Below are 57,671 nucleotides of genomic sequence, written 5' to 3'. Positions count from 1 at the left end.
AACTGCCAGACGAGCTGCTGGAGCGCGATCGAGAGGCCGATTGCGGTGATGAGCGGGGCGAGCCGGGGTGCGCTGCGCAGGGGACGGTACGCGAAGCGTTCGGCTGCGGTGGCCACGGCGACGGAGGCGAGTGCGCCTCCGACGATCATGACGGGGATCGCGATCAGCAGGGATGTGCCGGTCGGGAGGGCGGTGTACGCGGTGAGCGCACCGAACCCGCCGATCATGAATATCTCGCCGTGGGCGAAGTTGATGAGCTGGACGATCCCGTACACCATGGTGTACCCGATGGCGATGAGGCCATAGAGGGCACCGAGGGACAGGCCGTTGGCCAGCTGTTGCGGCAGTTCGTGCACCGCAGGGCCTCCGATGAGCGTGTCGGATAAGACTCCGCGCGAGGGCGCTGTTGCGCCCTCGCGCGGCTGGTTCTTTGGGGAGGGTGGGCCCGGTCGGACGGACCGGGCCCGGTACTACTGGCTTACTGGTTGAACGTGTCGCTCTTGACGTCGACCCACTTGCCGCCCTCGACCTTGTAGACCGTGAGCTGCTTGTTGGTGGTGTCGCCGTACTGGTCGAAGGCGACCTTGCCGGTCACGCCCTCGAAGGAGACCTTGCCGAGAGCGTCGACGACGGCGGCGCGGGCACCGTCGGTCGGGAGCTTGCCACCGTTGGCGGCGGCGACGGCCTTGACGGCCTGGATGATGGACCAGCCGGCGTCGTAGGAGTAACCGCCGTAGGCCGCGTACGGGTCCTTGTAGCCGCCGGCCGCGTAGTCGGCGATGAACTTCTTGGCGGTGTCCAGCTTCTCGACCGGGTAGCCGATGGAGGTGGACAGGTCGCCCTCGTTGGCCTCACCGGAGGCGCTGATGAAGGCGGGGTCCTGGATTCCGTCGCCGCCCATGAGCGGGATGCTGGCGCCGGCCTTCTTGATCTGGTCGGCGAGCAGGCCGCCCTCGGGGTACTGGCCACCGAAGTAGACGGAGTCGGCGCCGGAGGACTTGACCTTGTCGGCGGTGGAGGAGAAGTCGGTCTCCTTCACGGTGACGTGGTCGGTGCCGGCGATCTCGCCGCCGAGCTTCTTGAACTCGTCGGAGAAGATCGCGGCCAGGCCGGCGCCGTAGGTCTGCTTGTCGTCGACGACGAAGACCTTCTTCTTGCCGGCGTCCTTGAAGAGGTACTGGGCGGCGAACTTGCCCTGGACCACGTCGGTGGCGGCGGTGCGGAAGTAGGTCTTGAAGGGGCGCTTGAACTCGCCCTTGCCCCAGTTGTCGCCCTGGCTGAGCGAGGGGTTGGTGTTGGCGGGCGAGACCTGCGCCAGGTTGGCGGAGGCGAAGACGCCCTGCATCTGCTGGGCGACGCCGGAGTTCAGCGGGCCGACGACACCGATGACCTCCTTGTTGCCGACGAGCTTGGTGGCGTTGGCCTGACCGGAGGCGGGGACCGCCTGGTCGTCGAGGGCCTCGACCTTGAACTCGATGCCCGGGACCTCGTTGTTCTTGTTGGCCGTCTTGGCCGCGAGGTCGACAGAGTTCTTGATGCCCTGGCCGAGCGCGGAGAGCGAGCCGGTGAGCGGGGCGTCGACGCCGATGACGACGACGGTCTTGGCTCCGCCGGTCTTGTCCGCGGGCTTGCCCTCCTCGCGGGATCCGCAGGCGGTGAGGGTCAGTGCACCCGTGGTGAGGACGGTGGTGAGGACGAGCAAAGAACGGTGTCGCACGATTCTTCCTTTCCCTGGCGCGGCCGCCTCAGGTGAGGTGCCGATTGTTCGCCGGGCCGCACTGGGAGGTCCACGGCCGTGCTGAGTCGCACCTTTCGGCGCGGTGACTGGCCGTGACTCTAGGCCCGAGGTGGTGAATGCGGGGAGCCGGGAAAGGAGGATGTGACGCTCTTGTTATGCCAAGGCCAAGAATGTGCGGCGGGAGTGCGGACAGATCGGGCTTTTAGCGACCTCGGGGATTGCCCACATGCTGAGAAATCCCCGTTCGTCTAAGGGGCTTGAGGGCCTCATGGTCCTGTCATAGATCAAAACGGGCCGAATGTTGCAGCGTGTGGCCGAAAGAATCCAACGGGTGGCATTCAGGAACGTAAAGGCCTGATTCTGCAAGGTATGGACATGACGCAGCGTAGCGAAGTGGCGTGATCCACTTCGGTCTGCGGATCTTCCGGAGGTGGCGTAAAGGCCTCTCGACCTGCGAAGGGACCATGCGCCGACAAGTGACCGGAAGACGGACATGGCATGCCCGATTCCGGTCATCCGGCTCACTGGGGAGGGCGCCAGTTCTCGGAGCTGCGGGTGGCTCCGTCCTGCTCGGTGCAACGCTGTGCCACGAGCCGGTCGATCAGCTCAAGTCCCTTTTCCCGCCCGCTGGTTCGCTCCTCGGCGCGGCCGGCGGCGACGGCTTCCTCGTGGATCGCGTACTGATCGTTGGACAGGCCCTTCTGCTCCCAGTCCAGTCCCGACCACTTGCTGCCCTTGAGGGTCTCTTTCGCCCAGTACGAGACCAGGGCGGTGCAGATCTGGGCAGGTGAGGAGGGGCTGGGCGCGGCGGCGGAGGAGCTCGGGGCGGCGTGCGGGGCGGAGTTGGAACATCCGGGCAGGATCAGCGCGGCGAGGACGGCGGCGGCGTACGGGAGCGCGGTGCGTGGCGTGGTCCCCATGGGGGGACGGTAAGCCGTCACGATCGGTGACACAACAGCCTGTGGCGGAACGTGTGCGGACTGGCGGATTCCGTGCGGTACCGGCCCGCGGACGCGGCGAGGGCCCGGCTCCTGCCCCTCGCGGGGGCGGGAGCCGGGCCCTCGCCGGGCCTCGACGGGGTCAGGCCCCGGGGGCCGCTTCGACGTCGCGCAGCAGGCAGGTCAGGCGGGCGGTGCAGACCCGGCGGGCCTGCTCGTCGGTGACGACCACCTCGTAGGTGGCGGTGGAGCGGCCCCGGTGGACGGGGGTCGCGACACCGGTGACCAGGCCGGAGCGGGCGCCGCGGTGGTGGGTGCAGTTCAGGTCGACGCCGACGGCGACCTTGGTGATGCCGCCGTGCATCATCGCGCCGACCGAGCCGATGGTCTCGGCGAGCACGGCGGAGGCCCCGCCGTGGAGGAGTCCGTACGGCTGGGTGTTGCCCTCGACGGGCATGGTGGCGACGACGCGCTCGGCGGAGGCTTCGAGGATGCGGATGTCCATCCGCTTGCCGAGGTCGCCCGCCGAGAACAGCGCGGGCAGGTCGATGCCCAAGGCCGTGTACTCGTCGAGGACCTCCTGCGGGAACTTCACCGCGTGCTGCTGCTCGCCCATGGGCCGACTCCGTTCGTCAACGTTCGTTAACCATCTTGTCCTCGGGTCGTTCTATCAGGCCGGCTCGAAGCGCACGACGACGGACTTGCTCGCCGGGGTATTGCTGGTGTCCGCCGTGGCGTCGAGGGGCACCAGCACGTTGGTCTCGGGGTAGTAGGCGGCGGCGCAGCCGCGGGCGGTCGGGTAGTGCACGACGCGGAAGCCGGGGGCGCGCCGCTCCACGCCGTCGCGCCACTCGCCGACGAGGTCGGTGTACGAGCCGTCGGCGAGCCCGAGCTCGGCGGCGTCCTCGGGGTTGACCATGACCACGCGGCGGCCGCCGGTGATCCCGCGGTAGCGGTCGTCGAGGCCGTAGATGGTGGTGTTGTACTGGTCGTGGCTGCGCAGGGTCTGCAGGAGCAGGCGCCCCGCCGGGAGGTGCGGGTACTCCACGGGGGCGGCGGTGAAGTTCGCCTTGCCGGTCTTCGTGGGGAAGCGGCGCTCGTCGCGCGGGGCGTGCGGGAGCTGGAAGCCGCCGGGGCGGGCGACGCGGGCGTTGAAGTCCTCGAAGCCGGGGATGACGCGGGAGATCCGGTCGCGGATGGCCGCGTAGTCCCGCTCGAACTCCTCCCAGGGGGTCGCGGACGTCTCGCCGAGGACGGCGCGGGCCATGCGGGCCACGATCGCGGGCTCGGAGAGCAGGTGCGGGGAGGCGGGGGCGAGGTTGCCGCGGGAGGAGTGGACCATGCCCATGGAGTCCTCGACGGTCACGAACTGCGCTGTGCCCTTTTTGCCGAGAGCGGCGGCCTGGACGTCCTTGTCGGTGCGGCCGAGGGTGGGCAGGATCAGGGCGCGCCTGCCGGTGACCGCGTGCGAGCGGTTGAGCTTGGTGGAGACGTGCACGGTCAGGGAGGCGCGGCGGATCGCGGCCTCGGTGACCTCGGTGTCGGGGGTGGCGCCGACGAAGTTCCCGCCCATGGCGAAGAGGACCTTGGCCTCGCCGTCGCGCAGGGCCTGGATGGAGCGGACCACGTCGAAGCCGTGCTCGCGGGGCGAGGTGATGCCGAATTCCTTGTCGAGGGCGTCGAGGAAGGCGGGCGCGGGGCGCTCGAAGATCCCCATGGTGCGGTCGCCCTGGACGTTGGAGTGGCCGCGGACGGGGCAGACGCCGGCGCCGGGGCGGCCGATGTTGCCGCGCAGCAGCAGCAGGTTGACGACCTCGCGGATGGTGGCGACGGAGTGCTTGTGCTGGGTCAGGCCCATGGCCCAGCAGACGATGGTGCGCTTGGAGGCCAGGATCATGGCCAGGGCGCGCTCGATGTCGGGGCGGGTCAGGCCGGTGGCGGTGAGGGTCGCGTCCCAGTCGGTTTCCTGGGCGGCGGCCGCGAACTCCTCGTAGCCGTGGGTGTGTTCGCGGATGAACTCCTCGTCGGTGGCGCCGCCCGCCTCGATGACGAGCTTGTTCAGGAGGCGGAAGAGGGCCTGGTCGCCGCCGATGCGGATCTGGAGGAACAGGTCGTTGAGGGCGGTGCCCTTGAGCATGCCGAGGGGGGTCTGCGGGTTCTTGAACCGCTCCATGCCGGCCTCGGGCAGCGGATTCACCGAGATGATCTTCGCGCCGGCGGACTTGGCCTTCTCCAGGGCGGAGAGCATGCGCGGGTGGTTGGTGCCCGGGTTCTGCCCGGCGACGATGATCAGGTCGGCCTGGTGGAGGTCTTCGAGGGAGACGCTGCCCTTGCCGATGCCGATCGTCTCGTTCAGTGCGGAGCCCGAGGACTCGTGGCACATGTTCGAGCAGTCGGGGAGGTTGTTGGTGCCGAACTCGCGGACGAACAGCTGGAAGAGGAAGGCCGCTTCGTTGCTGGTGCGGCCGGAGGTGTAGAAGAGCGCCTCGTCGGGGGAGTCCAGGGCGCGCAGCTCCTCCGCGATGATCTCGAAGGCCCGCTCCCAGCCGACCGGCTCGTAGCGGTCGCCGCCCGCCTCCAGGAGCATCGGCTGGGTGATCCGGCCCTGCTGGCCCAGCCAGTAGCCGGAGCGGCCCGCGAGGTCGGCCAGGGGGTGCGCGGCGAAGAACGCGGGGGTGACCCGGCGCAGGGTGGCCTCCTCCGCGACGGCCTTGGCGCCGTTCTCGCAGAACTCGGCGGTGTGCCGCTTGTCTCCTTCGGGCCAGGCGCAGCCCGGGCAGTCGAAGCCGTTCTTCTGGTTGACCTTGAGGAGGGTGCGGGCGGTACGGGCCAGGCCCATCTGCTCCTGCGCGATCCGCAGGGTGTGCCCGATAGCGGGCAGGCCGGCGGCCGCGTGCTGAGGGGGCGCTACCTGCGGTGCGTCCTGTACGGGATCACCTGTGGGCGGCTTGGTGGCCATGTCGCTCCCCTTCGAGCGTGCGTGCGAATGCAGCACATAGTGCCGCGTGTCTGAATCCTTTCACGCCCGCCGGGAAGCCGGGAGGGCGGTTCGGGGCGCCCGGGGGCGGGGCGGGTGCGCCGGGGGCGTTCGGTGCGACGGATGCGCTGGGTGAGTCGGGTGACGGATGCGCCGGTGGAGTCGGGAGGGGGAGGCCCGGCGGAGTCCGGTGGGGAAGCCCCGGGGGTCAGGTGGCGAGCCCGGGGAGCCGGGTGGGCAGGCCCCGGAGGAGGTGGCGGCCGGGCTCCGCAGGAGGTGGCGGCCGGGCTCCGGGGAGGCGGTGGCCGGTCCCGGGCGGGGCGGAGCCCGGACGGTCGTCCACTGACCGGGTGATGACCGGCGCCGGAATTGTCAGTCAGGCGGCCTAGGATCGGGGGCGTGGCAGATTCAGCATCGAAGAAGACCGACCAGCCGACCGCAGCGGACCGCCCCCGCCTGATGCTCATGGACGGGCACTCCATGGCGTACCGGGCGTTCTTCGCGCTGCCTGCGGAGAATTTCACGCTCGCGACGGGACAGTCGACGAACGCCGTCTACGGATTCGCGTCGATGCTGGCGAACACGCTGCGCGACGAGGCGCCCACGCACTTCGCGGTGGCGTTCGACGTGTCCCGCAAGACGTGGCGCGCGGCGGAGTTCCCCGAGTACAAGGCGAACCGTTCCAAGACCCCCGACGAGTTCAAGGGACAGGTGGAGCTGATCGGCGAGCTCCTCGACGCGATGAGCGTGCCGCGGTTCGCGGTCGACGGCTTCGAGGCCGACGACGTGATCGCGACGCTCGCCACGCAGGCCGAGGCCCTCGGCTTCGACGTGCTGATCGTCACCGGCGACCGCGACTCCTTCCAGCTGGTCTCCGAGCACACCACCGTGCTCTACCCGACCAAGGGGGTCTCCGAGCTGACCCGGTTCACCCCGGGAGAGGTCGAGGAGAAGTACGGCCTCACCCCCCAGCAGTACCCGGACTTCGCGGCGCTGCGCGGCGACCCGTCCGACAACCTCCCCGGCATCCCTGGCGTCGGCCCGAAGACGGCCACCAAGTGGATCACCCAGTTCGGGTCGTTCGCGGAGCTCGTGGAGCGTGCCGACGAGGTCAAGGGCAAGGCCGGTGAGAGCCTCCGGGAGAACCTGGACGCCGTGAAGCTCAACCGGGTGCTGACCGAGATGGTCAAGGACGTCGCCCTGCCCAAGACCCCCGCGGAGCTGGCCCGCGCCCCCTACGACCGGAGCGCCGTCACCGGAGTCCTGGACGTACTGGAGATCCGCAACGCCTCCCTGCGCGAGCGGCTGCTCGCCGTCGACCCGGGCGCCGCCGAGGACGAGGCCCCGGCCCAGGCGGCCGCCGCCGCGGTGGAGCTCGACGGCTCCGTGCTCGGCGCCGGCGAGCTCGCGCCGTGGCTGGAGAGCCACGCGGGCGCCCCGCTCGGCATCTGCACCGTCGACAGCTGGGCGCTCGGCACCGGCAACGTCTCCGAGATCGCGGTCGCCTCGGCCGGGGGCGCCGCCGCCTGGTTCGAGCCGTCCGCGCTGGACGAGGCCGACGAGCGGGCCTTCGCCGCCTGGGCCGCCGACGCCGCGAAGCCCAAGGTCGTGCACAACGCCAAGGCCCTGATGCGGGTCTTCCCCGAGCACGGCTGGACCCTGGCCGGGGTCGTCATGGACACCGCGCTCGCCGCCTACCTGGTCAAGCCGGGCCGGCGCTCCTTCGCGCTGGACGTGCTCTCCCAGGAGTACCTGCACCGGGAGCTGGCGCCCGCCGCCGCCGACGGGCAGCTCGCCTTCGGCGCCGACGACACCGCCGAGGCGGAGGCCCTGATGGCGCAGGCCCGCGCCGTCCTGGACCTCGGCGACGCCTTCGCGGTGAAGCTGCCCGAGGTGGGCGCGGCCGAGCTGCTCCACGACATGGAGCTGCCCACCTCCGAGCTGCTGGCCCGCCTGGAGCGGGCCGGCATCGCCGTGGACCGGAGCCACCTGGAGGGCATGGAGCTGCAGTTCGCGGGCGCCGTGCAGCAGGCGGTGAAGGAGGCGCACGCGGCGGTGGGCCACGAGTTCAACCTCGGCTCGCCCAAGCAGCTCCAGGAGGTCTTCTTCGGCGAGCTGGACCTGCCGAAGACGAAGAAGACCAAGACCGGCTACACCACGGACGCCGACGCGCTCGCCTGGCTGGCCACCCAGACCGACCACGAACTGCCCGTGATCATGCTCCGCCACCGGGAGCAGGCCAAGCTGCGCGTCACGGTCGAGGGCCTGGTCAAGATGATCGCCGCCGACGGCCGGGTGCACACCAGCTTCAGCCAGACCGTCGCCGCCACCGGCCGGCTGTCCTCCACCGACCCCAACCTGCAGAACGTGCCGGTGCGCACCGACGAGGGCCGGGCCATCCGCCGCGGCTTCGTCGTCGGCGAGGGCTACGAATCCCTCATGACCGCGGACTACAGCCAGATCGAGCTGCGCGTCATGGCCCACCTCTCCGAGGACGAGGGCCTGCTCGAAGCCTTCCAGTCGGGCGAGGACCTGCACACGACCGTCGCCTCCCAGGTGTTCGGCGTCGAGCGCTCCGAGGTCGACGCCGAGATGCGGCGCAAGATCAAGGCCATGTCCTACGGTCTGGCCTACGGGCTCTCCGCGTTCGGCCTCGCCCAGCAGCTGAACATCGAGCCCGGCGAGGCCCGCGGGCTGATGGAGACCTTCTTCGAGCGCTTCGGCGGGGTCCGGGACTACCTGGGCCGCGTCGTCGAGGAGGCCCGCGCCACCGGCTACACGGCGACGATCCTCGGCCGCCGCCGCTACCTCCCGGACCTCAACAGCGACAACCGCCAGCGCCGCGAGGCCGCCGAGCGGATGGCGCTGAACGCGCCGATCCAGGGCACCGCCGCCGACATCGTCAAGGTCGCGATGCTGCGCGTGGACAAGGCGATCACCAGGGCAGGGCTGAAGTCGCGGATGCTGCTCCAGGTCCACGATGAAATCGTGCTGGAGATCGCGCCCGGAGAGCGCGAGCGGGTGGAGGAGCTGGTGCGCCGCGAGATGGCCGACGCCGTCGACCTGCGGGCCCCGCTGGACGTGTCCGTGGGCGTCGGCCCCGACTGGGAGTCCGCCGCGCACTGACCGCCCCGCACCTGTGGTCCCGACAGCGCCCGTCCCCGCCTACGCGGTGGGGACGGGCGTTCTCGTCTCCTCGTCCGACGCGTTCGGGCCCGCGTCCGCGCGGCCGCGGACCCGCCGGTGGAGCAGGCGCACGAGGGCCCCGTACAGCAGGAGGCCCACGGCGAGACCGCCGCCCGCTCCGAAGCAGACGGTCGGGATGATGTCGAGCGGGGTGCGGATCCGGTCGTAGTAGGTGAAGAAGCGCAGCACGTGCAGGGTGACCCCGACCGTCACGCAGACGAGGACCAGCGCGAGCGCGCCCCACACCCCGGCCCGGCCGAGCACCGGGACGGACGCGGGGGCCGGCGACTGCGGCAGCCGGCGCAGCGCGGTCGCCGTGAACCAGACCAGGACGCAGGCCGCGAGCGCCGAAGTCCCGTACTGCAGGTACGAGTAGAGGGGCAGCCCGAGGGCGAGGGGCTCGCCCAGTGCCGGCAGGATGCGCGTCCCGAAGCGGTCGACGTGCGTGAAGGCGTCCCACACCACGTGCGTGAGCGAGCCGATGACCGCCGAGAGGTAGAACCACACGGCCAGCGAGGGAAGTCGGCGCCCGCGCCACTCCTCGCCCCGGACGAAGGCGTGCACCCTGCCCTGCCGGCCGCGGGGCAGCAGCGCGATCAGCGGCTCGCGCAGCAGCAGCCAGCACGCCGCGAGGACGGCGGTCAGGACCGCGTCGGCGGTCAGGATGCCGGGCAGGGAATGCGCGAAGGTGGCGTACGGCCCCAGGCCCGAGACCACCGTGCCGGCGAAGTAGAAGGTGTCCGGCGCGAACGACCCGAGGACCAGGGCCGATCCGACGAGGGGGCCGCGCGCACGACCGGACCGGCGGAGGGCCGGAAGTACGGCGGCCGCGTGGCTGAGAGTGAACGGCATGGGACCTTGTCTCGGGGGCTCGGCTCATCGACCGGCGCGGTGCCACCGGTGCGTCCAGTATGGGTGGCCTGACCTGCGCATGAGGAAATCGTGAATTCCCGCCCACGATGCGTGCCCTGTTCAGCGAGTTGACGTAGGGTCACGCGGACGTCGAGGGGGAGGGGGGTCCGGCTCATGACGGCTCGGATTCGGATACCGGGACACGTGTCCGCGGGGATGGGGATGTCGACCCGGTTCGGCCGGGTGGTGCGCAAGGGCGGGGCCGCCGTGCTCGTCTCCGCCGTCGTGGCCGCCGTACTGACGGCCTCGCAGGGGCCGTTGGCGGCCGGGGCCCAGGTGCTTCCGGTCGCGGAGCCCGCGCCCGTGCCCGATGGCTCCGCGGGGGACGGCTCCTACTTCACCGCCCTGCCACCATTGGTGAGTCCCGAGCCGCCGGCCGTGCTGCTGCCCGAGGACGGGGCGGCGCCGGCGCCCGCGGCATCGTCCGCCGCGGATCCGGGGCCGCGCGACGAACCCGTGGCCACGGGCGGCGCCGAGGGCGCGCAGGGCATACCGGCGACCGTGCTCGCCGCGTACCGGGGCGCGGAGCAGGTGGTCGGCGGCAGCGACCCCGGATGCGGACTGCGCTGGCAGCTCCTCGCGGCGATCGGCAAGGTCGAGTCCGGGCAGGCGCGCGGCGGCCAGGTCGACGCCTCCGGTACGACGCTGCGCCCGATCCGGGGGCCCGTGCTCGACGGCAACGGCTTCGCGAACATCTCGGACACCGACGGCGGGGTCTACGACGGGGACACCCGCTACGACCGTGCGGTCGGGCCGATGCAGTTCATCCCGTCCACGTGGGCCTCGTGGGGCCAGGACGCCAACGGCGACGGCCGGCGCGACCCCAACAACGTGCACGACGCCGCGCTCGCGGCGGGCCGCTACCTGTGCGCCGGTACGCGTGACCTGCGGGTGGGCGCGGATCTGGACCGGGCCGTGCTGTCGTACAACCACTCCTCCGCGTACCTGCGGACGGTGCGGTCGTGGTTCACGTACTACCTGAAGGGCGCGCACGAGGTCCCGGACGGCAGCGGCACTGGCACTGGCACTGGCAGTGGCAGTGGCGGCGGTGGCACCCCGGTGGTGACACCCCCGAAGCCGAGCCCGAGTCCGAGCCCGACACCGAAGCCCACGCCCTCGCCGAAGCCGACGCCTTCGCCGAGTCCGACGCCCTCGCCGAAGCCGACGCCCTCGCCGAAGCCGACGCCCTCGCCCACGCCTTCGCCGACTCCCACGCCGACGCCCACCCCGAGTCCTACGCCGACCCCTTCGCCGACGCCCACCCCGAGTCCCACACCGACGCCTTCGCCTTCGCCGACGCCGAGCCCTACGCCGACGCCGACGCCGAGCCCTACGCCTTCGCCGACGCCGAGCCCTACGCCGACGCCTTCGCCGACGCCCACCCCCAGCCCCACCCCGAGCCCGAAGCCCACCTCGAGCCCGACGCCGACCTCGTCGCCGACGCCCGAGCCGGCTCCGAAGCCCACGGCTTCGGTCTCCCCGTCGCCGAAGCCCAAGCCCTCGCCCAAGCCGTCCCCGTCCGCGTCCGCCGCCGCTCCGGGGCCCACGCCGACCCCCTGACGCGCCCCGCCCCGCGCCCCGCCCACGCCGCCTGAGCGGGGGCGGGGCCCCGGCGTGTCCGCCCGCGGTGCGGGTCCCCGCGCGAGCAGTGGCTCAAACGGTTCTCATCTGTCACCCGCATTGCTACGGTGCCACCGCCCTGACACCCCATCAGATTCCGGAGGCCCCGGCATGCGCGCATTCGTCGCCGCCGCCAGCGGTCTCGTCCTCGCGGCGCTCCTCGTCTTCGCCATCACGGCGACGGGGGCGCCGGAAGGCAAGACCTCACCGAAGCCCCTGCTCACCACCGCGCCCGCCGCGCCCGGAAAGTAGAGGAGGGCCCGGCCATGCGACGCAGAGCAAGCCTCGTCCTGCTAGCCGTAGCCGTGTTCTGTGCAGCCCTCGCACCGCTGCTGCGCTGGTACGCGTACCCCAGGCTCGCCAAGATCCCGCCGAGCCAGTACCAGGAGATGGTGCTGGAGGCGAAGGACGCGACCCTCATCGACTACGTCACCATGAAGCCGAAGAAGGTCGACAAGGTCACCATCGTCCAGACCCTCAAGGGCAACGTCGAGGCGTCGAAGGAGATCGAGGCCAGCGCCGGCAAGGACGTCGTGGTCTGGGACACGCTGACCCACATCATGGGCCCGGACGGGAAGATGGTCTCCCAGATCCCCGAGCGCTACATCTTCGACGCGCACAGCCAGGACCCGGTGCACGCCACCGGCGAGGCGGTGGACGGGGACCCGGTCAGGCGCGAGGGCATCGAGTTCAAGTGGCCGTTCTTCACCGAGCCGCGCGACTACCTCTACTTCGACCAGCAGACCCGCACCTCCTCGCCCATCCACTACGTGGGGCCGCGCACCTTCAAGGGAGTGGACGTCTACTACTTCGAGCAGACCGTTCCGTGGACGAAGGTCGGGCTGCCGAAGAAGATGCCGGTCGAGGGCCTCAACCCGGCGACGTTCGAGCAGGACACCGGAACCAGCCTCTGGTACACGACCAAGGCGAAGTTCTGGGTCGACCCGGTGACCGGCGCGCCCGTCAACGCCGAGCAGGAGATCCAGCAGGAGATGCGCGGCGGGAGCATCGCGGGCAGCGCGCCCGACGGGAAGCTCACCGTCTTCGCCGGACACGTGAAGATCCGCGAGGACTACAGCGACTACACCGTCGACCTGGTCAAGTCGAACCGGGTCATGGTCCTCGCGCTGCACACGTACGCCCCGATCGGGCTGGCTGCCGGAGGCCTCGCGCTCTTCGGGCTCGCCCTGCTGCTGGAGGCGCGCACCCGGCGCCCCCAGCGGGAGGGGCCGCTCAGCGCTTGAGCCGGGCGTTGGTGTGCCGGGTGGGCTCGGCGGTCGCCGGGTCCTCGGGCCACGGGTGCTTGGGGTAGCGGCCGCGGAGCTCGGCGCGGACGGCGCGGTAGCCGCCCTGCCAGAAGGAAGCCAGGTCGGCGGTGACCGCGGCGGGCCGGCCGGCGGGCGACAGCAGGTGGACGAGTACGGGGACCCCCGCGACCCGCGGGGTCTCGGCCAGCCCGAACAGCTCCTGGAGTTTGACCGCGAGTACGGGCTGCCCGTGCTCGGCGGCGTAGTCGACGCGGATCCGGGAGCCGCTCGGCACCTCGATCCGCTCCGGGGCCAGCTCGTCGAGCCGGGCGGCCTCCCCGGTGGCCCAGGGGAGCAGCCGGTTCAGCGCCTGCCCCGCGTCGATCCGCGCGAGGTCGCCGCGGCGGCGGGCCCTCGACAGCTCGGGCTCCAGCCAGTCGTCGGCCCGCTCCAGCAGCTCCCCGTCGTCCGCCACGTCGGGCCAGGGCGGGCCGAGCGTGCGGTGCAGGAAGCCGAGCCGGGCCCGGAGTGCCTGCGAGTCCGGGGTCCAGCGCAGCAGGCCCAGCCCGTCGGTCCGCAGCCCGTCGAGCAGGGCGGCCCTGACGAGGTCCCGGTCGGGGTTGCGCAGGGGCCGGGCGGAGAGCTCGATGGCTCCGAGCCGTTCCACGGAGCGGGCGACGAGGTCGCCGTCCTCCCAGTGGACCTCCTCGCCGGACCGGAACAGGTGCCCGGCGGCGGCGCGGGCGGTCTCTTCGTCGAGAAGGGCTCCGAGCCGGACGCGGGCGGAAGCCGAGTGCGGGGGCCTGTCGGCGACGGCCACGGCCAGCCAGGGCGCGTTGCGCAGCCCGGACCCCTCGCCGAGCTCGGCCCCCGTCCCGGAGGCCATGAGGAAGGCTCCTTGGCCCTTGGCCTTGGCGACCCGCTCGGGGAACGCCAGTGCGGCCACGAGCCCGGCGGCGGCGTCGTCGGGGACAGAGCTTTCCCCCACCCCGCCCCTTCCCGAAACCGGGCTCTGCCCGGACCCGGCCCTCAAACGCCGGGCGGGCTGGACATGCCGCTGCGCGGCATCATCCAGCCCCGCCGGCGTTTGAGGCGCGGGGTCCGGGGTGGAGCCCCGGCCGCCTTCCGCCGCCGCGCGCTCCAAGCGCCTGGCCTCCGTGCGCCAGCGCGATGCGTACGGGTCGCCGCCCGCGAGGGCCCGCCGCCAGGCCGCGGCCAGGTCGTCCCCGTACTCCCGCGGCGGCTCCTCGCTCAGCAGGGCCACCAGTTCCGCCGCCCGCCGGGCCCCCAGCGCGGCGGAGCCGTCGAGCAGGGCCCGGGCGAGGCGCGGGTGCAGGCCGAGCCGGGCCATCCGCAGCCCGCGCGGCGTCGGCCGCCCGGCCGGGGTCACCGCGCCCACCGCGAGCAGCACCTCCCGCGCCGCGGCCATCGCTCCGGCCGGCGGCGGATCGAGCAGGGCCAGGCCGGTCGCGTCCGGGTCGCCCCAGCAGGCGGCCTGGAGGGCGAACTGCGCGAGGTCCGCGATCCGGATCTCGGGGGAGGGGTACGCGGGCAGCCGCCCGTCCTCCGCTTCGGCCCAGCAGCGGTACACCGTGCCGGGGGCCTCGCGCCCGGCGCGGCCCGCGCGCTGGCGGCCGGCCGCGCGGGAGGCCCGTACGGTGGCCAGCGCGCCCAGGCCCCGGGCGTGGTCGACCCGGGGTTCGCGGGCCAGCCCCGAGTCCACGACGATCCGTACGCCGGGCACGGTCAGGCTGGACTCCGCGACGGCGGTGGACAGGATGACCCGGCGGTGCGGCGCGGGAGACAGCGCCGCGTCCTGGACGGAGGCCGGAGCGCGGCCGTGTATCTGGAGGACCTCCGCGCCGGTCCCGCCGAGCTGCCCGGCGACCCGGGCGATCTCGCCGACGCCGGGCAGGAAGCAGAGGACGTCGCCGGAACGTTCCGCCAGCGCCCGCCGCACCACCGAGGCCACGTGCGTGAGCTGCGCCGGATCCACCCGCATCCCGTGCGGCGGACGCACCGGGCGGGCCGGCGGGGCCCACACGGTCTCCACCGGATGGGAGATCCCGGCCGCCTCCACGACCGGGGCACCGCCGAGGAGCTGCGCCCAGCCGTCGGCGTCCGTGGTCGCCGAGGCCGCGAGGAGGCGCAGCTCCGGGCGCAGGGTCGCGCGTACGTCCAGGAGGAAGGCGGCGACCGTGTCGGCGTCCAGATGCCGCTCGTGGCACTCGTCCAGGATCACCAGATCGGTGCCCGAGAGCTCCTGATCCCGCTGGAGCCGCTGGAGCAGCACCCCGGTGGTGACCACCTCGATCACGGTGGAGGGGCCCATCACCCGCTCCCCGCGCACGGTGAAGCCCACGGAGGCGCCCACCTGCTCGCCGAGCAGCCAGGCCATCCGCCGGGCCGCCGCGCGGGCGGCGATCCGGCGGGGTTCGGCGACCACGATCCGGCGGCGGGGTCCGCGCGCCGATTCTCCGCGCGCCGATTCACTGCCGGCCGGCCCCACCAGCCCCGCCAGCACCAGCGGCACCAGTGTGGTCTTGCCGGTGCCGGGCGGGGCGCAGAGCACGGCGGCGCCGTGGGCGTCGAGCGCCGAGACGAGCGCGGGCAGGGCTTCCCGTACGGGAAGGGAGTCGAGGTCGGCCGTACGGATCACGCGCTGTCCCGTCACCGGCTCAGTCCCGCTCGCACACGAAGATCGCCGTACCGGGGATGAGGTTGCCGCGCAGCGGGGACCAGCCGCCCCACTCCTGGCTGTTCCACGCGGGCCACTCCGGCTCGACCAGGTCGACGAGGCGGAAGCCGCCCGCGACCACGTCCCGTACCCGGTCGCCGATGGTGCGGTGGTGCTCCACATATACGGCGCGGCCCTGCTCGTCCTGTTCGACGTACGGGGTGCGGTCGAAGTAGGAGGCGGAGACGGACAGCCCCTCGGGGCCCGGCTCGTCGGGAAAGGCCCAGCGGACGGGATGGGTGACGGAGAAGACCCAGCGGCCGCCGGGGCGCAGGACGCGGCGCACCTCCCGCATGACGTTCACGGGGTCGGCGACGAAGGGGACGGCCCCGTAGGCGGAGCAGGCGAGGTCGAAGGAGCCGTCGCGGAAGGGGAGGCGGCCGGCGTCGGCCTCGACCAGGGGGACGTCCTCGCCGATGCGCAGGGCGTGCTGGAGCTGGCGGTGGGAGAGGTCGAGGGCGACGGGGCGGGCGCCCTGGGCGGCCAGCCAGCGCGAGCACTGGGCGGCGCCGGCGCCGATCTCCAGGACGTCCTTGCCCTTGAGGGAGGCGACGGGCCCGAGCAGGGCCGCTTCCGCCTCGTCCAGGCCCTCGGGTCCCCAGACGAAGCGGTCGTCGCCGAGGAAGGCGCCGTGCTCGCTCTGGTACTCGTCGGCGTTGCGGTCCCACCAGCCCCGGCTCGCCCGGCTGCTCTCCGCTTCCCCCGCGTCACGCCGCGTGGCCTCGGAATCGTCTTCGGCGGCCGATCCGGCTTCGTACGCCTCTTCGGGGGCGTAGTCCTCTTGGTTCATGGGGCCCGTCGTCGTAGTCTGCGAATGTCTGCGGAAGCGGGTTGGAGGGGCCATTGGTGCCTGCCCGCCCGCCAATTGTGCCGGTTGTGCGGTGATCCGCCCGGGGTGTGCGCCTTCGCGCATTGACCCTGTCCGGCTGCCCCCGTATGCTACAAGTTGCGCTGCGAGCCTGTGCTCCTCAGACCTAGCAGGCTGCGCTTGTATCTGTTGATGACCCCTCGGTTTTCGAGGCCCCCACCCCGCATTCGCGGAACTGGGGCTTCCTTGGCTGTCCGGCTTCTTCGGCAGATGCCGATAAGGGCTCCCGGCGTAGCAGTACCTACGACTTTCTGTCCGTAACCGGAGCCCTTACCCACATGACGAGCAGCACCGAGACCACCGCCACCACCCCGCAGGTTGCGGTCAACGACATCGGTGACGAGGCCGCGTTCCTCGCCGCGATCGACGAGACGATCAAGTACTTCAACGACGGCGACATCGTCGACGGCGTCATCGTGAAGGTCGACCGTGACGAGGTCCTCCTCGACATCGGTTACAAGACCGAGGGCGTCATCCCGAGCCGCGAGCTCTCGATCAAGCACGACGTCGACCCGAACGAGGTCGTCAAGGTCGGCGACGAGATCGAGGCTCTTGTTCTCCAGAAGGAGGACAAGGAAGGCCGTCTCATCCTGTCCAAGAAGCGCGCGCAGTACGAGCGCGCCTGGGGCACGATCGAGAAGATCAAGGAAGAAGACGGCATCGTCACCGGTACCGTCATCGAGGTCGTCAAGGGTGGTCTCATCCTCGACATCGGCCTCCGCGGCTTCCTGCCGGCCTCCCTCGTCGAGATGCGTCGCGTCCGCGACCTCCAGCCCTACGTGGGCAAGGAGCTCGAGGCGAAGATCATCGAGCTGGACAAGAACCGCAACAACGTGGTCCTGTCCCGCCGTGCCTGGCTCGAGCAGACCCAGTCCGAGGTTCGCCAGACGTTCCTCACCACCCTGCAGAAGGGTCAGGTCCGCTCCGGCGTCGTTTCCTCGATCGTCAACTTCGGTGCCTTCGTGGACCTGGGTGGCGTCGACGGTCTCGTCCACGTCTCCGAGCTGTCCTGGAAGCACATCGACCACCCGTCCGAGGTTGTCGAGGTCGGCCAGGAAGTCACCGTCGAGGTCCTCGACGTCGACATGGACCGCGAGCGTGTCTCCCTGTCGCTGAAGGCGACGCAGGAAGACCCGTGGCAGCAGTTCGCCCGGACGCACCAGATCGGTCAGGTCGTCCCGGGTAAGGTCACCAAGCTGGTTCCGTTCGGTGCGTTCGTCCGCGTGGACGAGGGCATCGAGGGTCTGGTCCACATCTCCGAGCTGGCCGAGCGCCACGTGGAGATCCCGGAGCAGGTCGTCCAGGTCAACGACGAGATCTTCGTCAAGGTCATCGACATCGACCTCGAGCGTCGCCGGATCTCGCTGTCCCTGAAGCAGGCCAACGAGTCCTTCGGTGCCGACCCGGCCTCGGTCGAGTTCGACCCGACCCTCTACGGTATGGCTGCCTCGTACGACGACGCGGGCAACTACATCTACCCCGAGGGCTTCGACCCCGAGACCAACGACTGGCTCGAGGGCTTCGACAAGCAGCGCGAAGCCTGGGAGGGCCAGTACGCCGAGGCGCAGACGCGCTTCGAGCAGCACCAGGCCCAGGTCATCAAGAGCCGCGAGGCCGACGAGGCCGCCGCTGCCGAGGGTGCGGCCGCTCCGGCCGCGGGCAGCAGCAGCAGCGCCGGTGCGGGCATCTCGGGTGGTTCGTACTCCTCCGAGGGTGCCGACGAGACCTCTGGCGCCCTGGCGTCCGACGAGGCCCTCGCCGCGCTCCGCGAGAAGCTGGCCGGCGGCCAGAGCTGATCGCAGCAGCACGGCGTGAGCCGAGCTGATCTTCACCGGTAAGGCCCGTCCCCTCAGGGGGGCGGGCCTTACCGCGTTGTGCGGCCGTGCCGCACGTTTCCCGTGCACACCGTTTCGCGATGCCGCCCGGTGATGCCGCCTCGTGAAAACCGCCGATCCGGTCAATGCCGTCAACTGGGGAATGGTCACGGGTCCTTGGACGTTCTTGCCAGAGAACGCGGCGGAGGAGGAGTGGTGGCAGTGCTTGATCCACAGGGTTTGTACGAATGGGACGCCAAGGGCCTGGCGGTGGCCGACCTGGCGCTTGCCCAGGACTCGGCCGGGCTGGTCATGCTCTACCACTTCGAGGGGTACATAGACGCGGGTGAGACCGGCGAGCAGATCGTCGAGCGGCTGCTCGACACGCTGCCCCACCAGGTCGTGGCCCGGTTCGACGCGGACCGCCTGGTGGACTACCGGGCGCGCCGTCCGCTGCTGACCTTCCAGCGCGACCACTGGACGGAGTTCGAGGAGCCCCAGCTCGAGGTGCGCCTCGTCCAGGACGCCACGGGCGCGCCCTTCCTGCTGCTGTCCGGCCCCGAGCCGGACGTGGAGTGGGAGCGCTTCTGCGTCGCCGTACGGCAGATCGTCGAGCGCCTGGGCGTGCGGCTCTCCGTCAACTTCCACGGCATCCCCATGGGCGTCCCGCACACCCGGCCCGTCGGGATCACTCCGCACGGCAACCGGACCGACCTCATGCCGGGACACCGCAGCCCCTTCGACGAGGCCCAGGTCCCCGGCAGCGCCGAGTCGCTGGTCGAGTTCCGCCTCGGGCAGGCCGGGCACGACGTGCTGGGCGTCGCCGCCCACGTACCGCACTACGTGGCGCGCTCCCCGTACCCCGACGCCGCGCTGACCGTCCTGGAGGCGATCACCGCCGCCACGGGTCTGGTCCTGCCGTCGGTCGCGCACGCGCTGCGCACCGAGGCGCACCGCACGCAGACGGAGATCGACCGGCAGATCCGGGAGGGCGACGAGGAGCTGGTCAGCCTGGTCCAGGGGCTGGAGCACCAGTACGACGCGGCGGCCGGCGCCGAGACCCGGGGCAACATGATCGCGGAGCCTGCGGAGATTCCGTCGGCGGACGAGATCGGCCTCGAATTCGAGCGTTTCCTGGCGGAGCGCGAGGGCGAGGGCTGAGGAACCGCCTCAGGCCGGGGGCCCGTACGGGTCCCCGGACGCGGGGGCTAGTCTGCCCGGCATGTTGAAAGTTGGCCTGACAGGCGGAATCGGCGCCGGCAAGAGCGAGGTCTCGCGACTGCTGGCGGGGTACGGGGCGGTCGTCGTGGACGCCGACCGGATCGCGCGGGAAGTCGTGGAGCCGGGTACGCCCGGACTCGCGGCGGTGGTGGAGGCCTTCGGGGAGTCCGTACTGGCTCCCACAGGCGGGCTGGACCGCCCGAAGCTGGGGTCGATCGTGTTCGCCGACCCGGCGAAGCTGCGGATCCTCAACGGGATCGTGCACCCGCTGGTCGGGGCCCGGTCCGCGGAGCTGGAAGCCGCCGTGGGGCTCGACGCGATCGTGGTGCACGACGTACCGCTGCTCGCGGAGAACGGGCTCGCTCCGCTGTACGACCTGGTCGTCGTCGTGGACGCGGCCCCCGCCACCCAGCTCGCCCGGCTCACGGGGCTGCGGGGCATGGAGGAGTCGGAGGCCCGGGCCCGGATGGCGGCGCAGGCCACGCGGGAACAGCGGCTGGCCGTGGCCACGCTCGTGATCGACAACGACGGGCCGCTGGAGGCGCTGGAGCCGCAGGTGCGCAAGGTGTGGGAAGAGCTCACGGCGCGGGCGGCGGGAGGCGGCGGGGCGGCATGACGGGGGCAGCGTGACGCCGGCCGTGACGCGGGCTGCTCCCCGGACTCCGCTCCCCGTACGGCCTCCGGTGGCTGCTCGCCGGTCGCCGCCCGGACGGCCTGCGGTGGCGGCATCCGCGGCGTGACCGCACGATGCGAGCACGCACGTCCGCCGGAGAAGGGTTCCGCGCATGCCCGTCGACCCGTCCATCGCCGCCGTACTCGACCAGGTCAACGCCCACCCGGCCCCCCGGGTCATCGACACCGATCCCGAGGTGCTGCGCGAGGCGAGCCGCAGGACGGGCGCCGGCTTCGCACTGCCGGAGCCGATCGAGGTCGGCTCGGTGGAGAACGCCGCCGTCCCCGGACCCGCCGGGCGGATCCCCGTCCGCGTCTACCGGCCCGAAGCCGAAGCCGGCGGAGCCGTTCCCACGGTGGTCTTCTTCCACGGCGGCGGCTGGCTCACCGGTGACCTCGACACCCATGACAAGGTCACCCGGCGGATGTGCCGCGACGTGAACGCCGTGGTCGTGGCCGTCGACTACCGCCTGGCCCCCGAGCACCCCTTCCCCGCCGCCTACGACGACTGCCTCGCCGCCGCCCACCACGTGGCCGACCACATCGACGACTACGGCGGCCGCCGCGACCGCCTCGCCGTGGCCGGGGACAGCGCCGGGGGCAACCTGGCCGCCGCCGTCGCCCTGACCTTCCGCGACGAGGGCCGGCCGCTCGCCGCGCAACTGCTGGTCTACCCCGCCACCGACTTCGTCGGCGACCACCCCTCACGCACCGAGAACGCCACCGGCTACGTCCTGCGCACCCAGGACGTCCTGGACCTCCAGCACCTCTACGCGGGCGACGACCCCGCCGTCCGAGGCTCCTTCCGGGTCTCCCCGCTGCGCGCCGAGAAGTTCACCGGCCTCGCCCCCGCGGTCATCGGCACCGCCCAGTACGACCCGCTGCGCGACGAGGGCAACGCCTACGCCGAAGCCCTCCGCGACGCCGGCGTGGACGTCTTCGCCCGTACCTACGACGGACTGATCCACACCTTCCTCAACCTCTTCCCCGTCTCCCCGGCCGCCGACGCCGCCGTCACCGAGCTGTACGCCCGGCTCGGGGAGCGGCTCGGCTGACGGAGCACCGGCGGAATAGCGGGCGGCGTGCGGGGCGTTGAACGCGCCTGTAGAGGGAAGGAACAGACCGTGTCCGACACCACGCCGCAGCTCCCGCCGCCCCCTCGGTCCTCGTCGCCCGAGACGCACGTCATCGACTACCGGGCCGCGGAGCAGCTCCTCGCCGCGCGCGACCCGCGCGGTGCGGTGAAGCTGCTCGACTCGGTCATAGCCGCCCACCCGGAGAACACGGCGGCCCGGCTGCTGCGTGCCCGGGCCTTCTTCGCCGCCGCCCAATTGCGGCCGGCGGAGCTGGAGTTCGAGATCGTCCTGGAGCGCGAACCGGACAACGCGTTCGCGCACTTCGCGCTGGCCCGCACCCACCAGCGCGCGGGCAGGCCGGACCAGGCCCGCAAGCACTTCCGCCTCGCGGCCGCCCTGGACCCCCAGCCGGACTACCTGGCGGCGGCCCGCTTCGAGAAGTAGCCCGGCCTAGTGGCCCGGGGGCTCGTACGGAGGGACGTCGGGGCCCGGCTGGTAGTGCGGGCCCTGGTGGATGCGGCGGAGCACCACGGCCAGGTCCACGGCCGCGAGCACGGCGACGGCGGCGCAGGCCGCCGCCCACCCGGGCCGGGCGGCGAGCGAGAACGCCGCCGCCCCGCCGCCGGACCAGAGCAGCCCCCACAGGCTCAGCCAGAAGCGCAGCCGCAGCGCGCTGCGGGCGGTCACCGGCTCGTTTCCGGTGCGCATGGCCATCGCCGCCTCTACGCCGTTGCCGGCCCTCCCCGGCTACTCCGTCCCTTCGCTTCCATGGTCCCACCGGGCGCGTGACGCGTCAGGGGTTGAGCTTGTTCACGGCCCTGACGGTCGTCTTCTTGAAGGCCGGGACGGGGGCGTGGCTCAGGTTGCCCATCTGCCCCCACCGCACGAACGTCACCGTGGAGCCGTCGCGCCCGATGCCGAACAGGTGGACGCCGGGCTCGGACTCCGGCATGGAGGTGTGCACCCCGTAGACGTGCGCGCCCTCCTCGACGCTGAGCTTCCCGTAGTCCTGCCAGGAGGCCGTACCGCCCGGGGTGGCCCGCAGCCAGTCGGCGGCGCAGGCCGCCACCTTGCGCTCCAGGGCCGTCTTCAGCTTGATGGCCGCGGTGCTGGAGGACGTGCGTACGGACACCTGTACCGCGTTCGTGTCGAACTCGGTGCCGAAGTCGCGGTACCAGATCCCGGTGGCGGGGAGCACGCCGTCCGCGCAGAACGGCGGGAACTCGGGCAGCCCCTTGGTGACCTTCCCGGCGTACCAGGCGGAGCCGGGGTGCGGGGGCAGGTCGGTGCCCGACAGGAACCGGGGCGCGGTGACGGCGGCCGTGGAGGTAGTGGAGGCGGCGAGGACGAGGGCGGTGGCGGCTGCCGCGGTGGCCGCGAGGACGGCGGTGGTCCGGGCGGTCCCGGTGGATCGGGCGGTCCGGGCGGTGCGGCTGGAACGGGCGGTGCGTCGGAACATGGTCGGCTCTCCCCGTGAGGTCCTGGATGGTGCGGAGGTGTCTCTGGAGAAGGCTGTACCCCGGCCCGGGCCCACGCCGACGGATCGGGACGAATTCGGGACGGTGGAACGGCCGTACGCACCGTCAGCTGCGGGAACATCCTTGGCATGGAACGGAACTCCGGGACGGGGAGATCAGCCGAGGCGCAGGCGTTCGCGCGGTTGATGAGGGAACTGAAGGAGCGGAGCGGGCGGAGCTACGGGGCCCTCGCGCGCGGGCTCCACACGAGCACGTCGACCCTGCACCGGTACTGCAGCGGCGAGGCGCTGCCCGCGGAGTTCGCGGTGGTGGACCGCTTCGCGCGGGCCTGCGGGGCGACGCCGGCGGAGGCGGTGGAACTGCACCGGGCCTGGCTGCTGGCGGATGCGCGGCGGCGGGCGGTCGCGGTGGTCGAGGCGGCGGAGGCGCCGTCCCCGGACGAGGGGGACCGGGCGGACCCGGAGGCCGGGCCGGAGACGGAGGCGGAGGCGGGGGCCGCGGAGTCCGATGTTCCGGGGGCGCCGCTCCCGCGCCGTTCCGGGCGCCGGCTGCTGCTGGCCGGGGTCGCGGTCGCCACGGTCGTGGCCCTCGCGGTGGGCGTCCGGTGGCTTCCGCGGACGGCTCCGGACCACCGGGTGCCCCAGGCCGGACCGACGGCGCCGGCCGGGGCGGGGGCCACGGTGACGGCCGGGCCGACGGCGCAGGCGAGCGAGCCGGGAGGGACCGGGCCCGCGGCGACTCCCGCTCCGACTTCGACTTCGACCCCGACTTCGACTCCGACGGGCGCTTCGACGGGCGCGCCGACCGGGCCCGCGGTGACGGGCGGCCCTTCGCCGGCCTCCCCGCCCCTGCGCGCGGCCGTACGGTCGCACGTGTGGGCGGCGGCCTGCGACCACGCGTACCTCGCCCAGGCGGCGCCCTCGACGGTGCCACCGCCCCCGCTGGAGGCGGACGCGCCCGGGTGGGCGGCGGGACGGAAGGCAGTCCACGCGGGGACGCAGATCGTGGAGGTCACCCTGCTGGGCACGGGGCCGGAAGCGGTGGTCCTGGAGGACCTGGAGGTACGGGTGGCCGGGCGGCGGTCCCCGCTGCCGTGGAACGTCTACGAGATGTCGCAGGGCTGCGGCGGCGGGCTCACCCCGGCCGGGTTCGCGGTCAACCTGGACGCGCCGCGCCCGCTCGCCCGGCCGGTGGCGGGCAACAATGAGGGGGAGGCGATCGCGGCACCCGCCTTCCCGCTCCGGGTCTCGGCCACCGAACCGGCCGTCCTGCGGGTGGTGGCCACCAGCACCGGATGCGACTGCGACTGGTCCCTGGACCTCCGCTGGAGCGGCCCCACCGGCTCCGGCACCCTCCGCCTAGACGAGGGCGGCCGCCCCTGGCGCATCTCCGCCGTCTCCTCGGACCGCCCGGTCTACGGCTACGCCCACGAGCGGGGCCGCTGGGCCCGCTGAACGCGGGGGCGCCGGGCCGCCGGGCCGCTGGCCGCCGGGCTGCCGGGTTGCCGGGCTGGCCGATGCCCCCGGGCAGGCCGGGCTGCCGGGCTACGGGGCCGCCAGGCCGCGGGCTACGCCGGGGTGTAGGGGCTGCGAGGCCGCGGGGCTCCGGGCGGGACCGCTGGGCCGCGGGCTACGCGAGGCCGCGGGGCTGCCGGGCTGCGGGGCCGCCCGGCACGTTGCGCGGAGAGGCGAGGTCCACTACCCGCCCTTCCACCGTTCCCCGGGCGCTGCCCGGACCCGGTCCTCAAGCGCCGGACGGGCTGAAAGGATCGCCTCAAACGCCGGCGGGGCTGGATACATCCAGCCCCGCCGGCGTTTGAGGCGCGGGGTCCGGGCGCAGCCCGGGGAACGGGGGAAGGGCGGGTAGGGGACAGCCCCCGCAGGGCCCGCCTTCCCCCGCCGGGCCTACGGCCGCGGGGGCTCCGTACCGGACGGGTCCGGGGACGGGTGCGCGGCGGAGCCGGCAGGGGCCTGGTAGCAGGCTGACGGCCAACCCGGACCGCGCCGGGGTGCGCCGTGCCGCCGGGTTCCCGGCTCCGGGGCTTCGGGAAACGCGCAGCTCAGCGGCATTGTCAGTGCCCCCGCCTAGACTCGACGGCAGACGGGCTCAGTCTGACCACGAGGGTGACGACGCAGACCGCGGAGACCGGGGAGGAAGGGGGGACACGATGGCCACGCCGCCGACGACGCCGCACGCACCGGCGCAGCCGCCCGCGCCCGGGTCCGCCCTGCCCCGGCACGCCGCCGTGTTCCTTCCCGCCGCCGTGCCCCGCGAGAGCCGCATCGCGTTCTGGTCCCCCGACGGGGACGCCCTGCCCGCCGAAGGCACCCCGGACACGCTCCAGGTGGTCCGCCCCCATGGCGAGGGCATCCGTACCCGCGCGGTGCCCGCCGTCACGCTGACGGTCACCGCCGCGCTGCCCGTGCTCGTCCGCGCGGTCCGCAGGCCCGCCACGCATCCCGCGACCCGCGCCTGGGGGACCGCCGCCGTCCAGGCGCTGTCCCTCGTCGCGCGCGGCCGGCTGCTGCCCGGGCTGACCCCCGAAGGCGTCGACGCCTGGCGGGCCGGGCCCCTCGACGCCGAGGACATCGCGCATCTGCGCGCGGTCGCCGCCGCCCTGCCCCCCGAGGGGTACGCCACTCCGCTCGCCGGCCGCCGCCCGCTCCACCTGCCCGAACCGGAGGCCCTGGTCAGGGCGTTCCTCGATGCCGTCGCCGACAGCCTGCCCCGGACCCCGGCCGCGCCCTTCGCCGCGGGCCGGCCGTTCGCGGCCCGCGAGCCGCAGCAGGTCCCGGGGATACGCGACTGGGCCGCGCAGGTCGCCTCGGGCGCGGACACCGGGGTCGGGATCTCGCTCCGCCTGGACCTGTCCTCCTTCCGCCTCTTCGACGAGGCCGAGAGCGGGACGGATCCGGAGGCGGACGTGCGCCGCGCCGGGGCCGCCGTCGTCCAGGTGCACAGCCTCGCCGACCCGACCCTGGTCACGGACGCGGCGATGCTCTGGGCGGGCGCCGCCGCGGCCGGCTTCGGACCCCGCGCCCGGATCGACGCCGTCCTCGCGCTGCGCCGGGCGGCCCGGGTCTGGCCGCCACTGCTGCGGCTGCTGGACCAGCCGGTCCCCGATGTCCTGGCCCTCTCGGACCCCGAGCTCGAAGACCTGCTGGGCCGGGCCGCGACCCGGCTGGCGGAGGCCGGAGTCCACGTCCACTGGCCGCGCGAGCTCGCTCGTACGCTCATCGCGACCGCGGTCGTACGGTCCACCGCGCCCGGTTCCGCCACCGACGGCACCGCCTTCTTCGACGCCGAGCACCTCTTCGCCTTCTCCTGGGAGCTGGCGCTCGGCGGGGACCGGCTCACCCCGGGGGAGATGGACGCGCTCGCGCAGGCCCACCGGCCCGTGGTGCGGCTGCGCGACCAGTGGGTGCGGGTCGATCCGGAGCTGGTGCGCAAGGCGCGCAAGCGGGAGCTGGGTCTGCTCGACCCGGTGGAAGCGCTGGCGGCCGTACTGACGGGGACGGCCGAGGTCGAGGTCGAGGGGGAGCCGGTGCCCGCGGTGCCCGTGGGGGCGCTGGCCGCCCTGCGGGACCGGCTGACCGGGGAGCTGGCGCCGCTGCCCCAGCCGGCCGGGCTCAAGGCCACCTTGCGCGACTACCAGGCCCGCGGCCTGGCCTGGCTGGACCTGATGACCTCGCTCGGACTCGGCGGCTGCCTCGCCGACGACATGGGCCTGGGCAAGACCGTCACGCTGATCGCGCTCCACCTGCACCGCGACCGCCCCGAGCCGACGCTGGTGGTCTGCCCGGCCTCGCTGCTGGGCAACTGGCAGCGGGAGATCGAGAGGTTCGCCCCGGGCACGCCGGTGCGCCGCTTCCACGGCGCCGGGCGCAGCCTCGAAGGGCTGGACGGCCAGGGCGCCGGGGGATTCGTCCTCACCACCTACGGAACCATGCGCGCCGGAGCGGCCCGGCTGGCCGAACAGCCCTGGGGCATGGTCGTCGCGGACGAGGCCCAGCACGTCAAGAACCCGCACTCGGCGACCGCGAAGGCGCTGCGCACGATCCCGGCGCCCGCCCGGGTGGCGCTGACCGGCACCCCGGTGGAGAACAACCTCTCCGAGTTGTGGGCGCTCCTCGACTGGACGACGCCCGGACTGCTCGGCCCGCTCACCGCGTTCCGGGCCCGGCACGCCCGGCCCGTGGAGCACCAGACGGAGGAGGACGGGGGCAACGAGGCGGCGGTGGCCCGACTGGCCGCGCTCGTCCGGCCGTTCCTGCTGCGGCGCAAGAAGTCCGATCCCGGGATCGCGCCCGAACTGCCGCCGAAGACGGAGACCGACCACCCCGTGTCCCTCACCCGCGAGCAGGCCTCCCTCTACCAGGCGGCGGTGGACGAGGCGATGGCCGTGATCGGCGCGAGCGAAGGCATCGAGCGGCGCGGCATGATCATGAAGCTGCTGGCCTCGCTCAAGCAGATCTGCAACCACCCCGCTCAGTACCTGAAGGAAGAAGAGCCGCGGATCGCGCACCGCTCCGGGAAGCTGGCCCTCCTCGACGAGCTGCTCGACACGATCCTGGCCGAGGGCGGCTCGGTGCTGGTCTTCACCCAGTACGTGACGATGGCCCGGCTCCTGGAGCGCCATCTGACGGCGCGCGGGATCTCCCACCAACTGCTGCACGGGGGCACGCCGGTGCCGCGCCGCGAGGAGCTCGTGGACCGGTTCCAGGCGGGCGAGGTGCCCGTGTTCCTGCTCTCCCTCAAGGCAGCCGGCACCGGCCTCAACCTCACCCGCGCCGGCCACGTCATCCACTACGACCGCTGGTGGAACCCGGCCGTCGAGGAACAGGCCACCGACCGTGCCTACCGGATCGGCCAGACCCAGCCCGTCCAGGTCCACCGCATCATCGCCGAAGGCACCGTCGAGGACCGGATCGCCGAAATGCTGGAGGCCAAGCGGGCGCTGGCCGATGCCGTGCTCGGCTCCGGCGAGACGGCGCTGACCGAGCTCACCGACCGCGAGCTGGCCGACCTCGTCTCCCTGCGCAGGCCCGGATGATCACCGCACGCGACGACCGCCGCCGCACCTTCGAGACCGTGCCTCCGGGCGTGGAGGCCGTCAGCTGGTGGGGCCGGGCCTGGGTGTCCGCCCTGGAGTCGGTGGCCCGCGACGGAGCCCGCCTGACCCGGGGGCGGACGTACGCCGCCGAGGGCCACGTCGACGCCGTCACCATCACGCCGGGCCGGATCGTGGCCTACGTACGGGGCAGCCGGCCGCGGCCGTACCGCACCGAGCTGTCCCTGCCCGCCTTCGCGGACGCCGAGTGGAGCGAACTGCTCGAATCGGTGGTCGCCGACCCGACGGCGCTCGCCGCACTGCTGGAGCGGGAGGTCCCGGAGTCCCTCGCCGAGTCGGTCCTGCCCGGCGCGGGAGAGCTCGTGCCGCGCTGCTCCTGCCCCGACGTCGCCCGCCCGCCCTGCAAGCACGCCGCGGCCCTCTGCTACCGCGCGGCCCGCCTCCTGGACGCCGACCCCTTCGTCCTGCTCCTGCTGCGCGGCCGGGGTGAGCGGGAGCTGCTGGAGGAGCTCACCCGCCGCAACGCCGCCCATGCCGCGCGCGAACAGCCCGACGGGACACCGGACTTCCCCGGCGTACCGGCCCGGGCCGCCTTCACCCGTACCGTCCTGCCGCCGCTGCCCGCTCCGCTGCCGGCGCCCTCCGCCGTCGGGATGCCGCCCGCGTATCCGGCCGACCCGGCGGCCCCGGACCCGCTCGCCCTGGACCAGCTCGCCGCGGACGCGGCCGCCCGCGCCCTGGCCCTGCTGCGCACCGCCGAGGATCCGATGGCCGGGCTCAGCCGCTGGCAGGACGCCGTCCGGCTGGCCTCGGCCCACCCCACGGCCGGGCTCACCGGCGCCGCCCGCGCCCTCTACCGCGAGCTGGCCCGCGCCACGGGACGCAGCACCACCGACCTGGCCCGGGGGGCGGCCGCCTGGAGGCAGGGCGGTCTGCCCGCCCTGCTCACCCTCGAAGAGCCCTGGGACCCGCCGGCGGGCCCCTTCGACCGGGCCCGCCCGGCGCTCCTCGCCGCTGCCCAGGGCTCGTTCCGCCCCGACCGGAACCGGCTGACGGGCCCCTCCCGCCAGCTCCGGCTCGGCCGGGACGCCCTCTGGTACTCCTACGAGAACCGTCAGGGCGACGACGACTGGTGGCCCACGGGCCGCCCCCCTTCCCCGGACCCGATCACGGCCCTGCTGGGCTGAGCCTTTCGGCTTCCGAGGACGCGGTGTGGCCGGGTTCGCTCGAGTGAGGACCAAAGGCCTGTGCGGTTTCGGCCAATCTCACCGGAGGCTGGAGTCCTTCCGCCGTGTCGCTCGCCAATGGGTGATATATCGCGTGGTATCGGGTCGTTGCTTTCCAGGTGGGCGGCCTTCTCTTTGCCTGTCTCCGGAGGTTCCACCCAGATGCTCGGCCGGACGGCGCACGCCGGTGCCCACAATGGAAATGAAGCCCCTGGACCGGACCGCCTGCGCGGGGTACTGGGTGCATGGCGCGAGTCGCTCATCGACATGGGCGGCCGGAACCGGCTCTTGAACTTCCGTCACACCAGGACGTCCACCCTGGAGATCAAGTCCCCGGAGGCGGGAGCCCTGTTGTCGGGACTCGCCCCCGGCTGGGACTTCGAGCCCATCGCCGCCCCGGACGAGGGCGCGCAGGACCCCGGCGACGGGGTCTCGCTGGCGAAGCGGGCCGGGGCGCCCGCTCCCGCCGCCACGGGAGTCGTCACGCAGAAGTCGACCCAGGCGCTCCTCGACCGGGCGCTCACCCAACTGCGGTCGACCTCCGGCCGGATGTACAACGACTGCGGACTGTGGGTGCTGTGGCTCGGCGTCGGCATGCTGGAGTGGCGGGAGGAAGGCGCGCACGAAGCCAGCCGCGCACCGCTGGTCCTGGTGCCCGCGGAACTCGTCCGTGACCGCACCGGCCGCACCCGGCTCCGGGCGGCCGAACAGCAGGACGCCATGCACAATCCGGCGCTGGCCGTGAAACTGGGCCAGCTCGGGGTCGACTGGTCGGCCGTGGCGGCCGTGGACTGCCTCGACCCGGCCCAGGTCGTGAGCCGGGCCCGTGCGGCGGTGGCGGGACGGCAGGACTGACGGGTGGACGACGGCATCGTCCTCGGACTGTTCGCCTCGCACAAGGAGGCCATGTACCAGGACCTCAAGGACAACGAGGAGGCGATCCTGGCCCACCCGCTGATCCGAGCCATCGGCCTCGGCCCCGAGTCCGGCCTTCCCGACGACCTGATCGGTTTCGAACCGCCCGCGCTCGACCGCATCGACGAGCTTCAGCTCCCGGAGCGCACCCCGCTCGTACTCGACGCGGACGCCTCGCAGCGGCAGTGCATCGCCGCCGCCATGGAGAACCGCTCGTTCGTGATGAGCGGACCGCCCGGCACCGGCAAGAGCCAGACGATCACCAACATGATCGCGGCGCTGATGCACGCGGGCCGCAGCGTGCTCTTCGTCAGCGAGAAGGCCGCCGCCCTGGACGTCGTACGCAACCGGCTGGCCGATGTGGGGCTGGGCGACTTCGTCCTGGCCCTGCACAGCGGCGACACCGCGAAGAGGCCCTGCTCTCGTATAGCTGCCGCCAGGTGGCGAGTAACGCTGAGTAACTACACAGGGGCAGGCTGCTGAAGGGCGGCGAAGTCGCCGTGCGCGGTCTGGATGGCTTCCCGCGGCGGTGTCCGCGACGGCGCACGGCCAGCAGGGCCTTTGGGGAGGATCGGACCGGGATTTGGCGTTAGCCAGCACTATGGCTGTTCGGGAGGATCGGATCGGCCCGCGGAGGCCGGAGGTAGCTCGGTTGCCGCGTCGGCGAGTGGCTGTTCATCGGATGTTCTGCCCGCGCTCTGCCGCGGCGGCTACCCTTCCCGGATGACTGCAAATGATCTTTCTGGTGCGCCGGCAGACATCGCGGCGCTCGACGACATCACCGCTGTGGTGTCCAACCGGGGCGGGGCCTTCGCCGCGCTCCGCTCGACCGGTCACGTCGTCGCCTGGGGACCCCCCACGGCTGGTGGAGTCGTGCCTGCCGACATCGCAGCCCTCGACGACATAGCTGTTCTGGCGGCGAGCAGCGGCCAAGCGGGTCGAGGCATTGGCGCGTTCGCCGCGATCCGAACGACCGGACAGGTCGTCGCCTGGGGTCACCTCGTCAACGGGGGCACCCTGCCAGCGGCAATCGCTTCCCGGAACGACATCACCGCGGTCACCGGCAACGGCGGGGGCGCCTTCGCCGCGATCGCCGGCGGGCAGATCCTCGCCTGGGGCAACCCGAGTACTGGCGGGGCGATATCTCCCACGGAGGGCGCCTTCACCGACATCGTAGAAATCGTCGGCAACAACGGCGCCTTCGCGGCCAGGCGGACCCACGGATCAGTCCTCGCCTGGGGCTCGGCGTCGTTCGGCGGGGGAACGCCGTCCGGCCTGTCCGCGGCAATCCCGACCGTGGCCCTCACGTCGACGGACACCCAGTTCCAGGCAACCTTGGCAGACGACACGACCGTTAACTGGCCTCAGCGCTAGTCCGATCCTCCCCAGGCCGTACTGCCGCCACAGCGCCTGGGCTGCCGGGGCTGCTACACCGGGGTTGCGATCCTGCGCCAAGGGCCGTCGTGAAGGAGTGGTGGGCATGCCGGCTCCCACCATCAAGGGTGCGCCCCGGCCGACGTGCTGGCAGCAGCATTCACCGCACCCGGGGCCAGGGCTCTACAGGGTTCCGGGGCGGTGGATGTAGGACATGCCGCGGGACTCCTCGGTCGGACCGTCGATTCCGTACGACAGAGTCTGTCCGGTGTCGGTGCCGGTCCAGAAGGCGTCCGACAAGTTGGCCTGGACTGATCCGTAGGTGTCGGGGTAGCTGTCGACGGTCACCTGCTGGACGGTCTCGCCCGGGGCGAATTCGACGACTGTGGACCAGGGCGAGCCGCCGTCGAAGGTGACCGTGACCGTCACTGCCACCCCGGGGCTGGTGTCACCCCGCTGTTCGATGTAGTACGCGGCGGGGATCCTGTTCGCGTACTGCTTGGTTCCGCCGAAGGCCGCAGGCTCCTCCCAGCGGCGCACGCCACCGGGGCGGTTGACCGCGCTCATCCCCTCCCGGGTGACGGTGATGCCGATCGCGGAACCCGCGATGTCCCCGGCAGCCGCGTCCCCCTCCGCCAGGACCAGATCCCACTGAGCTTGCGACAGCGCGTTCGAGGCCTCGACCAGCGACTGCAGTCGCTGGTCTATCTCGTTCAGTTCCTGCTGCTTCTGTTCCACGGTGGCGCGCAGGAGACTCATGCGCGCGGTGTGCTCGGACTCCAACTGCCCCTGGAACGACAGCACCGTCAACAGCGTGACCGTCACCGGGCCGTCAGGCGTGAACGTCGCCATGTGTGTACTCCCTCGCATCATTGAGAATGTGACCTGCAGCCGGGGCAGACCGCTGCCATGCCGCTCGTACACACCGTGACGGCAGGCGTCTGGCGCGGAGACCCGGATGATGATCATCCTTGTGTACCGGACCGCCGTGCGTGGGCGGATCGGGAAAGAGGAATGCCGGCGCCATTGCCCGCGCGGGTCCGGCCCACTGCCTGTGTACCGGGCTGCATGCCGCCGCCTGGTCGTCGCCGAGCCCGCTGGTCACAGGAAGCTTCCCCCAGCTCCACGAGCAGGAGAGTCGCGCCCGCCTAGTCGAGCAGCAGCGCCAGGCCGGCCGCTCAGTGCGACCCACCGTCCTACAGCGCGCCGACGCAGACGCAGTCAGTTCGAGCAGGCCCTTGGGGGGGATCGGACCGGGATTTGGCGTTAGCCGGCCCTCCGGCCGTTAGGGAGGATCGGATCGGTCAGCAGCCACTCTCTATGAGCTGGTGGGTGCGGTCGCTGCCCGCTGGCGTAGCGCCGCGAAGTCGGCCTGGGCCGCCTCGACGGCTTCGGGGTATGCCTGCGCCTTTTGGTACTCGGCGAGCGCCCGGTAGATGCTTGCGACGGAAGGGCTCTGTCCTTTGCGTTTGCCGGTGGGGATGATCAGGTCGGGCTGGATCTGCTCAACGGATTCGCCGGCGGTGCGGCGGCGGATGACGGTGTGGAGCATGTCGTCGGTGATGACCGGGGGGCGGCCGCCGTGCTTGCCCTTGCGGGCAGCGGTGTCGAGGCCTTCGAGGGTGGACTCGCGGATGTTTTCCCGCTCGGTCTCCGCCATCGCGGCGAAGAACGCGAACAGCAGCCTGCCGGGCCCGCTCGGGTCGTACATGCCGGGCAAGGGTCCGGCGAGCATTTCCAGGACCAGGCCGTGGGCGGTGAGGTGGTCGGCGAGTGCGGTGAGCTCGGCGGCGTCGCGGCCGAGGCGCTTCATCTCGTAGACGGTGAGGATGACCCGGCAGTGCGGGGCGTGCGTCTTGACCTCGCGGGCCGCGGCGAGCGCGGCTTCGAACTGGGGGCGGACCCGGATGCGGGTGCTGATCTTCTCGCTGAAGACCTTCTCGCGGGGGATGCCGTGCTGGGCGAGGGCGTCGAGCTGGGAGTCGAGTTCCTGGCCCAGGGTCGAGCAGCGGGCGTAGCCGATGCGGATGTCCGCGGTCGGGGTGTCCGGGTCGAGGGCGGCGGGTGGCGGGGTGCCGGGCCGCCAGGGCTGGCCGGGGCCACGGTCGGCCGGGGTCTGGACCCGCAGCAGCTTCGCGAGGCGGGGCACCTTGGTGAACCGGCCGGTGTGGTAAGTCCCGGCCACCGCGCCGGCGCGCGAGCGGCACGGGGATCCCGGCTCGGCCGCGCACCGCGGGCACGGGTGGCGCTCGACGTCGTCCGCATCGGCCGGGGCAGGTTCGTGAGGGTCCGTCATGAGCCGGATGTTCTCACAACACAGATCTCAGAACCGGGTGTAGCCCACGTCTGCGTGAGAACGGGTTGTGCGAACCGATCCGTGGCTCCGGGGCCCCGCATGGAGCTCCGGTGGGGCTTCTCTGAGAAAGGAACGTTTACGAGAGTGGCGCCGCAGGCACTCCCGATCCCCGGCAGGCACCACGGGGGGCGACGGACGCCACTCTGGTTGTCCGTTCAAGCTTCACCAAGTGGCTGATCGCGATCGGTGGAAACTCGGCCGGGCATGTTCAAGCGGGACATCATACGCACACAGGAACTTCTACCAAACGCAAGTAAATTTTTTCAGCCAATCCCGACGTGGAGACAGGCCTGATCGACTCCTGGCCCACCTTCCGTGAACGGCAGGCACGTATGTTCGATCCCTGCACGACAACCGGCCAGGGGGAGGCGGCTGTTGGCTCATCTTTCGGTGTACCCACCATCTCCTTCCCCATCGCGCACAGACATGCCTGTGCGCGATGGGGAAGGAGTGAGTTCATGACGCGTAAGAAGCTGTCGCTCGGCCTGTTCGCCGCCGCACTGATCGTCGGGGGCATCGGTACGGCGAACGCGGCCCCGGCCAGTTGTGAGACGGGTGGTTGGGTCTGCATGTACCGCAGCGACGACTACACGGGGGGTCAGGTCAACCTGACGAACAGCACCACCGGGATCCCGATCCTGGGCTCGATCGGGTTCAACGACAACATGGACTCGTACCACAGCAACTACGCGAACGACTCAGCCTGGTGGACGGACAACAACTACGCGGGCCGCAAGGTGTGCATGCACAGCCAGTCCAGCAACCGCAGCTTCAGCTTCCAGGACTCCGACGAGGCGAGCTCGGCCAAGAAGCTCACCTCCCCTACCGCCTGTTGACGGTAGCCGTGTGAGATGAACCATGGGGCGGCCGGTATCCCGGCCGCCCCTTCGCGCTTGAGAGGAACAGCCATCCGCATGGGCAAGAACGTGGCGATCGTCGCCGCCAAGGTCGGCAAGAACTTCCTGATGGGCAAGCAGACCGTGCCCGCGCTATGGGATGTCTCCCTTTCCCTTCCCGCCGGCACGCTCACCGCGCTCACCGGGCCCAGCGGATCCGGCAAGAGCACCCTGCTGCATCTGATCGCGGGTCTGGAACGAGTCGACTCCGGCACCCTTGAGGTGCTGGGCACCCAGGTCCAGTCAAGTTCTCCTGCCGAACTGGCAGCGCTGCGGCTGCGGCAGATCGGGTTCGTCCACCAGGACTTCAGCCTCCTCGCAGACCTCACCCTGATCGAGAACGTACGGCTTCCGCTGGAGGCCGTCGGCACGGCCCGAGGGGACGCGACCATAGCGGCTCGCACGGCGATGGCCCGTGTAGGCCTGGAGGGGCTGGAGGAACGGTTCCCGGCCGAGGTCTCCGGCGGGCAGCAGCAGCGTGCCGCCATCGCCCGGGCCATCGTCGGTGACCGCACGCTGGTGCTTGCGGACGAGCCCACGGGATCCCTCGACTCCAAGACCGGCGAGGAGATCATGGCCGTACTGGGGCAGCTCCGCGACGAGGGCGTCACCGTCGTCCTGAGCACCCACAACCCGGCCAACCTCTCCCACGCCGACCACATCGCGGTCCTCCACGACGGCACCCTCGTCTCCTTCGACACGAATGAGGGAGATGCCGCATGAGCAGGGGCTATGTGCATCTGATCGGCAGGCGCACCGTTGTCGGGCGCGGCGGCAGGCGTAGCGGGCTGCTCGTCCTGCTTGCGCTGCCCGTGCTGCTCGCCACCCTCACGGCCGGGCTGTTCGCTTCGGTGGCGCCGTCGGCGCAGCAGCGTGCCATCAGCGTCATGGGAGGCGCCGACGGAGTGGTTTCGCAGTCCGATCCCAAGGCCGCGGACAGCCTGGCGCAGGAGCTGCGGCAGCGTGCGCCAGGGATCGAGGTGCTCGCGATCGATGACAACAGCGACTTCCCCGTGTGGGTGCAGGACCGCACGGTTTCGGTGCGGTACGTGGACGCCGACTGGTCCTCCCCCTTGATGAGCGACCGCTACCGGCTGCTGGAGGGCCGGTTCCCTGCCGAGCTGGGGGAGATCGCGGTGGGCCGGGCCCTCGCCGACGCGTACGGCCTGAAGATGGGTGACGGCCTGCCCTACCGGTGGAAGCGCGACGCACCCGCACGGATCGTGGGCGTGGTCGAAAGCCCGCAAGCTCATGGCGTGTACGACTACCTGGCCGCGCCGGGGCAGCTTCGTGCCTGGCCGAAGACCGGCACCGACAGCAGCAACGTTGTGCCGACGGGCTACGGCCTGCTCCTCGCCGGTGATGCAACGCAGATGGCCGCCGCCCAGGGTGTCATTGGCGAGAAGGATCTGTATCTCGTGAGCCGGCTGAGTATCGCCGACTCCCGGACGATGATCGAACGCGAACCGGCCCTGCTGCTGGCGCCCGGCATCGTCATTCTGGGAGTGATCGCCGCCGGGGCGTTCGCGCTGCGTATGCGCCGCACGCGCGCCGAGTTCGCCATCCTCTCCGGCCTCGGCGTCCCTGACCGTGACCTGCGGTATGCCGCCGTCTCCGGCGCGGTGTCGGCCAGCGTGATCGCCGTGCCGGCCGGGTGGCTCGCCGGAAGCGTGCTCGTTCTGGCCGCACGCCCGCTTCTGCCCCGCTTCACCCTCAAAGACACAGCCCCCTACGATCCGCTCCTCGTCGGCGGGCTGCTGACGATCCTGTTGTCCGTCGCCGCGGCAGCTCTGGCAGCTGTGCTGACCTCGCGCCACCCTGCGGGTCTCCCGGCCCGTGAACGTGCCCGCGCCACTCCCCGCAGTGCCAAACGCGCCCGCCTGTGGGCCCCGATGCTGTGTGCTCTCGCCGCGCTCGGTATCGCCACCGCGGCGACCGTCAAGGACGACGAGGCCATCTCCGCCGCCGCAGCCGTCACCGCGATCCTGGCCCTGGCCGCCGCCGCACTCACCCGTATCGGCGACGCCCTCAGCGCCCTGGCCCGCCTGGCCGACCGCACACTCAGCGCACGGATCGCGCTGCGCTTCTTCGCCCGCGACCCTCGCCGCCCGGTCTCGGCGATCGTGATCGGCTCAGTTGCCCTCGCCCTCACCGTGGGCATTCTCGGCACCCTCTCCAGCGTGACCGCCCAGGACCGGGCCACGTACGTCGGCAGCCGCCACCTCGACCAGGTGGAGGCCCTGCTCTACTCGGGCAGTGACCCCAAGGCTGTCGCTCAGGCCCTCGCGACCGTCTTCCCTGCCGGAACACCCATCGTCCGGGGCTCGTACCCTGCCGACCAGCGACTGATCGAAGCCTCCGCCACCCCGGCCCAGACTCCGCCCTGGCGTGTCGCCGGGCAGGCAGGCGTGGAGAACGCCGACAGGGTGCAGATGATCGAGGTCGTCGACGACGAGAACACCTTCAACGTCCTCACCGGCCGGACCTGGTCCGCCCGTGAACGCGCCGCTCTCGAAGACGGCCGCATCCTGGTACTGGCCCCCGACTACATCAAGGGGGACCGCGTCACGCTCTCCATGCCCACCAGCATCGACCAGCTGCAGCCGGACACCCGCCGCGAAGTCAGCGGCGCTCTCCTGTCCGACCCCGTCAACGCCACCACTCTCACTCGCGCCTACGCCTACATCACCACCCAAACCGCACGTGCCCTCGGTGCAACAGCCGTGGACTACTCGATCATCGCCTCTCCTCCCAAAGCAACGCCCGACCTGGAGGAACGCCTCGTCAAGGCCCTCGAACCGGTCGACATCGTCATGGGAGACGTCCGCATCGAGACCGGCCCCGAACTCACGCCGCCCTTCCTGTGGTACCTCCTGCTCGGCCTCGCCCTCGCCGCCGTGGTCACCGTCCTCGGCATCACCGTGACCGCCTCCGCAGCGGAACTCCGAGCCGACCTCGTACGCCTTCACCGCATCGGCCTGGCCCCGGGCACTCTGCGCCAGATCGTCATCTGGCAGTCACTCACCATCGCCACCCTCGCGGCAGTTCTCGGCATCGCCGCCGGCTGGGGCCTGACCGCAGCCCGGAGCTGGCCCGCCAACGCACCCGTCGTCATGGACTGGACGGCCATCTCCGCCGTCCTCATCCTCACCCTCGCCCTCAGCGCGGCCTACGGCGCACTCGCAGCACCCCGGCGCCTCGGCAACACCCTCAACCGCACCGAGGCCTGACCGCGACACCCCTCCCAGGTCCTCAGTTTGACGTTACAGACGGGGGACAGCCCGAGAGTGGGCTGCCCCCCGTCCTGGCCAGCTCATCTCGGAGCGCCGGCCGGCTCGCCTTGTGGACTGCGCTGGCCGGGCACCATGACCGTGGCAGTGAGGTCCAGGTCGAGACGGCTGTTCATATCCAGATCGAACCGGCCATACGGGTTCACGTGGGTCCAGAACAGCGGCGAGAGCCCTCGCCGGTCCGCCGCGGTGAGCTTGTCCGCCCACTCCGGGTCGGCCAGAACCTGCTGGACCAGCAAGGTGTTCACGTGCACGAGGCTGCTCTGCAAAAGGTGCAGGGCGAGCATCGAGACCTCCTGGCTCTCCTTGTCCGCACCCGTCAGATCGCCGTCCTTGCCGTAGAACAGGTCGGAGTTCGCCGAGTTCCAGTTCTCCACCACCTGCAAGCCCTCGCCGATCTCCTTGCGCATCTCCGGATCCGACAGGTAGTCGCAGATGAACGCCGTGCGTACCACGCGCCCCAGTTCCTCGATCGCCTGGTAGGTCGGGTGCTTGGGACCGCCCTTGGTGAAGCGGCGCAGGACCTGCTCGGCCTCGGCGGTGCCCAGCCGGAGCGCGGTGGTGTACTTCACGACCTGGTCGTACTGCTGGGCGATCAGGTCCCAGTCGATCGTCCTGGTGGACAGTACCGGGGCCAGGTGGGGCCAGTTCTTGTCCTCGCCCGCGGCCGGCCGGTACAGCCTCGCCCGCCCGATGTTCTTCAGCCTCGGCATCAGCTTGAAGTCGAGCATGTGCGCGAACGCGAACCCGACGATCGAGGCGCCGTGCGTGTCGGTGTACTGCCGGTCGACCTCCATGTCCGTGCAGTGCCGCAGCACGCCCTCGATCATCGACGCGACCTCGGAGGCCGAACAGGACTTGAGCTGGGAGTAGATACAGACCGATTTGCGTTCCACGTGCCAGTAGATCATCACTCCGGGACTGCGGTAGCGCTGGTGCCACTCGGTCATCAGGTTCGAGGACCAGGCGCCGAACTTGCGGCTGTCGGAGGCGCACGCCGTCCCGGTGCCCCACCACATCTCGTCGCGGGCCGCGAAGGTGGCGTTGACCAGCTTCACCAGGGCCGCGCGCATGTTGGCCCGGTTCACGAACAGGTGCCGCACCCGGCGCAGCGTCGCCTCCGACTCACCGTGCTTGCCGGTCACCGCGACCCGCTTGATCCCCATGTTCGTGCCCAGTGCGAACAGGACTAGAAGCAGCCTCCTCCGGAGCACCTCCCGGGACAGGTTCTCGCGGGTGGCCACCGTGGTGAACTCGGCGATGAAGTCGGTGTCGAACTCGGCATACTTCAATATGTCCAGCAGGTCGATGGTGCCCCAGCGCCGTTCGATCTCGGCCTTCACCGCGACCAGGTTCTCCGGTTCCTCCTGCTTGGCCCGCGGCGAGACCTTGATCCACGGCTCGCCGTTCTTCTTCACGATGGCCACCCCGCCGGTGGTGTCGTCCTTCAGCGCCTGCTCGAACCGGTCGAGCGCGTCGCGGTGCTTCTTCTTCAGTGCCTCGATGAACTTCGCCGGGTCCTGCGGCTTTTGGATCGCGTCGTAGTGGACGTCCCGGTTGTCCTCGAAGTCCTGCGGGAGGTCGTCCTCCGGGTTACGCCAGTGGTTCGCGCCCACCACCCAGATCTCCCGGCGCCGGAACGCCTCACGCAGGCTGACCAGCACGCACAGCTCGTAGGGGATGCGCTCGACGCGGCCACGCTCGTCGACCACCGCGGCCCGCCACTGATCGGGCACCACGCCCTCCAGCGGCACGGCCTCCGCCGGGTCGAAGAACGCGCCCTCCTTGGCGATGAGCTGGTCCAGGTAGCGCTGGAGCAGGTCGATGGCGTCCATCACCGGCCGGTAGGCGGTGTTGTTGCACTTGAGCGTCAACGCCTTCAGCAGCGGGGTGAGCATCCGCCGCCAGTGCGCCGAGTACGCGGAGCGCAGCACGGTGCGCACACGCGCCTTGTACTTGGCCTCGTTCGCCGCGGCCTCCGCGGCGAGGGCCTTGAGCGTCTTCTCTCCGCCGACGACGGGGTAGATCACCTTGCGGACCGTGCCCGACGGCTGGGACAAGGCGGCCTCGGCGACCCGGAGCATCATCGCGTCCTTGCCCCGCACCTTCTTCAGCTCGCCGGTCAGCTCCTTGTCGACCTTCTTCTCCGCCCGGGTGTTGATCTTCAAGACCAGCTGGATGAACAGCTCGACCAGCGAGTCGGTGATCTCGGTGTGCCTCACATGGCACAGCGCGGCCAGCAGCGTCAGGCGCATCGGCGGTTTCATCCGCTCCAGGTTCGCCGGGTACTCCTTCGCCGCCCGCGCCCGCCAGGCGTCCACCTGCTTCTCCGACACGTCCGCGAACAGGTCCGCCGGCAACTCCAGCTTCCGCACCCGCTGGAGTTTGTCCACCTCCGCGAACAAGCTCTCCAGCCCCGGGGCTCCCGGGTCGGCCTTGAGCTCAGTGAAGAACGACCGGCCGCCCCCGGCCACCGCCTCGTCACCGTCCTCGCTGCCCGCGACCAGGTCCTCCAGCCGCGAGCGGGTCGCATGGGACAGCCGGTCCACGGTATTGCGGCAGAACTGCGTATCGAAGTCCCTGACCGCCTTGCCCACCAGGCGCCGCACCTTCGCCGGTGCCGGCGGCTCGACGAAGTCGTTGCGGCAGCGGGCCACAACCGCCTCCGCCAGCCGGTCACGCGACAGCTCCACCCCGCACAGCTCGGCCGTCAGCCACTCGGCCAGCCGCTCCTGGTCCTCCTCCGTGCCCGCCCGGAACCCGAAGGCTTCACGGATCTCCTTGCGGTGACGCTTGATCCGGTCGCCCTGCCAGTCGTACGCCGCCCACTGGTCCGCCGGCACCTTCACCTGCTGGGCCACGTAACCCACCGCGGCGGCCGGGACTTCCCTATCGGTTTCCGGGAAGCGGGCCTCCACCTCGAAGAACTTCAACAGCATCGCGAAGCCCAACCGGTTCGCCCCGGACTTGTTCCGCAACCGCTTCATGTCGTCTTCGAGCAGCGTCCAGACCTCAATGAGGTCCTCCGGCTCCCAGTCCTGCCGCACCCGTACGCTCCTCGCTCCGAATCAGATGATCACCACATCGTGGAGACCTGCCGCTGGAAGCGAAGCGGAAAGATCCAATCCGTTGCCGAAAGGTTACTCAGCGTTACTCGCCACCTGGCGGCAGCTATACGAGAACAGGGCCGAAGAAGGCGGTCGCACAGGAACTCGCCCGCGTCCTCACGACCGAGGTACGGGCCAAGGGCGCGCCCGAACACGAGCTGGACGAGGCCAGGCGGTTGCGGGAGGAGCTGTCTGCGCACGCCGCCGCCATGAACGAGGAACGCCATCCCCTCGGCCGGTCGCTGTACGAGGTGCTGGGCCGGCTCGCGCTGCTGGACCAGCAGGACACGCCCCGGATGGCTCTGGGGGCCGCGGGTGCCGGCCGTACCCTCGCGCTCGGCGCCGCAGACCTCCAGGAAGCCCTGGCGGCCGCCGGGTCCATGGCGAGGTCCTGGCGCCCGGTCGCGGAGGGGGCGGACTTCGCGTGGCGCGGACTGAGGCACGCCGGGTCCGGCCCCGGCTCCGGGCCGGGCTCCGCATCCGGCTCCGGATCGGCCGACGGCGGGCCCCTCGCCGTTCTGGAGGAGGCGGAGGCAGCCCTCCATGCGCTGCGGTTCGCCGCCGAGCGGCGTCCGCTCGCCGAATGCACCGCCGAGCCGCTCCGGGCCGCGGAGGTCGAACGGCTCGCGGCGGAGCTCCGCGCGGCGCTGCCGCCCAGGGCCTCCGGGACGGGCACGAACGGATCGTTCCCGGAGGACCCGTACCCACTCGTCGCCCAGGTCGCCGGGGTGTTCGGGCTGGACAGGCCGCGCGATCCCGCCGGAGCCCTGGCCGTGTGCGAGCTCGCGGACCTGGCCGGCAGGCAGCACCGCCCGCCGGCGTCCTGGTTCGAGGCGTCCGTGCTGCGGGCGGCCCGGGACGCGGCCGAGGAGCTGAGGGCCGCCCTCGCCACCGCCGACGCGGCGCGCCGCATCGCCGAGGACGCGTTCGGGCCGCAGGTCCTCGCGTACGAACCGCTCGCGGATCTGGTGCGCCGCTTCGACGAGGAGCATCACGGACTCGCCTCCCGGTTCAAGGGGCAGTTCCGCACGGACAAGGAGGCCACGGCGGCCCTCGCCGTGAACGGAGCCTGGACCAAGGAGCTGCGCGCACGGCTGGGCCAGGCACTCGACTGGCAGCGGGCGCACGCCCGGGTGACCCGGCTGGCGGCCGAACACGGCGAGCTGCTCGGGGTGTACCTGCCGGTGGACGGCAACCGGTTCGGCCCGCTCGACGAGGCCTTGGCCACGGCCCTGCGCATCGGCGAGCTGGCGCCGGGAGCCCCGTCGCAGGTGCTGCGGGGTCAACTGGCCCACGGCGCCGAGCCGGGCGATCACGTCCGCCTCCTGGTCCAGGCGGTCCGAGCGGCCCTGCAGGACTGGTGCGAGGCCTCGGAGCGGCGCGCCGCGACGTGGGCCGCCGCCTCGGCCGCGCTGCACGGGTTGTTCGACGAAGCGCGGAGGTCGGCGCTCCATCCCGCTCTGACCGGGACACTCGCGGACGCCGACCAGGTGCTCGGCGTACTGCGGGCGGACTTCTCAGGCCCGGAGGAGTGGCGCGCCTACCACGACGGCCTGGCCGTCCTGCAGCGGCTCGGACTGGGGGACCTCGCGGCGGCGGCCGCGGAACGGTCCATCGGGGCGAGGGAGTTCCCGGGCGCCGTGGAGCGCGCCCTCCTGCAGAAGTGGGCCGACGCCGTGCTGGCGGGCGACCGGCGGCTCCGTACGACCAGGTCGGCGGACCTGGACGCGCGGGTGGCCGACTTCCGCGCGGCGGACCGGGGGCTCGTGGCCGCCGCGGGCGGCGCGGTGATCGCCGTGTGCAACAGCCGCAAGCCGCGGACCTTCGGTGGCGGCGGCGCGGGGATCATCGTCCGGGAGGCGGAGAAGAAGACCCGGCACATGCCCGTACGGGAACTGCTCGGGAAGGCCAGGGAGGCGGCCCAGTCGGTCAAGCCCTGCTTCATGATGAGCCCGCTGTCCGTCAGCCAGTTCCTGCCCTCCGACTACCGGTTCGACGTGGTGATCTTCGACGAGGCGTCCCAGGTGCGCCCCGGCGACGCGGTCAACTGCGTCTACCGGGGGCGCTCCCTGATCGTCGCGGGCGACGAGAAGCAGCTGCCGCCCACGTCGTTCTTCGACTCGTCCATCGGCGACGACGGAGGCGACTACGACGAGGACGTGCCCGACTCCTTCGAGTCGCTGCTGGACGCGTGCAAGGCGGGTGCGATGCGCGCGCTGCCGCTGCGCTGGCACTACCGCAGCCGGCACGAGGACCTGATCACCTTCAGCAACCGCTCCTTCTACCGGAACTCCATGGTGACCTTCCCGGGCGCGAGGGAACACGGGCCCGACGTGGGGGTCGCCTTCGTCGGGGCGGGGGGTACGTACGACCGCGGCGGCCGACGGGACAACCGGATCGAGGCGGGGGTCGTGGCCGAGCGGGTACTGCACCACTTCGACACCCGCCCGGGGCAGAGCCTGGGAGTCGTCGCGCTCTCGCAGGCGCAGGCCTCGGCGATCGAGGAGTCCGTACAGCAGGCCCGGCTGGCCCGGCCCGATCTGGACGACTGCTTCACCGAGAACCGCCTGGACGGGTTCTTCGTCAAGAACCTGGAGTCCGTGCAGGGCGACGAACGCGACGTCATGATCATGTCGATCGGTTACGGCCCCGACGAACACGGCAAGCTGACCCAGAGCTTCGGCCCCATGAACAACCGGGAGGGCGGCTGGCGGCGCCTCAACGTCGCCGTCACCCGGGCCCGCCACCGGATGGAGGTGGTCGCCTCCTTCCACGGCGGGCAGCTCAAGGACAGTGACAACCGCAGCGTCCAGGACCTCAAGCGCTACCTCCAGTACGCGGAGCACGGCCCCGCCGTGCTCGCCCAGGAGCACACGGCGCCCGACGCCGAGCCGGACAGCCCCTTCGAGGAATCGGTCCTCGCCGTCCTGCAGGACTGGGGCCACGAGGTGCGGCCGCAGGTCGGCGTCGCCGGCTACCGCATCGACCTCGGGCTGCGCCACCCGGCCGCGCCCGGCGCGTACGCCCTCGGCATCGAGTGCGACGGCGCGATGTACCACTCGTCGCGGGCGGCCCGGGACCGGGACCGGCTGCGTCAGCAGGTGCTGGAGGGCCTGGGCTGGACGCTGCACCGGATCTGGGGCACCGACTGGTACCGCAACCGGCCGGAGGCCGAGCGCCGACTCAAGGACGCCATCGAGGCGGCCGTCGCCGTCGACCCCTTCGCGCGGCCGGTTACTCCGCGGACGCCGTCGCCCCGTGCGGTGGCGGACGCGGAGGGCACGGTGGACCCCGTGACCGTGACCGGGACCGAGAGTGCGATGGGAAGCGAAGCGGGAGTGGGGGACGGTGCAGGGGCGGTGGCCGGGGCCGGGGCCGGGGCCGAGCCCGGAGGCCGGCTGATTCCGGGTCCACGTGCGGAGCCGGAGCGGGTCGTGCTCAGCCGCGTGCCCGAACGCGAGTGGAGCAGGACCTACGCGTCGGCGCAGGTGTCCGTCGACACCTGGGCGGCGCCCGAGATGCACACGCCGGAGGCGCGCCCGAGGCTGCACAGGCTGCTGGCGCGCATCGTGGAGACGGAGGGCCCGCTCCACGAGGAGGTGCTGGTCCTGCGGGCGCGCGAGGCGTGGGGGCTCGGCCGCTCGGGCAAACGGATCGTGGACAACACCCGGCACGTGCTGCGCGAACTGGAGAGGCAGGGGATCGTCGAACGCGCCGACGAGTTCGTGGACGTGGCGGGCAGGCAGGTGCGGTGGGCGCGTACGGCACAGGACGAGAACCCGCGGAAGGTCGCCCACGTCTCTCCGGAGGAGCGCCGGCTCGCCCTCCGGGAGCTGACGCTCGAGTGCCCCGGCATGAGCCAGGAGGAACTGCTCCAGCAGGCGCGCGAGTTCTTCGGGTGGAGGCGCATGGGCTCGGACATCCGCACCGCCCTCGAGTCCGACATCGCGGAGCTGCTGGCCGGGGGCGGTCTGACCGGTTCGCAGGATCGGCTGGCGGCACGCCGCTGAGGGGTGCGTGCGCGCCGGCCGTCCGTCAGTCCGTCAGTGCGTCCGTCCGTCCGTCCGGTCAGTCGGCGGGCAGGGTGCCCGCCCACTGGTCGAGGGTGGTGAAGTCCTGCGGGCGCAGGCCGTGGCGGGGGTGGATGCGCAGGAGCAGGGCCGGGGCCGGGTGGTGGGCGGCGACCCAGGCGCGGTCCCGGGGCGTGATCAGGTCGTCGACCCAGGCGAAGGGGCGGCCGGCCGCCCATTCCACGAGCGGGCGGGTCTTCCAGAAGAGGCCGTCGGGATCACGGGCGAAGGGTTCCGGCCATTCGATGACAGGAAGATCAGCGGGTAGTCCCATGTGCGGGGAGATCAGCGTGTTGGCCTCGTGGGTCCAGGCGGTGGCCCAGGCGATTTCGTAGGGCAGGGCCAGCAGCCGGGCGCCGTGGGCCGGGTGCAGGCGCACCCGCAGGCCCCGCTTGGCGCTGCGGGATTCCGGTGCGCGGTAGGACAGCCAGATGCTCGGACGCATGCGGTGGCTGGTGTATCCGCGGAGACCTGCGAGGCGGGACCGGAACGGGTTGAGGGGGCCGTCCACGTCGAGGAGGAGCAGCGGGCGAGTCATGAAGTAGGGATTACCCAGTACACGATGGAGTGAAATGCCTACCGGCGCTATAACCCGAATGGGGTTACGGCGTTGTTTCCGGTACGGGTGCAAGGCCCGTGGACCCTTCCGGAAGGCAGGAAAACTGATGCGTCACAGTCGTCGGAATGGCTTGATCGCGGCGGTGGTTGCGGGGGGTGGGCTCGCGGTCGCGGGTGCGGGTGGCTTCGCCCACGCCGACGCGGAGGCGGGCGGACAGGCCGTGCGTTCGCCGGGGGTGCTGTCGGGGAATCTGCTGCAACTGCCGGTCCACGCCCCGGTGAACGTGTGCGGGAACACCGTGAGCGTGGTCGGCGTACTCAACTCGGCAGCCGGGAACCGGTGCGTCAACGCGGACCAGGGCGGCGGGAAGCCGGGCAAGCCGGGTCATCCCGGGCCGCGGCCGTCCGGCCCCTCGCACCCCTCGAAACCCGGCGCCGGAAACGGTGCGGGGAACGGCGGGCAGAGCGGCCACGACGGAGACGGCGGGCACGGCGGGACCGGCCGGGGTGCGGTGGCCGATGGGCGCGGAAAGGATTCTCCGGGGCTGCTGTCCGGCAACGGGCTCCAGCTCCCCGTCCAGGTGCCGGTCAACATCAGCGGCAACTCGGTGAGCGTCGTCGGCGTCGGCAACCCCTCCGTGGGCAACACCTCCGTCAACGGCCCCGCCCCGGTCGTCGGCAAGCCCGTCCAGCCGCCCGTCACCGTGCGGCCGGTCACCCCGCCGGCCCCGCCGGCGCCGCCGCGCAACCACCCCTCGGCGCTCGCCCACACCGGGGCCGAGGACGTCGGCTACCTCCTGTCCGGCGGCGGCGCCATGCTGCTCGGCGGAGTGCTGCTCTACCGCCGCTTCCGGCTCAACTAGCCTGCGCGGACGCCCCGGAGGGCGCCCGCCAGCCGTCCAGGACCGCGTCGATCCGGGACGCCAGCCGGGCCCGGGCCGCGAACCGGGGCACGCCCGCCATCAGCAGGGCGTCGTACTCGGTGTCGAGGTGCCGCACGGCCGCCCGTACCGCCGCGTACACGGCCGGCGGGTCCAGGGCCCGGCCGGCCGCGCTGCGGCCCACCCGGCCGCTGCCGCGCACCGAGGCGTGCGCGGCGATGGCCCGGGCCCGGTCGGCGGGGCAGCCGGGGAACAGGCGCAGGATCTCGGCGGCGAAGACCGCGGTGGACCGGGTGTCCTCGGCCGCGCGGCGCAGCCGGTCGCGCTCCCGGCGCCGGGCCCGTGCCTCGGCGTCCGCGAGGCAGGCCCGCTCGGCGCGGGCCAGGGCCGCGTCCTCGACGAGGATCCCCAGGCGCTCGTAGCGACGGCGGCGCCGGTGGAAGCGGACCACGACGGCGGACAGCGAACTGGCCTCGTGGGCCCGCCGGGTGAGGGCGGTGTCACCGCGCGGCAGGTAGACGAGGTGTCCGAGGTCGGCACAGTCCAGGCAACGGGGCACGCCGGCCTCGCGGACGAGGCGGCGCAGCGGTCCCTGCCTGCACTCCGCGCAGTGGATCTGCTTCGTCGACTCGAAAACGACCAGACTCATGCCGAACTGATACCGCGGTTCCGGCCGTATATCACCTTGTAAGAATGGATAGTTGTGGTTTCACGGACTCTTCCCTGACCTCATGGTGTCCTCCTACCGTGAGTCGAGTGGGCCGCGGCCGGTCCATGGAGGAGGGAAACATGGCTGGACGGCAGGCAACGGCCGGGCGCCCGCGGGTTGTGGGACGGCGTCCGAAAGCGGAGGTGGCCTCCGACCTCGTGGTGAGAGAGGTCGAGATCGAGTCCGGTGGCTGCACCGGCTGGCACTACCACCGCGTCCCGTTGATGGTGGTGGTCAAGTCCGGCATCCTGACCCGGATCCTGCGCGACGGCACGGTCGAGGTGCATCACACCGGCGCCAACTTCGTCGAGCCCGCCGGCCGCCGCCACGTCCACCTGGGCCGCAACCTCGGCACCGAGACGGTCGTGCTCTGCGTGACCGCCGCCCTCGCCGAGGGCGACCCCTTCGCGCTCCCCGCGGAGGCTCCGCCCGGGGCCACGCCGTGCGCGTGCCCCACACGGACGCTGTGAGTTCCGGCCGCCGCCCGTGAACCGGGCCACCGCTCAGACGAGTCGGCGGATCTCCCCGCGCACGCGGTAGAAGCCTCCGGCCGCCGGGTGCAGGCCGTCCACCACGTACCGGGCGCCGGGCTCCCGTATCCCGCGCGGGAACTGCACGTTCCAGGAGGGCTCGAACCCGCCCGACACCACCTGTACGCGCATCCGCTGGCCCTGCTGCACGCATTCCACGACCACACCGCCCGCGGGCACCGAGGACACGGACACCGTCGCCACCGCGGCGGGCGTGGCGGCCGGGGTGAAGACGGGCAGGGCGGCCGCCGACTTCACGTCCACGGCCGTCGGCACCGACCCCTCCCGGGCGGCCGCGATCGCTGCCTCGCTCGCGTCCACGCACACCAGCGAACCGTCCGTGGTCACCAGGTACAGCCGCTCGTCCAGGTACTGCATGGACAGTGCGGCCCCGCTGCCGGTGCCCAGCTTCCACAGCCGCCGCCCGTCGGCGTCGAAGCAGTACACGGACGACGCCAGGTCGCCGGCGAAGACGTGCCGGCCGTCCGGCGAGGTCGCGCACGAGTAGACCGCCGCGTCGCACCGGTACGAGGCCTCCAGCGCGCCCGTCGCCTTCGACAGCCGCTCCACCGTGTTGCGGCCGGTCCCCGCGTACACCGCGTGGTCCTCCTGCCAGCCGAACAGCACCGACCCGTTGGTCTGCGTGTGCCACAACTGCCCGCCGCCGTCCGGGGCGTAGGCAGTGACCCCCTTGCTGTGGCCGTGGTAGACAGCCCGCTCGTCCGCCCGCACCATCCACGCGTTCTCACCGGCCGAGCGCCGCGACCACTGGAACTCGTCCTCGTGGTCGATGACCGTCAGCCCGCCGTTGCGGTCGGACACGTTCAGCACGCCCTCGCGGATGTCGAGCCAGAAGATGTCCACGTCGGCCGCGATGTCGTACGCCCCGAACGGCACCTTCGAGGACAGGTCGTACACCGTGCCGTCGTCACAGCCCGCGTAGATCCAGAACTCGTCCGCCACCAGGCACTTCACCCCGTCCGGCAGCGAGTACCGGGCCAGCACCTCACCGTCGTGGCTCACCGTGTAGACGTCGCCGGCCTGGTTCCCGACCCAGCAGCGGTCCTCGTCCACGTGGATCCCGAAGGCGGAGGACCCCGTACGGAACCGCCACAGCACCGGGGCCACCGCGCGGGCCGTGGAAGGGGTCGAGGTCACCTGGCGGCGCGTCACCGACCGGGCCGCGCGGACTCCCTGCACCGCCGGGGCGTAGCCCTTGCGGACCTTCTCCCCGACCTTCTTGGCGGCGGCCGCCCGTGCCTTCTCGATGGTCGGGAAGGAGGAGCTCTGCAGCTGGCCGTCCGCGCCGATGCGTCCGTACCGCACCGAGACGGCGGTGCCGTCGACGGTGACCTCGTAGAACTTGTGGGCACCGCCGTCCTCCTGGGACAGCTCCAGATACGTCGTCTCCCGAGCCATGACAGACCCCTCCCCAAGGCCGGGCCTCCGGCCCCCTGTGCGCCGGTGATCCCTCCTGAAAAACGTTAGGGGCCACCACTGACAATGGGCTGGTGCAGCTGGAAGCGATCACATGGCAGCGGATGGCCGAGCGGCTCGCCGGTCACCTCGACGACAACGGGAAGGGCGGCGCCGAGGGCGAGGACGGGCGTGAGGCCGGCCCGGAGGACCGGTGGTGGCGGGTGGGCATCGACGGGGCGCCCGCCGCCCGCACCGGCGTGCTCGCCGCGGAGCTCGCCGACGCGCTGCGCCTGCGCGGACGTTCGGTCCTGGTGGTGGCGGCCGAGGGCTTCCTGCGCCCGGCCTCCCTGCGCTTCGAGTTCGGCCGCGAGGACGTGGACTCCTACCTCGACGGCTGGTACGACACGGCGGCGCTCTGGCGGGAGGTCTTCGGCCCGACCGACCCCGGCGGCACGGGCCGGGTGCTGCCCGACCTCTGGGACCCGGTCACCGACCGGGCCACCCGCAGCCCCTACGCCGAACTCCCGCCCGGCGGCGTGCTGATCGTGCACGGCCCGCTGCTCCTGGGCCACTGGTTCCCCTTCGACCTCAGCGTCCACATCGGGCTCTCCCCGGGCGCGCTCGCCCGCCGCACCGAGGAGTCCGCCCGCTGGACCCTCCCCGCCTTCGCGCGCTACGAGGCGGAAACCGGCCCGGCGGACCGGGCCGACGCCCTGGTCCGGGCCGACGATCCGCGCCACCCGGCCTGGACGGGCCTGCGCGGAGGGGGCGCCGCCTGACCCCACGAGGCCGCCGCGCGCACCTCTGCGGGCACCGCCGGGCGCACCTGCGCGAACCCCCGCCCCGTCACGGAGGTCCGGGAACCGCAACAGGGGGATTCCGGCACGGTGACGATCGGTTCCGGCCATCGCTCCGGCCGGAACCACGCGCTACGTTGACGGCACGCTTCGACGGCGGCCACCCCGGTGGCGCCTTGGCAGAGGGAGAAGGCAATGCGCGGACACGGCACGGTGGTTCGGGACACGAGACGGTTGCGCACACAGGCGGCGCTCGCCGCGCTGACCCTGTGCGCGACCCTGGCCCTCACCGCGTGCAACGGTGACGACGAGACCGGTGCGGCGGGCACCCCCGCGAGCCCCTCCGCCGGCGCGACGGCCACGGGCGCCGCCTCCCCGTCGGCCTCCCCGCCGGCCTCGGCGTCGCCCTCCGCGGCCCCGTCCAAGAAGCCGACTCCCGCCGCCCCTTCGGCCACCGCCGCCCCTTCGGCCACCGTCACCCCGGCGGGCACGAAGAAGCCGCCGGCCCCCGGTTCCACCTGCGACCACAAGATGCCGATCTCGCCCGACGAGGTCGCCGTCTACCGCTACACCCCCGAGGGCGGGGTCCACAGCTTGATCGTCAAGCACGGCAACTGGGGCTGCGCCGCCCCCGGCATGGACGCCGCCCCCTTCGACACGGTGGGCAAGGAGACCTTCCTCAACATCGCCGAGGATGCCAAGATCACGGCCGTCACCCCCATCATCGCCAGCCCGTTGAGCCAGCCGATCACGCTCCAGCAGCTCATCGACTGGCTGATCGCCCACCCGAACCAGGGCCGCGTCTTCCGCTACCACCTGGACAGCACGGGCGTGATCGACTGGATGGACCACCAGTACACCTCGTAAACACCCACAGGCGCGGCCGTACGGTCCCCCGTTCTCCCTACGGCCGCCCGCCCAGCCGGGTCACCGCCAGCGCGGCCGCCCGGCAGCCGGCCCCCGCGGCCCACGCCGAGCCCGCTCCCGCCAGCCGGGCCGCGAGGAAGGCGCCGGTGAAGGCGTCGCCGGCGCCCGTGGAATCCACCGCCTCGGCGCTCTCCGCCGCGACCTCGGCCGTCACCCGGCCGTCCTCGGCGATGAGCGCCCCGGCCCCGCCCCGGGTGACCACCACCAGCGGCACCCGCCGGCTCAGCTCCGCCGCCGCCCGCGCGACGGCGGCCGCCCCGGCCGGACGCACGTGCGCCCCCGCGAGCAGCAGCGCCTCGTCCTCGTTCGGCAGCAGTACGCCGGCCCCCGCCGCGGCGGCCAGGAAGCGCTCGGGACCCAGGGCGGCCAGGAACCCCGCCGACGCCGGATCCACGCTCACAGGTACGTTCCGGGCGCGGGCGTCCCGTAGCGCGGCCAGGGCCAGCTCCCGGCTCGCGTCCGCGAAGAACAGGTAGCCCGACAGGTGGAGATGGGCGACCCCGTCCAGCAGCCCGGGCTCCCAGTCGGCGGGGGAGAGCCGCAGCGAGGCCCCGCTGTCGGTCAGGAAGGTCCGCTCCGCGTCCGCTCCGACCAGCGCGACCACCGTCCCGGTCGGCTCGGCGGGATCGACCACCAGCCTCGGCCGCACCCCCGCGTCGAGCAGCGCCCGCTCGTGCCACCCGGCCGAGTCGGCGCCGACCCGCGCGAGGAGGCGTACCTCCGGGGCTCCCGCCTGGGCGGCCCAGCAGGCCGCGTTGGCCCCGGCGCCGCCCGGCAGGGTCCGGATCCGGGCCGGGGTGTCGGTACCCGGAGCCAGTGGCTCCGCATGGACCGCCACGACGTCCGTCACCACGTCTCCGACGACCAGCAGCGCCCCCGGCCCGGCGGGAGCGGCGGGAGCAGCCGGTGTGCCGGTCACGGCCGGGCCGCCCAGGCCCGCGCGATCCGGGCCCCGAGGCGGACGTTGCCGCGTACCGCCGCGAGATTGGCTTCGAGGGAGGCGCCGCCCGTCGCGCGCACCAGGAACCCCAGCAGGAACGGTGTCACCGCCTGTCCCGTGATGCCCCGCTCCCGGCACTCCGCCAGCGCCTCGGCCAGGACGAGGTCGTGCAGCTCCGGATCGAGCTGGTGCTCCCGCGCCACCGGGTTGGCCACGAGGAGCGCCGACTCCGCGCCGCCGAGGAGGTCCTGAGCGGCCATCACGGCTGCCACCTCCTCCGGGTGGTGGACCGTCCAGTCCACCGGCTCGCCGGAATCGGCCAGGTAGAACCCGGGGAAACGATCCGTCCCGTAGCCGAGGACCGTCACCCCCAGCGTCTCCAGCCGCTGGAGCGTCGCGGGCACGTCCAGGATCGACTTCACCCCCGCGCACACCACCGTGATCCGGGTCCGCGCCAGCAGTGGGAGGTCCGCCGACTCGTCCTGCGACCGCGTCCAGTCCCGGTGTACGCCGCCCAGCCCGCCGGTGGCGAAGACCCGCAGCCCCGCCCGCGCGGCGAGGAAGGCCGTGGCCGAGACCGTCGTCGCGCCCGTCGCCCCGGTGGCGAGGGCGGGGGCGAGGTCCCGGTGGCCGAGCTTGCGCACGCCCTCGCCGCCCGCGATCCGCTCCAGCCGGGCCTTGTCCAGCCCGGCGTACGCCACCCCGTCGACGACCGCGATCGTCGCCGGAACGGCTCCCTCCGCCCGGACCAGCTCCTCCAGTTCCAGGCCCACCGCCAGATTGCGGGGGCGGGGCAGGCCGTGGGCGAGGATCGTGGACTCCAGCGCCACGACGGGCTGCCGGCGGTCCAGGGCCTCGCGCACCTCCTCGGACAGGACCGGGACCGGGGCGGCGGCCGCGGCCCCGAACGGGGACGATGCTGTGGGTTCGGATGCAGTGTGCTGTGACATGTCCCCATCCCTGGCACGCGATACGGGGCCCCAAACGCGCGGACGCCGCAGCGGCGCGAACCCGCCTCCGGGGCGGGCCCGCACGAGCCCACAGGGCGCACCCGCCTCCCGGGACCCCGGGGCCTCCTACGGCGAACTCGCCGACTGCCACGATCTGCTGCAGCCCGACCGGCGACCACCGCCGCCAGAGCCGCGCCCCGGACAGCCTGATCGGCCCCGGCCCCGGCCCCGGCCCCGGCTCCGGTTCCGGCTCCGGTTCCGGCCCCAGCTCCGGCTCCGGCCTCGGCCCCGGTCGGCACCGCGGCCTCGACAGGGCCTGTGGCATCGGGACCCCGTCCCTTGGCCTGGCCGTGCTAGGTCACCGCGTGACTGGCAGGGACCTGAGCCCCGGCTCCGTTGCCCGAGGGGTGGGGGCTCGGGGGGCCGGGGCGTCCGCGGGTGTGCCGCTGCGCGGGCTGAAGTCCCCTACCCGCCCTTCGCCCGTTCCCCGGGCGCTGCCCGGACCCCGGTCCTCAAACGCCGGACGGGCTGGGGAGGGGTACCGGGCCGCGCCCGGACCCCCTGGGGCTCCGCCCCGGACCCGTGGGGCTGCGCCCCGGACCTGGTGGGGCTGCGCCCCGGACCTGGTGGGGCTGCGCCCCGGACCCCGTGCCTCGAACGCCGGCGGGGCTGGATTCGTTCGACGCCGCCCGGAGCCGGTTCGCAGCGGGCGCGGAGCGATCCCCGGGCTGCGCCGGAGCTCCTGGGGCTCCCGCCCCGGACCCCGCGCTGCGGCATGTCCAGCCCGTCCGGCGTTTGAGGACCGGGTCCGGGCAGCGCCCGGGGAACGGGCGAAGGGCGGGTAGGGGACCCAGCCCCGCAGGGCCGACCCACCCGCACCCGCCCACCGGCCCCGCGCCGGGACGGCAGTGGCGGGCACGCCGACAGGCCCCCGCCGGACGGAGTCCGGCCTAGCGGTGCGAAGCCCGCGCAGCGGTGCGAGCTCCGCGTCAAGAAGGTGCCCGGCGCAGCGGGGCGAAGCCGGGGAGGCCCGCCAGGGCCGCGCCGCGCAAGGCGCGCGTCGAGAAGGTGTCCGGCGCAGCGGGGCGAAGCCGGGGAGGCCCGTCAGGGCCGCGCGGCGAAAAGGGCGACAGGGTGACGGGTGGGGCGGGCGCGCGCTGGACGCTCTGGTCACCCCGGCGCGCCGGGTGCCCCGATTAGGCTCCCGGAGCATGAGCACAAGTGATCACCGTGATGCCCCCGCACCCGCACCCACCCCGGCCCCCGCTTCCTTCGCCGTCTCCGTCCCGGACTTCCCCGACTCCGAGCTGGAAGCCGACGAGCTCGACCCCGCGCAGATCGTCTCCGGGAACCCCGTCGTGACGGGCAAGGTGCTGTGGGAGGCGCCGGACGGCTCGCAGGTGCGCGGGATCTGGCAGATCACCCCGGGCGTGGTCACCGACACCGAGGCGAACGAGCTGTTCGTGGTGGTCAGCGGCCGCGCCACCGTTGAGGTGGAGGGCGGCGAGACCCTGGAGGTCGGCCCGGGCTCCGCCTGCGTCCTCCGGGAGGGTGACAAGACCACCTGGACCGTCCACGAGACGCTCCGCAAGGCCTACCACATCAGCTACTGAGCGGTGCCCGCCCCGGTGTCCGCCGCCTTCACCGGCCGGCGGCGCGAGGTGAACAGCGCGAGCGCCGCCATCGGCAGCAGCAGGGCGGCCGCGGCCGCGTTGAGCCAGCCGTAGCCCGCCTGGGACATGACCAGCCCGGCGGCGGCGCCGCCGACCCCTGCGGCGGTGTTCATGGTGAGGTCGCCCAGCCCCTGTACGGCGGCACGCGCGGGCTGCGGCACCGAGTCGGTCAGCAGCGCCGAGCCGGACACCATGCCGGCGGACCAGCCCAGGCCGAGCAGGAAGAGGCCGACGCCGCTCTGGGTGTGGTTCCCGGCGGCCGTGCCGGCGAGCAGCGCGGCGATGGACAGCAGCCCGGCGGCCAGCCCGATCACGGACAGCCGGCCGATCCGGTCCGCGAGCCAGCCCATCACCGGCGAGAAGCCGAACATGCCGGCGATGTGCCCGCTGATGACCAGCCCGATGAGCTGGAGCCCGGCTCCGTGGTGCCCGAGGTCGACCGGGGTCATCACCATGATCGAGACCATGGTGGTGTGTGACACCGCGATGGTGAGGAGCGCGAGCCGGGCCCGGGGGGAGGCCTTGACGGCCGCGAACCCGGCGCGCAGCGAACGCCCGGCAGGGGTCTGGTCCTCGGCCGGGGCGAGCGCGCGGGCCGTCAGCAGCGGGTCCGGGCGCAGGAGTACGCCGATCAGCGTGGCGGTGAGCAGGAAGATGACGCCGGCCCATATGAAGGGCCCCGCCATCGGAGGTATGGAGGTGCCGGCGAAGCTGCGGCTGGCCGGGGCGGACAGGTTGGGGCCGAGCACGGCGCCGATGGTGGAGGCCCAGACCACGACGGAGATCGCCCGGGCCCGGTGGTCGGGCTCGGCGAGGTCGGAGGCGGCGAAGCGGGCCTGGAGGTTGGCGGAGGAGGCGGCTCCGAAGGCGGCCATGCCGAGCATCAGCAGCGGGAAGCTCTTGATCGAGGCGGCGAGGACGACGAGGGCGGCCCCGGCCGCGCCGATCACGTAGGCCAGGACCAGACCGGGCCGGCGGCCGCGCGCGGTCATCAGCGCGGCGAGCGGCAGGGAGACGGCCGCGGTGCCGATCACGGAGGCGGTCGAGGCGAAGCCGGAGAGCGATTCCGTGCCGCTGACCTCGGTGGCCAGGACCGGGGCCAGGGCGATGCTGATGGGCACGCCGATCCCGCCCAGCACCTGGCCGGCGATCAGTACCCCGGAGGTGCGGCGCCGCAGCCGGGGCAGGTCGGCGGCGGTGACCGTGACGGCGGGCCGGGCGGTGCCGGGCGCGGTGCTCACGCGGTCCACCTCCGACACGGATGCGGAGGGGCTGCGGGCGCGGCGCAAGGTGTGGTCACCGCCGCAGTTTCGCACCCCTCGCCGGGCGCACGGAACAGGGTTTCCGGGAGCACGGGAAGCACCGGGAGCACGGCCGCTCCCCTCAGAACAGCGGCTGGGGGAGTACCCCTTCGAGGGCCAGGAGGTGGCGCTTGGTCTCCACGCCGCCGCCGAAGCCGCCGATGCCCCCGTCGTTCTCCACGACCCGGTGGCAGGCCACCACCAGGGGCAGCGGGTTCGAGCCCATGGCGTTGCCCACGGCCTGGGCCGCGCCCGGGGCCCCGGCCCGTGCGGCCAGCTCGCCGTACCCCACGACCGCCCCGTAGGGCACGGTGCGGTCCAGCTCCAGCAGGACCTGCCGGTTGAAGCCGGAGCTGAGCCGCCAGTCCAGCGGCAGCTCGAAGCGGCGCAGCGTACCGGCGAAGTAGGCCTTCAGCTGGCGTATCGGCTCGGCCAGCAGGACCTCCTCGCCCGGCGGCGGGCGCCGGGCGTCGGCGCCGAGGCGGGAGATCAGCGTGCCGATCAGCTTCCCGGCCCGGCCCGGTCCGGCATGGAACTCGACCTTGACCAGGCCCTCGGGGGTGGCGGCGAGGAGCAGCGGCCCGATGTCGCTGTCGACGACGGTCCATTCGAGGTGCGGCCCACGGGGCTCGGAAGTGTCCACCCCTTCACGGTACGGCGCCCCACTGACAGCGGTGCCGCCGGTGACCTCGAGGAAAGCGAGGACACCGCCGGCGGCGCCGCACGCGTCAGCCGCGTCAGCCGCGTCAGAAGCCGCCGACCGCTTCCCGCACGACGTCGGGATTGTCGGTGATGATCCCGTCCACGCCCATGTCCTGGACCTTCCGGGCGGTCGCGGCGTCGTCCACGATCCAGGTGTCCACTTCCAGCGCCCTGCCGTGGGCGCCGAGCAGCCCGTGCACCGCGGCGACCCAGTCGCTGTTGATGGTGGTGTGCCAGGGGTTGATCCGGTCGGTGAACTCGGCGTACCGCGGCAGGTCGGCGAGGGCCGGGGTGCCGAGGAAGGCCGTGATCAGGTCGGGGCGCAGCTCGTGCACGGTGCGGACCGAGGCGGTGCTGAAGCTCTGGACCACCAGCCGGCGGGCCACGCGGTTCTCCTCGAGCCAGCCGGTCTCGCCCAGCACGTCCAGGGTCTGCCGCTCGATCCCCGGGTAGAGCTCCGGCTTCTTGATCTCCAGGAGCAGCCGCTGCTGGTTGCGCTGGACCCGGTTCATGTACGTCCGCAGGGTCGGTACGCGGGCGCCCGCGAACTCCTGCCCGAACCAGCTGCCCGCGTCCAGCCGGGCGATCTCCGCCGCGGTGAAGTCCTTCACCCGCCAGGGCTTGCGGTCGGGGAACACCTGCTCGACGTCGGTCGTCCGGGCCAGGGTGTCGTCGTGGATGACCACGAGCTCCCCGTCCTTGGTGCGCTGGACGTCGTTCTCCACCCAGTCGAAGCCCATCTCCATGGCGAGGTCGATCGCCTCCAGCGTGTTCTCCGGGGCGTACGCCGAAGCCCCCCGGTGGGCGTACACGATCGGGTTGGACAGCCAGTCCGGACCGGGTGCGGCCGCGGCCGATCCCGCACCGCACATGGTCAGTGTGAGTCCCAGGAAGGCGGCGGTGGCCGCGGCGGCGGATCGGACGTACATGCGCGTTCTCCTCGGGTCATGGGCCCTGCTCCTGCCGTCAAACGGGCGCGGAGCGGCATTCGTTGCGGCGATGCACTGACGGCAGTGCGTTTCCGACGCACTTTCAGGGAGAGCCGCGTACGGCGATCATGGGGTTGACGATCACCGGGCCGCCACCGAACTACGACAAACGGACCAGGCCCTGACGGCTCCGACCGGGGCGGGCGGGCCTCGAGTGTCAGTGGGTGGTCGTACGGTTGACCCATGCGGCCCGTATCGAAGATCGAACGCACGGTGGCGCCTTTCGAGGTCGTCAGTTCCTACACGCCCAGCGGCGACCAGCCGGCGGCCATCGCCGAGCTGGAGAAGCGCATCCGTGCAGGTGAGAAGGACGTCGTGCTGCTCGGCGCGACCGGAACCGGCAAGTCGGCGACGACCGCCTGGATGATCGAGAAGCTCCAGCGGCCCACCCTGGTGATGGCGCCGAACAAGACGCTCGCCGCCCAGCTGGCGAACGAGTTCCGCGAGCTCCTGCCGAACAACGCCGTCGAGTACTTCGTCTCGTACTACGACTACTACCAGCCCGA

The 57,671-nt window shown here is 72.5% G+C and carries 47 protein-coding genes and 1 pseudogene (2 of these 48 only partly in view); 26 read left to right on the top strand and 22 right to left on the bottom strand.

The window, feature by feature from the left end:
- From ACODT5_RS27155 to ACODT5_RS27135, 5 genes are all read right to left on the bottom strand, one after another.
- Positions 1–356, bottom strand: the beginning of a protein-coding gene (locus tag ACODT5_RS27155) for a branched-chain amino acid ABC transporter permease (protein WP_385379380.1). The gene continues 577 nt to the left of window position 1, outside the view; 356 of the gene's 933 nt are visible here — the first part of the coding sequence; its start codon is at positions 354–356; its stop codon lies off the left edge, out of view.
- A 122-nt stretch (positions 357–478) separates the two neighbouring features.
- Positions 479–1,717: a branched-chain amino acid ABC transporter substrate-binding protein gene (locus ACODT5_RS27150; protein ID WP_422521829.1), complete on the bottom strand. Its 1,239-nt coding sequence runs from the start codon at positions 1,715–1,717 to the stop codon at positions 479–481.
- Positions 1,718–2,259: 542 nt separating this feature from the next.
- Positions 2,260–2,658: a hypothetical protein gene (locus ACODT5_RS27145; protein WP_422521828.1), complete on the bottom strand. Its 399-nt coding sequence runs from the start codon at positions 2,656–2,658 to the stop codon at positions 2,260–2,262.
- A gap of 160 nt (positions 2,659–2,818) precedes the next feature.
- The gene (locus tag ACODT5_RS27140; protein ID WP_422521827.1) at positions 2,819–3,292 is read right to left on the bottom strand and encodes a PaaI family thioesterase; all 474 of its coding nucleotides are present in this window, start codon (positions 3,290–3,292) and stop codon (positions 2,819–2,821) included.
- Positions 3,293–3,346: 54 nt separating this feature from the next.
- Positions 3,347–5,635: an FdhF/YdeP family oxidoreductase gene (locus tag ACODT5_RS27135; RefSeq protein ID WP_422521826.1), complete on the bottom strand. Its 2,289-nt coding sequence runs from the start codon at positions 5,633–5,635 to the stop codon at positions 3,347–3,349.
- Between the two features lie 417 nt (positions 5,636–6,052).
- On the opposite strand from ACODT5_RS27135, the gene polA reads away from it, so the two are divergent.
- Positions 6,053–8,779: a DNA polymerase I gene (polA, locus tag ACODT5_RS27130; protein WP_422521825.1), complete on the top strand. Its 2,727-nt coding sequence runs from the start codon at positions 6,053–6,055 to the stop codon at positions 8,777–8,779.
- A gap of 39 nt (positions 8,780–8,818) precedes the next feature.
- Here the strand turns inward: polA and ACODT5_RS27125 are convergent, their stop codons facing one another.
- Positions 8,819–9,691: a DUF4184 family protein gene (locus ACODT5_RS27125; protein ID WP_422521824.1), complete on the bottom strand. Its 873-nt coding sequence runs from the start codon at positions 9,689–9,691 to the stop codon at positions 8,819–8,821.
- Between the two features lie 392 nt (positions 9,692–10,083).
- Entirely contained in the window at positions 10,084–10,455 is a 372-nt protein-coding gene (locus ACODT5_RS27120) for a hypothetical protein (protein WP_422525277.1), read from the bottom strand.
- Between the two features lie 52 nt (positions 10,456–10,507).
- Between ACODT5_RS27120 and ACODT5_RS27115 the strand changes: the two are divergent.
- The 4 genes and pseudogenes from ACODT5_RS27115 to pgfA form a co-directional block, all read left to right on the top strand.
- Positions 10,508–10,606, top strand: a pseudogene (locus tag ACODT5_RS27115) (lytic murein transglycosylase); the annotation flags it as partial.
- Between the two features lie 107 nt (positions 10,607–10,713).
- On the top strand, positions 10,714–11,346 hold the full coding sequence (locus tag ACODT5_RS27110; RefSeq protein ID WP_422525276.1) for a hypothetical protein: 633 nt from the start codon (positions 10,714–10,716) through the stop codon (positions 11,344–11,346).
- A gap of 136 nt (positions 11,347–11,482) precedes the next feature.
- Positions 11,483–11,623 (top strand): SPW_0924 family protein, encoded by a 141-nt coding sequence (locus ACODT5_RS27105; protein WP_250744997.1) that lies wholly within the window; start codon positions 11,483–11,485, stop codon positions 11,621–11,623.
- Between the two features lie 14 nt (positions 11,624–11,637).
- Positions 11,638–12,615 carry a cell envelope lipid trafficking protein PgfA gene (gene pgfA, locus ACODT5_RS27100; RefSeq protein WP_422521823.1) on the top strand — a complete coding sequence of 326 codons (978 nt, stop codon included), beginning with the start codon at positions 11,638–11,640 and terminating at the stop codon, positions 12,613–12,615.
- Here pgfA and hrpB read toward each other — a convergent pair.
- Together hrpB and ACODT5_RS27090 are read right to left on the bottom strand one after the other, a co-directional pair.
- Positions 12,605–15,277 (bottom strand): ATP-dependent helicase HrpB, encoded by a 2,673-nt coding sequence (gene hrpB, locus ACODT5_RS27095; protein WP_422525050.1) that lies wholly within the window; start codon positions 15,275–15,277, stop codon positions 12,605–12,607. The genes pgfA and hrpB overlap by 11 nt on opposite strands.
- Positions 15,278–15,296: 19 nt before the next feature.
- Complete coding sequence (locus tag ACODT5_RS27090) at positions 15,297–16,145, bottom strand: class I SAM-dependent methyltransferase (protein ID WP_422521822.1); 849 nt, start codon at positions 16,143–16,145, stop codon at positions 15,297–15,299.
- Positions 16,146–16,501: 356 nt separating this feature from the next.
- On the opposite strand from ACODT5_RS27090, the gene rpsA reads away from it, so the two are divergent.
- The 5 genes from rpsA (at position 16,502) to ACODT5_RS27065 (ending at position 21,450) form a co-directional block, all read left to right on the top strand.
- Entirely contained in the window at positions 16,502–18,019 is a 1,518-nt protein-coding gene (gene rpsA, locus ACODT5_RS27085) for a 30S ribosomal protein S1 (RefSeq protein WP_243338283.1), read from the top strand.
- A gap of 240 nt (positions 18,020–18,259) precedes the next feature.
- Complete coding sequence (locus tag ACODT5_RS27080) at positions 18,260–19,198, top strand: PAC2 family protein (protein ID WP_422521821.1); 939 nt, start codon at positions 18,260–18,262, stop codon at positions 19,196–19,198.
- A 61-nt stretch (positions 19,199–19,259) separates the two neighbouring features.
- On the top strand, positions 19,260–19,874 hold the full coding sequence (gene coaE / locus ACODT5_RS27075) for a dephospho-CoA kinase (RefSeq protein ID WP_422521820.1): 615 nt from the start codon (positions 19,260–19,262) through the stop codon (positions 19,872–19,874).
- A 169-nt stretch (positions 19,875–20,043) separates the two neighbouring features.
- Positions 20,044–20,985 (top strand): alpha/beta hydrolase, encoded by a 942-nt coding sequence (locus ACODT5_RS27070; protein WP_422521819.1) that lies wholly within the window; start codon positions 20,044–20,046, stop codon positions 20,983–20,985.
- 69 nt (positions 20,986–21,054) lie between these two features.
- The gene (locus tag ACODT5_RS27065) at positions 21,055–21,450 is read left to right on the top strand and encodes a tetratricopeptide repeat protein (protein WP_327309492.1); all 396 of its coding nucleotides are present in this window, start codon (positions 21,055–21,057) and stop codon (positions 21,448–21,450) included.
- Between the two features lie 6 nt (positions 21,451–21,456).
- Here ACODT5_RS27065 and ACODT5_RS27060 read toward each other — a convergent pair whose 3' ends face one another.
- On the bottom strand, positions 21,457–21,714 hold the full coding sequence (locus ACODT5_RS27060) for a DUF6343 family protein (protein WP_422521818.1): 258 nt from the start codon (positions 21,712–21,714) through the stop codon (positions 21,457–21,459).
- Between the two features lie 85 nt (positions 21,715–21,799).
- Positions 21,800–22,465, bottom strand: coding sequence for a hypothetical protein (locus ACODT5_RS27055; protein WP_422521817.1), 666 nt, complete (start codon positions 22,463–22,465; stop codon positions 21,800–21,802).
- Positions 22,466–22,612: 147 nt separating this feature from the next.
- Here ACODT5_RS27055 and ACODT5_RS27050 point away from each other — a divergent pair, with 147 nt between their 5' ends.
- The 6 genes from ACODT5_RS27050 to ACODT5_RS27025 all read left to right on the top strand — a co-directional run bounded on the left by ACODT5_RS27050 (position 22,613) and on the right by ACODT5_RS27025 (position 31,070).
- Positions 22,613–23,938: a helix-turn-helix domain-containing protein gene (locus tag ACODT5_RS27050; protein WP_422521816.1), complete on the top strand. Its 1,326-nt coding sequence runs from the start codon at positions 22,613–22,615 to the stop codon at positions 23,936–23,938.
- A 713-nt stretch (positions 23,939–24,651) separates the two neighbouring features.
- Positions 24,652–27,537, top strand: coding sequence for a DEAD/DEAH box helicase (locus tag ACODT5_RS27045; RefSeq protein WP_422521815.1), 2,886 nt, complete (start codon positions 24,652–24,654; stop codon positions 27,535–27,537).
- Positions 27,534–28,742 (top strand): SWIM zinc finger family protein, encoded by a 1,209-nt coding sequence (locus ACODT5_RS27040; protein WP_422521814.1) that lies wholly within the window; start codon positions 27,534–27,536, stop codon positions 28,740–28,742. The genes ACODT5_RS27045 and ACODT5_RS27040 overlap by 4 nt, the downstream gene beginning before the upstream one ends.
- Positions 28,743–29,069: 327 nt before the next feature.
- Positions 29,070–29,636 carry a DUF4011 domain-containing protein gene (locus ACODT5_RS27035; RefSeq protein ID WP_422521813.1) on the top strand — a complete coding sequence of 189 codons (567 nt, stop codon included), beginning with the start codon at positions 29,070–29,072 and terminating at the stop codon, positions 29,634–29,636.
- Positions 29,637–29,639: 3 nt separating this feature from the next.
- Positions 29,640–30,179 carry an AAA domain-containing protein gene (locus ACODT5_RS27030; protein ID WP_422521812.1) on the top strand — a complete coding sequence of 180 codons (540 nt, stop codon included), beginning with the start codon at positions 29,640–29,642 and terminating at the stop codon, positions 30,177–30,179.
- Between the two features lie 240 nt (positions 30,180–30,419).
- The gene (locus ACODT5_RS27025; protein WP_422521811.1) at positions 30,420–31,070 is read left to right on the top strand and encodes an RCC1 domain-containing protein; all 651 of its coding nucleotides are present in this window, start codon (positions 30,420–30,422) and stop codon (positions 31,068–31,070) included.
- Positions 31,071–31,253: 183 nt separating this feature from the next.
- On the opposite strand, the gene ACODT5_RS27020 is transcribed toward ACODT5_RS27025, so the two are convergent.
- Positions 31,254–31,922, bottom strand: a complete 669-nt coding sequence (locus tag ACODT5_RS27020) for a hypothetical protein (protein WP_422521810.1) — start codon at positions 31,920–31,922, stop codon at positions 31,254–31,256.
- A 466-nt stretch (positions 31,923–32,388) separates the two neighbouring features.
- Entirely contained in the window at positions 32,389–33,366 is a 978-nt protein-coding gene (locus ACODT5_RS27015; RefSeq protein ID WP_422521809.1) for a recombinase family protein, read from the bottom strand.
- Positions 33,367–33,884: 518 nt separating this feature from the next.
- Here ACODT5_RS27015 and ACODT5_RS27010 point away from each other — a divergent pair.
- The 3 genes from ACODT5_RS27010 (at position 33,885) to ACODT5_RS27000 (ending at position 37,552) form a co-directional block, all read left to right on the top strand.
- Positions 33,885–34,262, top strand: a complete 378-nt coding sequence (locus ACODT5_RS27010; RefSeq protein WP_422521808.1) for a peptidase inhibitor family I36 protein — start codon at positions 33,885–33,887, stop codon at positions 34,260–34,262.
- A 78-nt stretch (positions 34,263–34,340) separates the two neighbouring features.
- Entirely contained in the window at positions 34,341–35,045 is a 705-nt protein-coding gene (locus ACODT5_RS27005) for an ABC transporter ATP-binding protein (RefSeq protein WP_422521807.1), read from the top strand.
- Positions 35,042–37,552: a hypothetical protein gene (locus ACODT5_RS27000; RefSeq protein ID WP_422521806.1), complete on the top strand. Its 2,511-nt coding sequence runs from the start codon at positions 35,042–35,044 to the stop codon at positions 37,550–37,552. Before ACODT5_RS27005 ends, ACODT5_RS27000 begins: the two co-directional genes overlap by 4 nt.
- Before the next feature lie 83 nt (positions 37,553–37,635).
- On the opposite strand, the gene ACODT5_RS26995 is transcribed toward ACODT5_RS27000, so the two are convergent.
- Entirely contained in the window at positions 37,636–40,659 is a 3,024-nt protein-coding gene (locus tag ACODT5_RS26995) for a Tn3 family transposase (RefSeq protein WP_422521805.1), read from the bottom strand.
- A 269-nt stretch (positions 40,660–40,928) separates the two neighbouring features.
- Between ACODT5_RS26995 and ACODT5_RS26990 the strand changes: the two genes are divergently transcribed.
- Positions 40,929–44,729: a DUF3320 domain-containing protein gene (locus tag ACODT5_RS26990; protein ID WP_422521804.1), complete on the top strand. Its 3,801-nt coding sequence runs from the start codon at positions 40,929–40,931 to the stop codon at positions 44,727–44,729.
- 58 nt (positions 44,730–44,787) lie between these two features.
- On the opposite strand, the gene ACODT5_RS26985 is transcribed toward ACODT5_RS26990, so the two are convergent.
- A complete protein-coding gene (locus tag ACODT5_RS26985; protein WP_422521803.1) occupies positions 44,788–45,327 on the bottom strand; it encodes a hypothetical protein in 540 nt (179 codons plus the stop codon).
- Between the two features lie 163 nt (positions 45,328–45,490).
- On the opposite strand from ACODT5_RS26985, the gene ACODT5_RS26980 reads away from it, so the two are divergent.
- On the top strand, positions 45,491–46,210 hold the full coding sequence (locus ACODT5_RS26980; RefSeq protein ID WP_422521802.1) for a chaplin: 720 nt from the start codon (positions 45,491–45,493) through the stop codon (positions 46,208–46,210).
- On the opposite strand, the gene ACODT5_RS26975 is transcribed toward ACODT5_RS26980, so the two are convergent.
- Positions 46,203–46,877, bottom strand: a complete 675-nt coding sequence (locus tag ACODT5_RS26975) for a DUF2293 domain-containing protein (protein WP_422521801.1) — start codon at positions 46,875–46,877, stop codon at positions 46,203–46,205. The genes ACODT5_RS26980 and ACODT5_RS26975 overlap by 8 nt on opposite strands.
- Before the next feature lie 140 nt (positions 46,878–47,017).
- Between ACODT5_RS26975 and ACODT5_RS26970 the strand changes: the two genes are divergently transcribed.
- Positions 47,018–47,407, top strand: a complete 390-nt coding sequence (locus ACODT5_RS26970; RefSeq protein ID WP_422521800.1) for a cupin domain-containing protein — start codon at positions 47,018–47,020, stop codon at positions 47,405–47,407.
- Positions 47,408–47,440: 33 nt separating this feature from the next.
- Here the strand turns inward: ACODT5_RS26970 and ACODT5_RS26965 are convergent, their stop codons facing one another.
- Positions 47,441–48,886 carry a WGR domain-containing protein gene (locus ACODT5_RS26965; RefSeq protein ID WP_422521799.1) on the bottom strand — a complete coding sequence of 482 codons (1,446 nt, stop codon included), beginning with the start codon at positions 48,884–48,886 and terminating at the stop codon, positions 47,441–47,443.
- 92 nt (positions 48,887–48,978) lie between these two features.
- On the opposite strand from ACODT5_RS26965, the gene ACODT5_RS26960 reads away from it, so the two are divergent.
- A complete protein-coding gene (locus ACODT5_RS26960; RefSeq protein ID WP_422521798.1) occupies positions 48,979–49,665 on the top strand; it encodes a nucleoside/nucleotide kinase family protein in 687 nt (228 codons plus the stop codon).
- Positions 49,666–49,917: 252 nt separating this feature from the next.
- Positions 49,918–50,550 carry a hypothetical protein gene (locus ACODT5_RS26955; RefSeq protein ID WP_422521797.1) on the top strand — a complete coding sequence of 211 codons (633 nt, stop codon included), beginning with the start codon at positions 49,918–49,920 and terminating at the stop codon, positions 50,548–50,550.
- A gap of 37 nt (positions 50,551–50,587) precedes the next feature.
- Here ACODT5_RS26955 and ACODT5_RS26950 read toward each other — a convergent pair whose 3' ends face one another.
- Both ACODT5_RS26950 and ACODT5_RS26945 read right to left on the bottom strand, forming a co-directional pair.
- Positions 50,588–51,529, bottom strand: a complete 942-nt coding sequence (locus ACODT5_RS26950; protein WP_422521796.1) for a carbohydrate kinase family protein — start codon at positions 51,527–51,529, stop codon at positions 50,588–50,590.
- Positions 51,526–52,500 carry a pseudouridine-5'-phosphate glycosidase gene (locus ACODT5_RS26945; protein ID WP_422521795.1) on the bottom strand — a complete coding sequence of 325 codons (975 nt, stop codon included), beginning with the start codon at positions 52,498–52,500 and terminating at the stop codon, positions 51,526–51,528. The genes ACODT5_RS26950 and ACODT5_RS26945 overlap by 4 nt, the downstream gene beginning before the upstream one ends.
- A 1,211-nt stretch (positions 52,501–53,711) precedes the next feature.
- Between ACODT5_RS26945 and ACODT5_RS26940 the strand changes: the two genes are divergently transcribed.
- Complete coding sequence (locus ACODT5_RS26940) at positions 53,712–54,113, top strand: cupin domain-containing protein (protein WP_422521794.1); 402 nt, start codon at positions 53,712–53,714, stop codon at positions 54,111–54,113.
- Here ACODT5_RS26940 and ACODT5_RS26935 read toward each other — a convergent pair.
- The 3 genes from ACODT5_RS26935 to ACODT5_RS26925 form a co-directional block, all read right to left on the bottom strand.
- Entirely contained in the window at positions 54,107–55,414 is a 1,308-nt protein-coding gene (locus ACODT5_RS26935; RefSeq protein WP_422521793.1) for an MFS transporter, read from the bottom strand. The genes ACODT5_RS26940 and ACODT5_RS26935 overlap by 7 nt on opposite strands.
- 142 nt (positions 55,415–55,556) lie before the next feature.
- On the bottom strand, positions 55,557–56,117 hold the full coding sequence (locus ACODT5_RS26930) for a methylated-DNA--[protein]-cysteine S-methyltransferase (RefSeq protein WP_422521792.1): 561 nt from the start codon (positions 56,115–56,117) through the stop codon (positions 55,557–55,559).
- A 103-nt stretch (positions 56,118–56,220) separates the two neighbouring features.
- Entirely contained in the window at positions 56,221–57,105 is an 885-nt protein-coding gene (locus ACODT5_RS26925) for a glycerophosphodiester phosphodiesterase (RefSeq protein WP_422521791.1), read from the bottom strand.
- 243 nt (positions 57,106–57,348) lie between these two features.
- On the opposite strand from ACODT5_RS26925, the gene uvrB reads away from it, so the two are divergent.
- On the top strand, positions 57,349–57,671 hold the 5' end (the start) of the coding sequence (uvrB, locus tag ACODT5_RS26920; RefSeq protein WP_422521790.1) for an excinuclease ABC subunit UvrB. 1,837 nt of this gene lie beyond the right edge of the window; only the first 323 of its 2,160 coding nucleotides appear in the window; its start codon is at positions 57,349–57,351; the stop codon falls past the right edge of the window.

The sequence above is a fragment of the Streptomyces tatrensis genome (genome assembly GCF_049310065.1).
GTDB lineage: Bacteria > Actinomycetota > Actinomycetes > Streptomycetales > Streptomycetaceae > Streptomyces.
Note: the sequence above shows the minus strand (reverse complement) of the source record. Positions and strands in the feature narration are given on the sequence as shown.

Bases quoted from the DNA above. Each gene is read 5' to 3' on its own strand.
- ACODT5_RS26985 (WP_422521803.1), bottom strand. From the start codon at position 45,327: ATGACTCGCCCGCTGCTCCTCCTCGACGTGGACGGCCCCCTCAACCCG.
- ACODT5_RS27135 (WP_422521826.1), bottom strand. From the start codon at position 5,635: ATGGCCACCAAGCCGCCCACAGGTGATCCCGTACAGGACGCACCGCAG.
- ACODT5_RS26965 (WP_422521799.1), bottom strand. From the start codon at position 48,886: ATGGCTCGGGAGACGACGTATCTGGAGCTGTCCCAGGAGGACGGCGGT.
- ACODT5_RS26925 (WP_422521791.1), bottom strand. From the start codon at position 57,105: ATGTACGTCCGATCCGCCGCCGCGGCCACCGCCGCCTTCCTGGGACTC.
- coaE (WP_422521820.1), top strand. From the start codon at position 19,260: ATGTTGAAAGTTGGCCTGACAGGCGGAATCGGCGCCGGCAAGAGCGAG.
- ACODT5_RS26940 (WP_422521794.1), top strand. From the start codon at position 53,712: ATGAGCACAAGTGATCACCGTGATGCCCCCGCACCCGCACCCACCCCG.
- ACODT5_RS27015 (WP_422521809.1), bottom strand. From the start codon at position 33,366: ATGACGGACCCTCACGAACCTGCCCCGGCCGATGCGGACGACGTCGAG.
- ACODT5_RS27010 (WP_422521808.1), top strand. From the start codon at position 33,885: ATGACGCGTAAGAAGCTGTCGCTCGGCCTGTTCGCCGCCGCACTGATC.
- ACODT5_RS26975 (WP_422521801.1), bottom strand. From the start codon at position 46,877: ATGAGTCTGGTCGTTTTCGAGTCGACGAAGCAGATCCACTGCGCGGAG.
- ACODT5_RS27050 (WP_422521816.1), top strand. From the start codon at position 22,613: ATGGAACGGAACTCCGGGACGGGGAGATCAGCCGAGGCGCAGGCGTTC.
- ACODT5_RS27070 (WP_422521819.1), top strand. From the start codon at position 20,044: ATGCCCGTCGACCCGTCCATCGCCGCCGTACTCGACCAGGTCAACGCC.
- ACODT5_RS27025 (WP_422521811.1), top strand. From the start codon at position 30,420: ATGACTGCAAATGATCTTTCTGGTGCGCCGGCAGACATCGCGGCGCTC.
- ACODT5_RS27005 (WP_422521807.1), top strand. From the start codon at position 34,341: ATGGGCAAGAACGTGGCGATCGTCGCCGCCAAGGTCGGCAAGAACTTC.
- ACODT5_RS27105 (WP_250744997.1), top strand. From the start codon at position 11,483: ATGCGCGCATTCGTCGCCGCCGCCAGCGGTCTCGTCCTCGCGGCGCTC.
- ACODT5_RS26990 (WP_422521804.1), top strand. From the start codon at position 40,929: ATGAACGAGGAACGCCATCCCCTCGGCCGGTCGCTGTACGAGGTGCTG.
- ACODT5_RS26945 (WP_422521795.1), bottom strand. From the start codon at position 52,500: ATGTCACAGCACACTGCATCCGAACCCACAGCATCGTCCCCGTTCGGG.
- ACODT5_RS27000 (WP_422521806.1), top strand. From the start codon at position 35,042: ATGAGCAGGGGCTATGTGCATCTGATCGGCAGGCGCACCGTTGTCGGG.
- rpsA (WP_243338283.1), top strand. From the start codon at position 16,502: ATGACGAGCAGCACCGAGACCACCGCCACCACCCCGCAGGTTGCGGTC.
- ACODT5_RS27090 (WP_422521822.1), bottom strand. From the start codon at position 16,145: ATGAACCAAGAGGACTACGCCCCCGAAGAGGCGTACGAAGCCGGATCG.
- ACODT5_RS27125 (WP_422521824.1), bottom strand. From the start codon at position 9,691: ATGCCGTTCACTCTCAGCCACGCGGCCGCCGTACTTCCGGCCCTCCGC.
- pgfA (WP_422521823.1), top strand. From the start codon at position 11,638: ATGCGACGCAGAGCAAGCCTCGTCCTGCTAGCCGTAGCCGTGTTCTGT.
- ACODT5_RS27040 (WP_422521814.1), top strand. From the start codon at position 27,534: ATGATCACCGCACGCGACGACCGCCGCCGCACCTTCGAGACCGTGCCT.
- ACODT5_RS27145 (WP_422521828.1), bottom strand. From the start codon at position 2,658: ATGGGGACCACGCCACGCACCGCGCTCCCGTACGCCGCCGCCGTCCTC.
- ACODT5_RS26970 (WP_422521800.1), top strand. From the start codon at position 47,018: ATGGCTGGACGGCAGGCAACGGCCGGGCGCCCGCGGGTTGTGGGACGG.
- ACODT5_RS27020 (WP_422521810.1), bottom strand. From the start codon at position 31,922: ATGGCGACGTTCACGCCTGACGGCCCGGTGACGGTCACGCTGTTGACG.
- ACODT5_RS27060 (WP_422521818.1), bottom strand. From the start codon at position 21,714: ATGCGCACCGGAAACGAGCCGGTGACCGCCCGCAGCGCGCTGCGGCTG.
- ACODT5_RS27055 (WP_422521817.1), bottom strand. From the start codon at position 22,465: ATGTTCCGACGCACCGCCCGTTCCAGCCGCACCGCCCGGACCGCCCGA.
- ACODT5_RS27140 (WP_422521827.1), bottom strand. From the start codon at position 3,292: ATGGGCGAGCAGCAGCACGCGGTGAAGTTCCCGCAGGAGGTCCTCGAC.
- ACODT5_RS27045 (WP_422521815.1), top strand. From the start codon at position 24,652: ATGGCCACGCCGCCGACGACGCCGCACGCACCGGCGCAGCCGCCCGCG.